The organism is Roseiconus lacunae, assembly GCF_008312935.1.
In the GTDB taxonomy this organism is placed as follows: domain Bacteria; phylum Planctomycetota; class Planctomycetia; order Pirellulales; family Pirellulaceae; genus Stieleria; species Stieleria lacunae.
The window spans coordinates 288,358-346,028 of the sequence record NZ_VSZO01000014.1; the positions used below are offsets into that span (position 1 = coordinate 288,358).

Consider the following 57,671-nt stretch of genomic DNA (forward strand, 5'->3'; position numbering starts at 1 on the left):
CGAACCGAGCGAAAACGATGTCAAAATGCTCGTTCGCAACAGGGAGCGGATTCAACTGATTCGATCACGGTTGTCCGATATCTCCTGGTTCATGCGTGCTTTGGCGGAGCCGATCGCACGGATCGCCAATCGGCAGGATGAATGCACGGGACGCTTCTGGGAAGGGCGTTTCAAAGCACAACGAATTGTGGACGAAGCCGGCCTGCTCGCTTGCAGCATGTACGTGGATCTCAATCCCGTCCGAGCGGCGATGGCTGCCAGTCCCGAGGGCACTCCGCACACCAGTGCATACGATCGGGCGAAATCCCGGAGCGGGGAGGAGATCCCGTCAGCCGCATTTGACCTCAAGCCGGTGGATACCGAGGAGGCCGGCCGCAAGGCTCGTGAGACACCCATCGATGAACTTCGCAAACAACGAATGCAGAAGCGTCGAAGTCCAACGGGAAAACGAGTTCTCCGAGATGCTTGGCTCAGCCCAATTCGGATCAAGCCCGACAAGCTTTCTAATGACGCAGAGGTTCACACCGAGGGGGTTCGCAGCAGTGATCGCGGGTTCCTTAATGTCGACTGGGAAATGTACTGGGAATTGCTGTGCTGGACCGCGAATCAACGTGTCGATGGTGTGGCCAGTAAAATTCCCCAGGCACTGTCCAGCCTGTTGAGCCAAGTTGGGGTCGACACCTCGATGTGGCGCGACTTGGTTTGGCACTGGCCAAAGTACTTTGGCAAATCGTCGTGTGTCGGCAGTCCGGATTCGATGAAAGCACACGCCAAAGAAGCCGGTCGCCACCATCACCGAGGCCAAGCGCTCGCCGCGACTTGTTTTAGCTAATAGAACTTAGCCAGGCTCGCCTCCGCACTACCGCTTCTGACCACCGGGGCTAAATCCCCAGTCTTAACGAGCGCAACTTGGTCGTTAAACGCAGTTTTCAACGCTGCCATCGGAAATTCACTTCGTCGTTTAGACGGAAGTAGGCCCCCGGCCCTCCACGCCAGCCAGGCTTATCTAGCAAAGCGTCACTCGTAAGTTGGGTGGCACCATTCGGAAGACTTCTCGGTGGAGTGTTTCGGGGCATTCAATGTCGTTCGGCTCTCCGAGCCGTAAACGCTAGATGCATGCGCTGTCGGCTCGGAGAACCGAGCGACATTCGCCAGATGACGCACGATTTGGCTTGGCTGTCTTTTTTTAGAAACAATCACCCAATAAGTGGGTGGCACCATTCGGAGATCCTTCTGGGATCCGGTGAAGGAAGTTAAGGGCCCACTGTTTATCGAAAACACATTGACGTGGAAATCATTGGGCAAACACGATGGTTCGGACCGCGAGCGGTGGGTCCCAATATCCTTCAACGGAAAGTATGCATTGCCTCCCCCGGGAGAGCACAAGACTGAATTGCAGCTGAATTTTCAGTGGGTCCGTGATGGTTAAACTAGGGGATGTGATCTCACGAAGCTAGCCAATACCCCTCCCGTAAGTTTTCGCCGTTATTTTGACGGGTTTTTCCCGGAATCCTCTGACGATTGAATCCAAACAGATCTCAATGGTGCCACCCACCAAGAAAGTTGTTCATCGCTTTTGCTGCTGCAGCAGGATTTGTTCGAGCGACGACGGTGGTTTGGTTCTGGGCGTTTGGTTTTGATCGATGATCGGAGAGACCGCTCCGGCGTTGTCTGCCGAGAGGGCGGCCGAGACGACATCGAGCGTTCCCGACGTGACAGTATCGGTGATATGTGGGTGACACCATTCAGATTCCCACAAGAACTAAGACAGCCGATGGCACCAACTGAAGATTGCGTGGGCATCCCCTGGTGCCGATCCAGGCCATCGTCCAGGTTGCTGCAAGTTGGATGGCCGTTGCTAACTTTTTGGGAAAGGCGCCTTGGTGTGCTCGAACCAGTCAATGCCGCTTTTGGACCCAACCTCTGTGGCGCGATCTGGCGGTAGATAGCAAGCTAAAGGTTTTGGGCCAAACCCAATCGGGTCTTCATCTAGGCGTTCGAAGCGATGTGATTCGACCGGGGACAAATCGAAGTGTTTGATTCCGTTCGTGTGTAGCAGTGTTTTTAGTTTAGAAGAAACCCAAACTTTCGTCGGCAGTGGCCATACTAGAAATAGGTCAGATCCATCATGCTGTCCGGGATCGAGAATCATTTTTACATTTGTACATGGGGTGTACTTGTGATTTCCAAACCGGTTTCGATCGATCTCGGCAATGCCTGATAGCGGGCTTGCTGAGCCTCCCCAGCCTGTGACAACTAATTGCCAAAATTTAGTTCTTTCTGGATTGTGCGGAAAGGGTATTCTTGCATCTGCAGCGACGACTTCGTATCCCGTGATCTTAGCATCACGGAATATATTAAGCAGCGTATCTGAAACGAAGATACTTGGAGGTGCCGCACCGGCGATGATTAGATCGCCGAAAGCTTTCTTTTGAATGACGAATTTGCATGGCTTTTGGAAGAGAAACGCATGGTCGAGTTCATCTCGCACTCTTAATTTGGCGTTGGTACGATCTAAGTCGCAGCCGCCAAAGAATTTGCGTTTCAAAAAAAAGAAGCCGTCAACCCTGGTGTCTGTGCTAGTCAAGCCCATACTCCTTTACCAATTTCCTGGCGAACTCAAAGATTCGTGCCGTGTCGTGATTTACTTCATTCTCGCGAAATGCACCCCATCGACGAATGGCACAGAAATCTAAATGGTTCCACCCACCAAGAAAGTTGTTCATCGCTTTTGTTGCTGCAGCAGGATTTGCTCGAGCGACGACGGTGGTTTGGTTCTGGGCGTTTGGTTTTGATCGATGATCGGAGAGACCGCTCCGGCGTTGTCTGCCGAGAGGGCGGCCGCGACGACATCGAGCGTTCCCGACGTGACGGCATCGCCAGGTGGCAATTCAAATCGACCGAGGCCTCGCCCTTGAAAGTTCGTTTCCTCGATCACGTTCGGACTCTTCCCCGTCCGGTCGATTGCCACGGATTGCAATCGCCACTCGTGAACGACTAATTCGTATCGCGGCGGAGGAGGGATCGGGATCGTGACGGTTCGTGTCGTGAGCGCACCGTCGGGTGTGTAGGTTTCAATTTGCTGCACACGATCCGCTCCCGCGTCCCGTTCGATCGTCACGGGTTGACTCTGCAGCCCCGCAATACGGACTTGCCGTGATTTTTGCGGTTCGATGCGATCACGAATCGTCACACGAATCGGTCGTTGTGACGTGTTCTGCAACTGAACGGTCGCCGGCGGCAGGGCGGGCCGCGGAACGATTTTGGAATCCACGATGGTCGATGTCGGACGCGGCCAAAAGGCCCCAGGATATCCCGGCGCACTTAACCCTGCGCTTCCGTATCCAATCGACGAAGAAAACACGTTGAGCGTCAGGCCCTGGTTGATGTAGCCATAGCTCGGGTAACCCCAGCCATACGGATGCCAACGGTAACCATAACCGCCGTACGGCCAACCACCATAGATCGGATCGTAGCGAGGACGGTGGGGGCGCGGCCTTCCCGGGCGAGGCCCGCGTGGGGCCGGACGCAAGATCCGTCGCGAAAAAACAAATTGTGGGAACGCATCGTCAAGGTCGGCAACTTGCAGTCTGCCGTGCCCTGAACGTGGGAAGCGGACAATGCGGTTGAGCGACGGCAACCAGTAGCCGGCATAGTTTCCATTCATCGAATCGAAAGAACGGTCGCGTTGAAAGAAATAGCGTCGTCCGTTGACTTCGGTCGCAATCAGGCTGTCCCGCCGAATCGAAACATCGGCGGTCACAAAGCCAGAAGGCTCGACCAACTGAAACCCTTGAGCCGAGATCGAATCGGCTGTCACGAGCGCCACCGCAGCGGTTGTCCAAGCAATCAATCGTCGCATCAAATGCCTCCAGTAAGGGTCGCACCAATTCGGGCAAGAACACTCAATGCTTCGTCTGGTTTCAAATGAACGATCCGCCGAATCGCCTTCGCCAAGCTGTCTTCGCAGTACGTTTCCCGCGGGACCCCGCTTTAAGCAGAGGTCGCGATGCGGGGCCCGCCAGTTAGTACGTTTGGCTTGCGGTTATCGGAAAGCTTCTCATTTGAAACGCGGCACTAAGGTTTCCCCATCCATTGAGGTTTGGCGAAATCTCCTTTCATTTCATAAGGTAACCGCCAAACGTTCTCGCCGGTCGAATCACAGAAATAGAGGTGGCTTTCACCGAGTTTCGTTGGGTCACCATCGGCCCAAAACGCCACGAATGGCTCCATTGGCGAAATTGGTTGCCGAACGTAGTTGTGGTTGCGGGGGCTGTCGCTGGTCACCTGACGAATCAGTTTCCATGACTCGCCTTTGTCGCGACTTTCATACATCACGACTTCGCCGCCACCGTGGTACGGTTGCGGGCCGGCAAGGGCGGGGACGCGTGCGGTCCAGACTTCCTGGTCGATGGCCAAACTGCCCATGTCGTAGTTATGGTCGGTTTTGCAGATCTCGCTCGTGATCCACTTCTGACCGTCATGTCGCACGACGCAAAACTGACGTGGATCGTTCGGCGGTCCGGGCTCGTGACCCGCGCTCGTCACATACAGCAAGACCGGGTTTCCGTCGGCATCAAAGTCCATGTCTTTGAGATACACGTTTTGTTTTTGTGACGCGTAATCGGCGACACGTGCCGGGTTTTCGACTTCGGTTAGCGGTGTCTTCAAAACGGTCCCGTCAACGGTGGTCCAGGTTTTTCCGCCGTCGCTTGTTTCGACGTAATAAAGGTCCGTCCGGCGATCGACATTGCCGGCGGGGTGCCGATTGAAAAACGTTCCGATCCGATTGCCTCGGCGGGCGCTCGTTTGATAATGCCCACCGCGTGAATCGCCTGGCTCACGAATTCCGGCGAGCTTTTGATCGGCGGTCCATTCGGCTCCGTCCGGGCTGGTTTCCCAATACAGTTCGCGGACGCCCGTGTACTTTGTAAACAAGTGCACGAAGCCTTGGCCGGAAATGTAGTGCGGTTGCGGATATGTTAGCTCCTCTTCAGAAACCAACTCAAACCCGTCGATGCTGTACGGCGTCTTGCTGCGGTATTTGAAACCAGGGCGGGCACGCGCGCGTCCACTGACGAACACCCACAGATAGCCTTCGTCATCGATCGCGATGCTGGGGTTGTCGTGCGGATCATCGACGCCGTTCTTGTCATGAACCACCACCGGCTTAGGTACTTGGCCGGTTTTGTGGTCGTAGTACGAAATCATGCAAAGCAGGTAACGTTTGTCGGCCGCCGGTGTGCCGCCATAGACAAAGAACGTTTTCTCGGCCGCTTCGCTGTAGATCGCGAGCGGGACATGTTTTGCGGTGTAGGTCCCAAGGCCGCCGGAGTACTTGTCGCCGTAGGGAAACGTTGGCTTGCGTTGCCGGGCGCTATACGGCTTTCCGTCGGTGCCTTTGCCGTAGTATTGGCCGAGAGTGAACCAGATGCCCTTGTATCCATCGATCCGTCGCGTCGGTTCTTCGGCCGAGGCGACGGAAGAAACGCATGATGAAATTAAAAGAGCGGAGAACGCGAGGGCACAGCGTGATCGCTGGCACACCTGCAAGAAGCGGGGTTGCAGTACCGAGGGGCGGTGGGTCATGAGGGAGCAGTCGTGATCAATGGGGGGAAGGAGCATCGGCGTTCTGTCACCAGACGCCATGTCGCGAACGAAGGCCGATCGTTTTATCGTTCAACCAGCCTTCGATTCCCCATTGTAGACCGCACCGCAGTCGTCGTGCTGAGGTGGATTTATGATTGCCGCAACCGCGGCTGTCAGCTGCCAAATAAGTCGCGCGGCAGCTTACTCCGATTCGAATGGCTTCGCGGTCGACGCGGTTTCTTCGATTCGAAACATGTCACGCCAAGGCAACTGAATGCCGCCGTCGATCGTCAGCGTGCTACCGGTGATGTATTCGCTTTCCGGGCGGCAAAGGAACACAACGCCACGTCCAATTTCGGTGGGCTGGCCGAGTCGTTTCCAAGGCAGCTTCTCTCCCTCGCGCTGGAGCGTTTCTTCGGAGAAGAACTTTCGTTCACCCGGTGTGTCGATCCAACCCGGGTGGATGATGTTGCAGCGAACCCGATGCTGGGCCAATTCGATCGCGGCCGTCCGGGCCATCTGGTCGTTCGCCGCTTTGGCCATGTTGTACGCCATCGCGCCCGGCATCGCTAAGTGCGCGTGTGGGCTGCTGATGACGACGATGTTGCCTCCGTTGCCGGCACGCACCAAGTGGCTGGCACCCGAACGAACCACGTAGAACGCGCCCCACATGCTGACATCGATTGTCTTGCGGAATTCGGCCATGTCCGATTCCAGCATTAGGTGTCGATCGCTGTACGCCGCGTTACTGACGACAATGTCGACACCGCCGAGGCGTTCAACCGATTGATCGATCATCGCTTCGGCGGCTGCTTGATCGGCGAGATCCGCCTGGACCTTGAACGCCTCCACTCCCATCGACTTGCACTCCGCGACGACTTCATCGGCCTCGTCGGGATTCGAACGGTAGTTGACGGCGACGGATGCCCCGGCGCGGGCCAGTTCTAAAGCGATCCCGCGTCCAATCCCTCGCGACGCGCCGCTCACGATCGCGCGCTTTCCGGCTAGCTCACCCATGGTGTCTCTCTGCTCTTTTCTTCTTCCAAGTAAACGTCGGTTAAACCAGCCCGACCTGCCAAGTGTTTCGTCCAGACCAAACCATCGGGTTCGGTTCGTCAGCCGCCGGGTGTTTCGGGGGAACCGTGGCTAACGCCATACGGCTAATCCCGTGCAGCCGTGGCTAACGCCATTCGGCTCGTTTCAAGATCGAACTGGAGGCGAATGTACTAGCAGCGTATCCGCCGACAAGCGACTGGGAAACCGCCTAGCCGATTCGGTGACAAAGAAGGCCAATCGATTGAATAACAGAATCAGCGCGGTCGCCGACCTGGGGTGAAACAGCGCGAACGCGTTGGTCCTGCGCTGTGTTCGAGCCCAGCGTGTCGGGTGAGCATGCATCAGGTATCCGGTATCAGAAAACGACCCTACAGATTCGTGCGTTTCGCAGTGGGCCCGCGGGCGGCGAGGCCGATTATCCGGAGGGGGAGCGGTAATCGCGGAAGAACCGCGGCTAACGCCGTTCGGCTGATAGGGGAGGCAGTCCCGGAAGAACCGCGGCTAACGCCGTTCGGCTGATCGCGGCGTTTCGGCGGGCCGCCGGAGTGACGGTGAGGGTTCCCCCGCTAGTGTGAAGAAATGACTCAAAATGCGCACAGAAAGCGAGAATCCTTTCAGTAATTGCCAATTCTTTCCATCGCCTGCTTGAAATCTTTCATTCGTGAGAGGAAACTATCACGTGGCCGTCGACTACGTAAGCTAGGAAAGATTTGTGGTTCGAACCTTGAGCGGATCGTCTCGAATTCCGTCAGAAACGCGCAGCTCCAGCGAAGGGCGGCGTGAACGGCTGCGAATGTTGATTCGGCAATCCGGATTCTCATCCTTGGGCGAACTTGCCGAATCGCTGTCGGTTAGCGAGTCCACGGTACGCCGCGACCTTGAGCTTCTGGAACAAACCGGAGAAGCGCAACGCACGCACGGTGGCGTTTATTGGACCGGCGAGACATCGACGATTCGAGCGTTCGAAGGCCGGACCGACTCGACCTGGGCGATCAAAGCCTCGATCGCGGCGGCAGCGGCGGAGCTGGTCGAAGAACACGACACGATTTTGCTCGACGGCGGTAGCACCACGTACGAATTGGCGCGGCGGTTGGTCGGACGGCAACTGCAAGTCGTCACCAACAGCTTGCCGGTCGCGCACTTACTCTCGACGAGCGACTCGATTGACCTGGTCACCATTGGTGGCTGCGTCCGTGGTCGCATGGCGGTCGCGATCGGTCCGATGGCCGAGGCGATGCTTCGTGAAATCAACGTTCGCTTGGCGTTCATGTCGGTCGCCGGAATCAACGAGCGTGGGTTCTTCAATAACAACATGATGTTGGTCGAAAGCGAGAAGGCGATGCTGTCGACCGCCGATCGTGCTTACGTCGTTGCCGACAGCACCAAGTTTGGCAAAGTCAGCTTGTCCCATCTGTGCGGATTAGGAGACGTCGATGGGATCATCAGTGACACCGGCTTGTCGACTCAGTGGAAAAAGCAGATCGAACAGGCTGGCGTGGAACTAGTGTTAGCAGACCGCGACGAGAAGCCAAACGGCAATCACCTTGAATAACAACTGACGATCGAAGACGTGTCCCCGACGTCGGCAAGATCAAGTCAACCAAATCATCCTGACTCCCCCACTTACACTCTCCTCCTTTTGATGAACGCGATTGAATTCGATCGAGCTCAAATCGAAGCTCTGGTCCGTCAAGCCATCCGGTCCGGCGGGCTTGGATCCGGCAATGCCGCCCTCGGAGCAGCGACCGGTAATCCTCCAGGTTGGGTCGACGGCAAGCCGAACCTGCGAGTGAGTATCTCGGCCCGTCACGTCCACCTGACGGACGAGCACGTCGAGACGTTGTTCGGTCGTGGCGCGACGCTTGAGCCGGAAAAGGACCTCTATCAAGACGGCTTTTATGCGGCCAAGCAAACCGTGATGGTCGTCGGCCCGCGGCGACGGATGCTGCCAAGCGTCCGGGTGCTTGGCCCGACCCGCTCGGCCAGCCAAGTGGAGTTGGCGTTCACCGATTCGATCTCGCTGGGCATCGACGCACCGGTTCGTCATAGCGGTCACATCGACGGAACCCCGGGTTGCGTTTTGGTGGGACCTGCCGGCAGCGTTCAACTGGAACAAGGCGTCATCCGCGCCGCCCGTCACGTGCACATGAACTTCGCCGATGCCGCCCATTACGGTGTCGAAAACGGCGACATGATGCGACTGAAGATCACCAGTCATGAATGCACGACGGTGTTCGAAGACGTCCTCGTGCGGGCCGACGAAGCGGCCAAGCTGGAAGTCCACATCGACACCGATGAAGGCAACGCATGCCATCTCGACGGTGCCTCGAAGGTCGAACTGACCAAGAGCGGCTGCGGCTGCGAAAAGTAACGGACGTCGGTGCAAGCTTCAGGCGGCAACGTTTCTCTTTAGGCAACTTTTAAGAAGCATTGTCCGGCCTGATTGCCTTGGCAGTCTCGCAGCCACGAGACGCTCCCAATCGGGACTGGTTCCCATCGTGGTCGCCGATGTCACCGCACCGTCTTCCTCCCCACAATCCACCGGCTCGGTTCAAGCGTTTGCTCACCGCAGCCATTGATCCCGTTTACCCACTCCTCCTTTTTATAGGCAGATTTACTCATGGCGAAATTGAATGAAGCACTCGGCATGATCGAAACCAAGGGATTCGTCGCCTTGGTCGAAGCCGCCGATGCGATGATGAAAGCGGCCAACGTCGAATACCTCGGCTGGGACAAGGTCGGCAGCGGCATGGTCAGCGTCTTTGTCAGCGGCGACGTCGCGGCAGTCAAAGCAGCCACCGACGCGGGCGCCGCGGCGGCCGGTCGAATCGGCGAAGTCGTCAGCGTGCAAGTGATCCCGCGTCCGCACGAAGACCTGGCCAAGGTTCTCAAGACCGGCGGTACGGCAGCGAAAAAATAGTGGTGACAAAGCGATCGTTGCCCGCGGGGCGACGACACCTTTCCCCGACCGAACAACAAATCAACAGCACCTACGAATAACATGAACGACGCAATCGGATTGATTGAAACCAAAGGCTTGTTGGCCCTGATCGAAGCGACCGACGCGATGGCCAAAGCCGCCAACGTGCAAATTGTCAAACGAGTCGACATCGGCGGTGGCTTGGTCACCACCGTTGTCAGCGGCGACGTCGGCAGCGTTCGCGCGGCAGTCGAAGCCGGAGCCAACGCGGCCGCCCAGGCCGGCGAACTGCTCAGCAGCCACGTGATCCCACGTCCGGCCGAAGGAATCGCCAAAGCTTTTTTGTCCTAGACAGTGACGTCCTTGACAGCGATCGCGAGGCCGCGATGACCGCTCCGGTACCGATACCGGGCCCGGTCGATGCGGCAGATGCGATGGCTGGATCGATGACGTTGAACGCAGATGACACGACGCGGAGGATGCCGCCCATGCTAGTTCTGGTTGCAAATTTAGGCTCGACGAGCTTCAAGTATCGGCTGTTTGAAATGGCCGAGGACGGAGCGCTCGACGATCTGTCCGACGCCACTTGTTTGGCGCGGGGCGCGGTCGAACGGATCGGTGATGCGGAAAGCAAATGCACCGTTCAGATCGGCGACTGGTCGGACGAGTTAACGATGGCCGTTCCCGACCACGGGGTCGCCGTCGAAACCTGCCTCACGCAACTCACGCACGAACAGCACGGCGCGATCGAAGATGCCTCCCAAGTCGCCGCGATCGGATTCAAAGCCGTTCACGGCGGTCGGATCTCGGGCGTGTTCGTTGTCGACGACGAAGTTTTGGAAGCCATGGCCGAAATGAATGCGGCCGCGCCGGCTCACAACCCGCCTTACATCGCGGCGATGAAAACGCTTCGAGCGCGGTTCCCCGACCTTCCCCTGGTCGCCGCCTTCGAAACCGATTTTCATCAGACGATCCCGGCGGCTCGAAAGGAATACGCGATCCCTCGGCAATGGTCCGACGAGTTCCACATTCGCAAGTGGGGCTTTCATGGTGCCAGCCACCGATACATCGCCTTCCGCAGTGCCGAGATCCTCGGCCGAAAGGACGCCCGCGTGATCTCGTGTCACCTCGGCGGAAGCAGTTCGATCACGGCGATCCGCGATCGACAAAGCGTGCAGACCACGATGGGGATGACCCCACAAACGGGATTGCCGCAAAACAATCGCGTCGGCGACTTTGATCCCTTCGCGTTGCCATTGATCATCGAACGCACCGGACTGTCACTCGATGAGACTCTGAAAACACTTGCCAGCCAAGGCGGTTTGTTGGGCTTGAGCGGTCGCAGCGGAGACATCCGCGACATCGAGCAAGCGGCAGACGAAGGCGACGCCCAGTCGCAACTTGCGCTCGACGTGTTTATTGAAGAACTGCGTCGACATCTCGGCGGCATGTTGGTGGCCCTCGGCGGCGCCGACGCCATCGTGTTCACCGGCGGCATCGGCGAGAACGACCAACGCATCCGCCAAGGCGTTTGCCAAGGCCTCGAAGAACTCGGTATCCGGATCGATTCCGACGCCAACGAAACACTTCGGCAGCAAGCCGGTGAGAGTGGCGAGGCATCCTTTCATGCCGACGATTCGAAAACACAACTTTGGGTGATCCCAACGAACGAAGAAGTCATCGTCGCGAGACAGACCATTCACGCGATCAAGTCGCGTTGAGTGACGTCGTCGATGTCTTCGCCATGTTTGGGTTTCGCCGCGTATACCTCCTTACCTTTTTGACGGACATAAATCGCGAATGTTTATCGCACGCGTTACCGGATCGGTCGTCAGCACGCAAAAGGTCCAGTCGATGACCGGGCACAAGCTGCTGGTCGTCGAGCCGTACCGTCTGGAAGAAAAAGGGCGTGAAGCCTTGGTGACCACCGGCCGGACTTTCATCGCCGTCGACACCCTCGGTTCCGGCGAAGGCGACTTTGTCTTGATCACCCAAGGCAGCAGTGCCCGGCTGACGCCGGAGACAAAAACGCTACCGATCGATGCGGTCATCATCGGCATCGTCGACCAAGTTCACATCGACAAATTGAGCGTTTACTCGCGTGACTAACCCGCTCGCGTCCTAGCGTTCAAACACATCCCGACAACTGACTCCCCCATCAACTATGAATTTCGACGAAAACCTCATCCGCAGTGTGGTCGCCCAGGTGCTTGCCGAAGTCGGCCCGATGCCCCCCGGCAATGGTGCGGGCCATGGCGCCGGCGACAATCTCGGCGGTCAGAACGGAGTCTTTTATGATGCCGATTCGGCGGTCGGTGCCGCCCGAGCCGCCTTCGAACAATTGCGTGAACGCCCGATGGCCGATCGCAAACGAATCATCGATATCATCCGCCGCATCTCGATCGAGCAATGCGAAGAGCTCGGTCTGATGGAGATGGAAGAAACCGGCATCGGCCGCCCCGAACATAAGATCGAAAAGCTCAAGACGCTCGGCGAGCAAACCCCCGGCGTCGAGTTTCTGGAAACCAAAGCCTACAGCGGTGACCATGGGCTGGCGATCATCGAACGCGCACCGTTCGGTGTCATCGGCGCGATCACTCCCGTCACACACAGCCTGCCGACGATCACCGGAAACGCCGTCAGCATGATCGCCGGCGGCAACACCGTCGTCGTTAATCCTCACCCCTCGGGCAAGAAAGTCGCCGCCGAAGGTGTCCGTCGATTCAACGAAGCGATCGCGGCGGAAGTCGGCATCGACAATCTGATTTGCGTGATCGCCGAGCCGACGTTGGAATCCGCCGAAGCTTTGTTCAAGCACCGCAGCGTCGCGTTGATCTGCGTCACCGGTGGTCCGGCAGTTGCCAAGGCGGCGCTCAACAGCGGCAAACGTGCGATCGTCGCCGGCCCAGGAAATCCGCCGGTCGTCGTCGACGAAACCGCCGACTTAGATTTGGCCGCCCGTTCGATCATCGCGGGTGCGTCATACGACAATAACTTGCTGTGTATCGCCGAGAAAGAAGTCTTTGTCGTCGAACGTGTCTTCGATGACATGATGGAAGCGATGCGTCGGGCCGGAGCGGTGCAGCTCAACGCCGGACAGATCGACGCCTTGACTGCGAAAGCGATCGTGCAAGTCGGCGACGATCATCACGACGCGGCTAGCAAAGACTTCATCGGACAAAACGCTTCGGTCTTGGCCGCCGCTGCAAACGTCACCGTCCCAGCCGACACCGAACTGCTGTTCGGCGAAACCGACGAATCGCATCCCTTCGTCAGCGTCGAACAAATGATGCCCTTCGTCCCCTTTGTTCGTGCCCGGGACATCGATCATGCGATCGAGATGGCCAAACACTACGAACACGGCTTCCGGCACACCGCGATCATCCACTCGCGCAACGTTCGCAACATGACCAAGATGGGCCGCGCACTCGACACGACGCTGTACGTCAAGAACGGTCCTTGCATGGCATCACTTGGCTTGGGCGGCGAAGGCTACCTGTCGTTCTCGATCGCCGGCCCGACCGGTGAAGGGGTGACCACGCCGACGACATTCACCCGCGAACGACGCTGCAGCATGATCGACGAACTGCGAGTCGTTTGATTCGGCACGCAACACGTCAACCCTAGCGAACGTCAACCCTAGCAAACCCAGCGAATGCAATCAGCCACCGTCCTCGGATCGACCCACGCGACTATCAAGCACGAAAGCTTGGTCGGATGCCGCATGGTGATCTTGCAACCGATGAAGATCGACGAGACGCCGGACGGGCCTCCCTTGATTGCGATTGATCCGCTGGGATCTCGTCGAGGCGACCGGGTGATGATTTCCAGCGACGGAAGCTATGCCCGCGAAGTCACCAACCACGACAAGACTCCCGCACGCTGGACCGTCGTGGGGCTGATCGACTGATCGAATTTATGACAGAAGCCAAAGACACGACCGAACCAACCCAGGCATTGCCCGATGCGGCACGGATCCGCGAGATCGCGCGCGAGGTGGTACGGCGTTTGGCATCGGCAAGCAATCTAGCCGATGCCGATGCCGCGATCGCCGAATCGGTAAAACCGACGACCACGCATCGGTTGATCACGATCGAAACACTTGAGGGTTTGGTCGGCGAGAAATCGATCGTCGTTGCTTCACAAGGTGTCGTCACCCCGGCGGCCAAAGAAGAAGCTTTGCGTCGTGGGATCGAGATCGTCCGGCAATCAAAAGGCCAATCGTCGAGTGCTGCCGTAAGCAAAACCGTCACCGAAGCGGCTAGTGCTAGCGAAAGATCATCCGCTGATCCCTTCGAGCAGCAACTGACGCGTCGGGGGATTCAGATTCCTGATGACTTGACCATCGTCTGGTCCGACACGCCAGCGGTTGAAGTCTTTGAGCAGATCCGATCGGGACGACGGGCGGTGATGATTTCTCAGTGGGGCGACATCGATCGCTTTGCCAAAGAGTTTTCGCCTGACGCTTGGGTGCTCGATCGCGAGAAACTGACTTTGTCCGCGGCGGTTAACGCCGCCGCTCGAATCGTGAAACGAGGTGCCCGATGAAACTCGCACGAACGATCGGCTCGGTGACTTTGTCGCAAAGTCATCCGGGAATGAAGCAAGCCAAGCTACGCTTGGTCGAAGTCGTCGATTCGATCGAACGACTTGAAACCGAACCACTTGGCGGCGAGACGATTGTCGCCTGGGACCTTTGCGGAACCGGGATCGGCGATTTAGTCGCCCTCGCCGAAGGCCCCGAAGCGGCCCAGCCGTTTCCCGACGTCAAGCCGCTTGACGCATCCATTGTCGCCTTGCTCGACCGTGTCGACCTAGGCAAATAGACCCACACAACCTCATTGACCACTCCTCCCATTCGATCACTTTGCCATGCAAAACGTTCATAAGATTAAACAGGACATGTGCGACATTGGACGTCGGATTTACAACCGTCAATTCGCCGCGGCAAATGACGGAAACATCACCGTCCGCGTTAGCGAAAACGAAGTCCTGTGTACGCCAACGCTTCACTGCAAAGGCTTCTTGACGCCCGACGACATCGCAACGATCGACATGACGGGCAAGCAGATCGCCGGCCGCAAGAAACGATCCAGCGAAGCGCTCTTGCACCTGGAAATCTACAAGCAGCGTGACGACATCAAGAGCGTCGTTCACTGCCACCCGCCACACGCGACCGCTTTCGCGATCGCCCGCGAGCCAATCCCACAGTGCATTCTGCCGGAAGTCGAAGTCTTCTTGGGCGATGTGCCGATCACTAAGTACGAAACGCCTGGCGGCCAGGCCTTTGCCGACACGATCATCCCGTTCGTCAGCAAGACCAACGTGATGATCCTGGCCAACCATGGCACGGTCAGTTACGGCGAAACCGTCGAGCAAGCGTATTGGTGGACCGAGATTCTCGATTCGTATTGCCGCATGCTGATGCTGGCCAAACAACTGGGCAACGTTTCGTTCCTTGACCAACAGAAGTCACAAGAGCTGTTGGACCTAAAAGATCAGTGGGGCTACAAAGACCCGCGGAACACCAAGGAATACGAAGACTGCGATATCTGTGCCAACGACATTTTCCGCACTAGCTGGAAAGATTCCGGAGTGGAGCGCCGCGCCTTCGACGCCCCGCCCGCGATGCCTGCCCAAAAGCCAGCCGCCGCGCCCGCGGCAGCCTCCGGCGTTAGCGAAGAACAACTCGTCAAGCTGATCACCGACGAAGTCATGCGTCAGATGAAAGCCTAACGCCCGGTCATTGGATCGAGGATGATGCGATGGCGATCGCCATTGTCGTCCTTCGGCATCCGGGGCCAACGCCCATCGGCTGATCGGCCCATCGGTTAAACAGACGCTTCCTAAGACGCGGCACACGAGGCCTCTCCGGAAAACGGTGAACCGAACTCGCTCGTGTCCCGAAAACAAAGCTCCATTCCCCAACAACTCACCCAACGGCAATATGAAAGTTTCGATCATCGGCGGCGGCGGACTGGTAGGTTCATGCGCGGCCTACGCTCTGCAGTGCGGCGGGTTGGCTCGCGAAATCGCCTTGCTAGACGTGAACCAAGAACTGGCCGTCGGTCAGGCGCTCGACCTGCAACACGGCACTCCGAGTGTTGCCGATCAAGTGATCGTCGGCGGCGGTTACGAACACATCCCGACCAGCGACGTGATCTGTATTACCGCGGGACTTCGCCGCAAACCCGACGAGTCGCGGCTTGACTTGATCAACCGAAACACGGACCTGTTTGTCCAGATTTTGCGCGACGTCAAAGCCGCCGGTCCAAAGTCTTCGGCGATCGTCTTGGTCGTCAGCAACCCGGTCGACATCCTGACCTACGTTGCCGCCAAAATGCTTGACCTGCCCTGCAATCAAGTCATCGGATTGGGAACTCAATTGGACACGATTCGTTTCTGCTCACTCATTTCCGAGCAACTCGGCGCGCCGCCGACGCAAACGAAGGCATTGATTCTTGGCGAGCACGGCGAATCGATGGTTCCGATTTGGAGCAGTGCGACGATCGCCGGGTTACCGCTAGACAAGTACCCGGGGTGGTCGCCGACCTTGGCCACGCAATTGTTCACGCGGACCCGTGGCAGTGGTGCCGAAGTCATCAAACGCAAAGGCGGCGCCGGCTTCGCGGTCGGAATCGCGATTCGCGATGTGATCGATTCAATCATTCTCGATCAACGCCGTGTGTTGCCCGTCAGTAGCGTCCAAAACGGTTGCTTCGGCGTTCGTGACGTTGCCCTGTCGGTGCCAACGGTCGTCGGCCGCAGCGGCGTGATGGATCGCATGGAAATCGACCTTTGGCCGAAGGAAGTCCAAGGAATGCGAGCCAGCGGAGCGGCCCTGCGAAAAACGTTGGACGTCGTTCTAAAACGTGTTGGCTAGAGCCGCGTCTGGGCTACATTCCGAGGTCGGTTCATCAGCCGACGAGTGTTAGCTCCGGTTGTTGAAAACAGAAACCGTCGCTAACGCCATTCGGCTGATCTAAATCTCTCAAGTTGACGATGCGCAGGGACCATCGGTAACGCGGATTTCGGTGCCGATGATCGCTGCCTAGTCGAATCTGGATTGCTGGACTAAGTTTACCGCTAATCAGTCGACGCTGAACTGCATTTGCCGAGCAGCGATCGCGATGCAACAAACTTGGTTTTCCGGAAGAGGCCCCCTCGATGGCTATGTATGACGTGTTCGGTGTCGGCAATGCTTTGGTCGACATTCAAGCCCGAGTCGAAGATGAGATTCTGACCCGCCTGTCACTTGACAAGGGCATCATGACCCTGGTCGATGACGAGCAGCAATCGAAAGTCCTCTCGCATCTCGATGGAAGCCCGCTGAACCGCTGTGCCGGTGGATCGGCGGCGAACACGATCGTCGCGGTCGCCGACCTCGGTGGCTCGGCCGGCTATTTCGGAAAAGTCGGAAGCGACGCACTGGGGGACTTCTTTCTCAAAGACATGCAGGAACTGGGGGTCTCGATCTCTGTCCCACCGACCGACAAAGCCACCGGCACCTGTGCGGTCCTAATCACCGAAGACGCCCAGCGGACGATGTTGACCAGTCTGTCCGCGTCGACCAGTCTCAGCCCGGACGACATCGATGAATTCAAGATCGCCAACAGCAAGTACGTGTACGTCGAAGGCTACTTGTTGACCGGTGACAGCACCAAGAAAGCGGCTTACCGAGCGTTCGAGCTGGCTAAGAAACACAACGTCAAAGTCGCGTTCACCGCTTCGGATCCGTTTCTGGTCAACATGATCCGCGACGAGATTTGGGATTTGATCACCGGGCCGGTCGACCTGTTTTTCTGCAACGAAGAAGAAGCGAAGAGCCTGACCGGCGAAAATGATCCGCTGCGTTGTGCCGTCAAGATCCACGAACACTGTGAAAACGTCGCGCTGACTCTCGGCGGCAAAGGATCGATCGTGATGCACGGCGGCGAAGAATTCCCGATCGAAGGGGTGCAAGTCGACGCAATCGACACCACCGGGGCGGGCGACATGTATGCCGGCGCGATGCTTTACGGCATCACCAACGGACTCGATTGGCGAACCTCCGGGCACCTTGCTTCACACGCAGCCGCACGAATTGTTTCCCAGTTGGGTGCCCGCTTGCAAAATCGCTTCACCGAAGAAGAGATCAAGAGCTTTAGCCGACTGACCGAATCCTGATTGTCGACATTGGCTTCTCGCGTTTTGGCTTCGTTGCTTTTGGGATCAGCCGACGGACGTTCGCCCCGGATACTGCACCGAAACCGTGGCGAACGCGAATCGGCTAATCATCATTTTGGCTAATCAGCATTTCAAACGTTGGCCGAACACGGGGGGGCTTCCGCTACGGTCTTACCTGACTTTGGATGTAGACTTCGTACCAGACTGACCGATTTTCTATTTGATCGTCACGCTTTATACCCGTTCCCGCACTCTTACCCCCACGGCTGTACGCCCATGGCGAAAGCACCCAAAAACGCGATCTCTCCGACGCGTGCCGAAGATTATCCCGAGTGGTATCAGCAAGTCATCAAGGCGTCGGACTTGGCGGAAAACTCGCCAGTTCGGGGCTGTATGGTGATCAAGCCGTGGGGCTACCAACTGTGGGAAAATATGCAGCGAGCGTTGGACGACATGTTCAAAGCCACCGGGCATCAAAATGCCTACTTCCCGCTGTTTATCCCGATGAGTTTCCTGGAGAAGGAAGCCGAACATGTCGAAGGGTTCGCCAAAGAGTGTGCCGTCGTTACCCATCATCGGCTTGAGCCCGATCCTGACGGTGGATTGCGACCGGCTGGCGAATTGGAAGAACCGCTGATCGTCCGGCCGACAAGCGAGACGATCATCGGGGCGACTTATGCCAAGTGGGTGCAGAGCTATCGCGACCTGCCGATTCTGATCAACCAATGGGCCAACGTGGTTCGCTGGGAAATGCGGACACGGATGTTCCTGCGCACCGCCGAGTTCTTATGGCAAGAAGGGCACACCGTCCACGCCACGCGCGAAGAAGCGGTTGAAGAGACCGAACGGATGATCCAAGTCTACGCCGACTTCGCCGAAAACTGGATGGCGATGCCGGTCACGATCGGGGCCAAAACGGCCGGAGAGCGTTTCCCAGGAGCCGTCGAAACGCTTTCGATCGAAGCGATGATGCAAGACCGGAAAGCCTTGCAAGCCGGAACGAGCCACTTCCTCGGGCAGAATTTTTCCAAAGCTCAAGAGATCGTGTTTCAAAGCGAATCCGGCTCGCGCGAATACGCGTGGACGACATCCTGGGGTGTTTCCACCCGTCTCGTCGGCGCGCTCCTGATGACGCATAGTGATGACGACGGATTGGTGCTGCCGCCCAAGCTGGCGCCTACCCAAGTCGTGATCCTGCCGATCTATAAAGGCGAACAGCGCGCCGCCGTGATGGAATACATCGGTCAATTGACCGAACAACTTCGCGGGCAAACGTACAACGGGGCGCCAATTCGCGTGGAGGTCGACGACCGTGATGTCCGTGGTGGCGAAAAGAAATGGCATCACGTCAAACGCGGCGTTCCGATCCGCTTAGAAGTCGGTCCCAAAGACATCGAGAAAGACTCGGTTTTCATGGGGCGCCGGGACCAACCGAAAAGCGTCGGCATGTCACGAGCAGAAGTTGTCGGCAAGATCGCCGATCTTCTTGGTGAGGTCCAGCAGAACCTGTTCGATCGTGCCGCACAACTGCGAAGCGACAACACGGTCACGATCACCAGCGAAGCCGACTTCCGGGATTACTTCACTCCGAAAAATCCCGATTCGCCGGAAATCCATGGCGGGTTTGCGATGTGTCACTTCAGCGATGAAGACAGCCTGCAGGATTTGCTGAAAGAACTTAAGGTTACGATCCGTTGTGTCCCGAGTGACAACAACGACACGCCGGGGACCTGTTTTGCGACCGGCAAGCCGGCCGAGAAACAAGCGATCTTTGCGAAGGCCTATTAACCAGACACGTCTCGTGTTTTGTCAGTAGCGAAGCCCGCGGCTAGCGCCGTCGGCTCACTTGCCTTCGCCGAAGGGGGCGTTTGGGCTGTGCCGCGACTGCCTTCGGATGGCATCCCTCCGGCATTGCAAACGACGATTCTCATGACCCACGCTGCTTTGAAATCTCACTTGTTCCTGATCGGTTACCGGGGCACCGGAAAAACGACCATCGCTCAATTGCTCGCCGAGCAACTGAGCTGTGATTGGATCGATCTTGACGCGGTCATCGAAGAGACGGCGGGGAAAACCATTCGCGGCCTTTTCTCCGCAGGTGGCGAGGCATTGTTTCGTGACTGGGAAACACGCAGCTTGCGGCAGAGCATCGAGGACGCGAACCAGCCGGAAGTCATTTCGCTCGGCGGCGGCGCGATCTTGAGCAAGGAAAACCGCGGCATGATCGCCGGTGCCGGCCGCTGTGTGTGGTTGACCGCGACGCCAAGCACGATCGCTAAACGCATCGGTGCCGACGAAACCAGTGGCGAGCGTCGCCCGGCGCTGACGGAGCTGTCGCCGACCGAAGAGATTCAATCGGTGCTCCGAAAACGGGAACCGATTTACCGTGATGTCGCAGACACCGAGATTTCGACCGAAAATCGCTCGCCCGAAGCAATCAGCCGCGAAATAGTTGCGTGGCTTCAGACGCTTTAGCGGCGTGTTTGTGTTCGCCCCACGGTTGAAATTTTCGCGCGGGAGAATTTGGTCGCCCGACGGCTGGTCCGGCCGTCACATCGCTACAGAAAGGGGCATTTTGGCGGTCATCCCTGCATTGGTAGCCGCATTGGAAAACCGGTCTTTTATTTCTCGCGGTAAACCCGGTACTCTGGTCGGGATAGCTCGGCGCCGTGTGACCGGAGGCTCGTGTGAACTGGGGCAAGATTGACTTGCCAGTCACCGTGCCGGCACCATGATGGCCAAGCTTGCGAATCGGACAGTTGGTGCACGACACCGACTTGCCGGCTTCGCAACACTAGATTGCCGTATGAATTGGTTGGCAGCGCGCGACGCTTGCGTTTTGACTGCCGAACGTTGAAAGAAAAAAGGATTGCCTCGTGTTTATCGCTGCCTCTACCGAATGTTTTCCTGACCTCGAGCTTCGTGCCGCCATCGAGCTGGCTTCGGATTTGGAGTTCACCGCAGTTGAAATCGCGATTCATGAAACCGGCGATGTCCAACCGTCGGAAATCCTGACTGACATGGATCGATCGATTCAGTTGTTGCGTTACACCCATCGCCTGGACATCGCCGGCTATAGCGTTCAACTGGCCTCGACGGGGCAGCAGCACTACGAGGACTTTGCCAAACTTTGCTGGCTGGCCAAAACCACCAAGGTCGTCACCTTGACCGTACCTTCCGCCGAAAAGGGGACGCCGTTTAACGAAGAGGTCGAGCACCTGCAAAAACTGGTCGAGTGTGGCGACGCCGAGGGCGTCCGCGTGAGCGTCAAGAGCCAACTCGGTTGCCTGAGCGAAGATCCAGACACCTTGATGGTGCTTTGTAACAACGTCGATGGCCTGGGCATTACCCTAGACCCCAGTGTTTACATCACCGGTTCGGCAAAGGGCAAGAACTTGGACAACATCCTGAAATTTGTCTGCAACGTTCACCTGCGTGACACTCGCCCGGATGCGTTTCAGGTCAGTGTCGGGCAAGGCGAAGTTGATTACGGCAAGCTGATCACTCAGCTCGAGCGCGAAAAGTATGACCGGGCCCTGACAGTCAACATGTTTCCGCTCGAAGGGCTCGATCATCGTGTCGAGTTGCGAAAACTTCGTCGCTTGTTGGAAACGTTGGTTTGATTTTCGCCGACCGCCGTTGGGCCAATTCGGTTCGATCGGTGCTTCGTCATTCGGGACGAAGCCCGAGCGTATTCGCGGTCGGCTCGCGTCACCTCGGCGATGATCGCGACGTGCCGGTGAAGAGAGAACCATCAGCCGATTCGGCTCAATGGCTTACATCGACACCCAGTCCGAGTCGGAGGCAACTCAGTCCTCGGCTGTCTTACGGTCGCCATCGCGGCCCGTCTCGAAAAGGCTGCCGTCATGCCGCGGTCGTCATCACCGTTTACCCTCACCGTGCCGACGGTGAGGCTTGTTTTGCGCTCACGCGGCGGCCGCTGACGCTTTCGCATCACGCCGGCCAAATTTGTTTGCCCGGCGGTCGTGTCGAAGACGGCGAGCATGCGATCGAGGCGGCCAAGCGAGAGTACCTCGAAGAACTCGGCGTGCCGCTGGCGGATTCGGAGTGGATCGGAGAGCTGCCACCGATCTATGTTTATGCGAGCGACAATCTGGTAGACACACACGTGATGCTGCAGCGGGTGCCGTTGCCGGCCTGGAACGCCGATCCCGTCGAGGTCGACGAGATCATCGAAGTTCCCCTTAAGTCGATATCCGCGTTGGGGGCCGCGTTAGCACGCCGCAAGGTGCCTTCGAGCGTCATTCCGGTGAAATCCGTTCGCCGCGGTAAGGTTCGTGATGGCAGCGGAGTATTCCAATACAGATTCAGTTACCCGGCGATCGAATTGGTCGATCATTCTGGACGCCCACATCAAGTATGGGGCGCGACTGCAATGCTGCTCGCGCAGTGGAGCGAAGTCGTGTACCGGGTCAACGAAAAGGCGGATTGATGAACGACACAGCAGTGTCCGCTAACGTTTACTACAACGTTTTGCCGACATTGCATCAGCGGCGAGAGGTCGACGGGGAACCGTGCCGATTGACGCCGTTGTTCGGCCACCAACCCCGCTTACCTTGGCCGATTTGCCGGGGCGTCCTACAATTGCGGTGATTGATGAAGCGTCGTATTCGCGTAACAGTTATCGAGAACCCAGGTTCATCGAAGACACGGAGCACGTGATCGACGTTCGAGAACGAGAATTTTGTAAGCACCTAATTTCCCATGAGGGTCAGTGACATGGCATCCGAAGCCGTCATCGAGTTTACCGAAGAGAATTTTGAGGCCGAAGTGATGCAAGCTGACGGCCCCGTATTGGTCGATTTCTGGGCTCCTTGGTGCGGACCTTGCCGCGCAATTGCCCCGATGATCGAGCAATTGGCGTCCGAAAACTCGGACAAAAAAGTTGGCAAGCTAAACATCGACGAAGCCTCCACGATCGCCCAAAAGTATGGCATCACTGGAATCCCGACCTTGCTGGTTTTCAAGAACGGCGAAGTCGAGCACAGCTTCCGTGGTGGCAATACCACCAAGGCCGCGTTGCAAGAAGCGCTAGACGCGACCGCGTAACGCACCGACGCAGGATCCCTGCCTTCGGCAAAACGCTGCCCGGTCAATTTGACCCCAAGTCAAAGCGGCCTCTGGGCAGTATCTTGAAAGGCAGTATTCAGGTCGGCCGCGTTTTTACCTCGAATCATCTTCGCCAATCGTGGCTCTGTCAGGTATCTCTGACCTAGCCACCGCAGGGAAAGAGGGTTCGACGGGCGTAGACTTTGGGCTGACCGTCCGCAAAGGCGACGCGCGGTGTATTCCCCGTTGCCTTTCGCTCTCTTTATCAAGCAGGTAGGCGTCGCCGATGCTCCAGTACCTTCGTTTACTCGAAGACATTATCGAATCCGGCTCTGACCGGGGGGACCGCACCGGGGTTGGTACACGCAGCCTTTTCGGTCGGCAATTGTCATTCAATCTGTCGCACGGGTTCCCGCTGCTGACAACTAAGAAGCTTCACGTTCGTTCGATCATTTACGAATTGCTGTGGTTTCTGCGAGGTGACACTAACATTGCCTGGTTGAACGAACACGGTGTCCGCATCTGGGACGAATGGGCTGACGAAAAAGGTGATTTGGGACCAGTTTATGGTCATCAGTGGCGATCTTGGCCGACCCCTGACGGGCAAACCATCGACCAGATCGCTTGGGTCGAAAACGAGATCCGTCGCAACCCGCTGAGCCGGCGGCTGATTGTTTCGGCGTGGAATGTCAGTGAGGTCAATCAGATGGCTTTGCCGCCCTGCCACACGTTGTTTCAGTTTTATGTCAGCGACGGCAAGCTTTCCTGCCAGCTTTACCAGCGTAGTGCAGACGTGTTTTTGGGGGTTCCCTTTAACATTGCCAGTTATGCGTTGTTGACGATGATGATGGCAAAGGTCACGGGGTTGCAGCCAGGCACCTTCGTGCACACCTTTGGCGATGTTCACCTTTACCAAAATCATTTCGAGCAAGCCCGCGAACAACTTAGTCGCGAGCCGAAGCCCTTGGCCAAGTTGCTGATCCACAATCAGCCCGATTCGATCGACGGCTTCAAGTTCGAAGATTTTGAGATCGTCGACTATCATCCCCACCCGCATATCAAAGCCCCCGTCGCCGTGTAGCGAATCGCGGGGCTGAAGCGACGGCACCATCATCCGTGGCGGAAGCCGCCGACGGCCTGTTGATTTAGCCATAGTCGCCTTTCACTCCGTGAAAGCTGCGTACGTCATCGCCACTTTTGCGGAGCAAAAGGCGACTATGCTCGACGCACTTCTGATTAAACAAACAAGCCGCCAAGGCTTTCGGCCCAGACTGATAAAGCTCCACGTATTCATGAATGCCCCGGTTGAAAACTCCCCGGTAGAGTCTCGTCTTACCGCCGTTGTCGCGATCAGTCAGACCGGGGTGATTGGACGCGACGGCGATATGCCCTGGCGTTTGAGCAGTGATTTGCGGCGTTTTAAATCGTTGACGATGGGCGGCGTGCTCATCATGGGGCGAAAGACCTTTGATTCGATCGGTCGTCCGCTGCCTGGTCGACGAACAATTGTCATCACGCGGCAGGCGGATTGGTCGTCCGCCGGTGTCGAAGTCGCGGCAACGCCGGAAGCGGCGATCGAGCTGGCCGGTCAAACGCCAGCCTTTGTGGTCGGCGGTGCGGAGATCTATCGCCAACTGATTGACCGATGTGAAGAAGTTTTCCTCACGCGAGTGCTCTGCAACGTCGAAGGCGATACACATCTGGAGCTTGATGTGGCGGATTTTTCTGTCCTTGAGCAATCGCGAATCCCTGCGGGGCCGAAAGACGACTACCCGACGGAGTTTTTTCGGCTGGTGCGTCACCGGAAATCGACGCCGTAAGGGGCTGTTGTAAATGCGACTTCGAGCGTATTTTACGGGCTTCTTCAAGTAAGTTTTGCGACGACCGCGACCGACCTTCACAAAGCGGAAATAAAAATCCCAAAAAAGGCTGGAAAGTGGCCATTGAGCAAAAAGGGGGCCATTCGCTATAGTCCGGGATTCGCGGACAGCACTTTTTCGTTTTTTGCGTGTGGCACCCCTTATTCGAAGGGGTTCGGCAGCCGAGGGAATTGCCCAGCGGCGCTGCCACAGTCCAGTTTGCACGAGATATTTGCAGGAGCATTGCTATGCCCCGTTTGTTGGGCGTCGACATTCCGAACGACAAACAGATCCAGTATTCGCTGACTTACTTGTACGGCGTCGGTTTACACACCGCACGCGAAGTCTGTGAAAAGCTTGGGATTGATCCGACTCGCGCTGCGACGGAGATCAACGAAGACGAACTGGGTCAGATCGCAGCGATGCTCGAACGTGACTACATGGTTGAAGGTCCCCTTCGCCGCCAGGTCACCACGAACATCAGCCGATTGCGCGAGATCAAATCCTACCGTGGCATGCGTCACCGGATGGGTTTGCCGGTGCGTGGTCAGCGAACCAAAACCAACTCGCGAACGCGGAAAGGTCCTAAGAAGACGGTTGCCGGAAAGAAAGGCGTCAAGGATCTTCGCTAGCGTTCACTTATTCCCGATTCAGTTACCGACTTATTGCGTTTAGGACTTTGCCGTGGCAAAGAGTAACAAGAAGAAACGTGTCCGTCGCAATGTGAGCAATGGCATCGCCCATATTCACGCGACGTTCAACAACACCACTGTCACCATCACCGACACCAAAGGCGACACTTTGTGCTGGGCAAGTGCGGGCACGAGCGGCTTCAAAGGAAGTCGTAAGAGCACGCCGTTTGCCGGTCAGTGTGCAGCCCAGCAGGCGGCCGAAAAAGCCACCAAGTTCGGCATGCGTGATGTCGAAGTGCGAGTCAAAGGCCCGGGATCGGGCCGCGAAAGTGCAATCACCGCGCTGCAATCGGCGGGACTCAAGGTCAAGTTGATCGAAGACGTGACCCCAATTCCCCACAACGGATGCCGACCACGCAAAAAGCGTCGCGTCTAATTCCTTTCTTTCGGTCGCGGCACCCCTATTCACGCGTTTGATAAAACGTGTCGTGTCGCGTCGATTCGTTCCCTTCGCATTTGTACTCCCCAGCGACAAGGTTACACCGCAATGCATATCCGTTGGCGTGGAATGGAGCTTCCCAGCACACTGGAAGTCGACCGCGATTCGCTTTCGCAAACTTACGGCAAGTTCATTGCCGAGCCGTTCGAACGCGGTTTCGGTACCAGTGTCGGTAACTCGCTCCGCCGCGTGTTGCTCAGCAGCCTGATGGGTAGTGCCGTCACGCAGATCAAGATTCGCGGTGCACAGCACGAATTCACCAACATTCCTGGCGTTTTGGAAGATGTCACCGACATCGTTTTGAACGTTAAGAGCTTGGTCGTTCGTAACCACAGTGAAGCCACTCGTGTGATCACCGTCGAAGCCGACAAGGCCGGCGAGATCCGCGGTAGCGACATCCAGACGGATCAAGATGTCGAAATCATCAACCCAGACGCCGTGCTCGCCACGCTGACCGAAGACGTCCCCTTCATGATGGAGATGGTCGTTGAGAACGGACGCGGATACGTCCCCGCGACCGAACACAGCAGCGCGGACCACGAAATCGGGATCATCCCGATCGATGCGGTTTACAGCCCCATCACCCGAGTCCGCTACGATGTCGAGGAAACTCGCGTCGGGCAAAAGACCAACTACGACAAACTGGTTCTGGAAATCTGGACCGACGGAAGTGTGAACCCGGAATTGGCACTCGTCGAAGCTGCCAAAATCCTCCGCAAACACCTCAACCCGTTCGTCCAGTACCGCGAACTCGGACCGAGTATCTTCTCGGCCGCTCGTGGCGGAGCCGGTTCGCCGGAAGCTCAGTTGGAAGCCAAGCTGAATATGACGCTTGCTGACCTTCGACTCTCCGTGCGAGCCAATAATTGCCTGGAAAGCGAAAACATCCAAACGGTCCGCGACTTGGTTCAGCGGAACGAAGATCAGTTGCTGGAAGTGCGAAACTTCGGCGACACCACGCTGAACGAAGTTCGCGAAAAGTTGGCTCAATACGGCCTGCACCTCGGAATGAGAGTGCCGGCTCAGCCACTATTCTAGTGATTTGTTCCAGAGTGATCTGATGTCTAGCCGCGTGGCGTTCGCCACGGCTAGACGGCAAGAACCAGGGCTAACGCCCGTTGGCGATCGATCACTCCGAATGAATCATTGGAACAAACCACTCGTTTCCAATTTTGGAAACAGATCGGGCGCACCAGCCTGCTGCTGTCACAATCAAAGAATCACCTACCCATACTTGAACTGTCATGCGACACCGACGTCATGGCCGCACCCTGGGACGTAGCCCCAGTCACCGCAAGGCCCTGCTGAAAAACCTCGCCAGCGCCCTGTTCCTCACCGAGCGGGACGCCGAATTGGACGAGAACGCGCCCAAGGTTGCCGGTCGGATCACGACCACGTTGCACAAGGCCAAAGAAGTCCGACCGTTGGTCGAAAAGTGTATCACGATCGCAAAAAAATCGCTGCCACACGCCGAAGCGGCGCGTGAGTTTGAGTGCGACGCCGATCGTGGCAGCGACGAGTACAAGAAATGGCGTGAAAGTGACCAGTGGAAAAAGTGGGCCGATGCCCGGGCCCCAGTCGTCGCCGCTCAGCGACGCGTGGTCCAATTGATCGGCGACCGTGAAGCCACCTCGATCCTATTCGACACGATCGCCGAACGCTTTGCCGATCGCCCCGGCGGATATACCCGTATCGTTCGCTTGGCCATGCCGCGTCTCGGTGATGCCGGAACCCGAGCCATCCTGGAACTCGTCGGTAAGAATGACCGTGTGAGCGTCAAAGCAGAACGCCCCGCATTCGATAGCGATGAACCGGAAACCGAGTCGGCTCCCTCGGAAGAGCAGCCCGTCGGTGCGGCCGAAGGCAGCTCGGAAGAAGCAAAGTCCGAGTAGGACGGACGTTTCTATTCGCGGTGAAAGCAAGACTTTGCCGCGACATTAAACATAGACGGACGGGTTCGCAATCATCGCGAAGCCGTCCGTTTTTTTATAAGATCCCCGAGCGGATTAGCCGACCGCTTCGCTATCAACAAACCAACGCGTCGGTTTGATGCCCTGCGATGGGTATTGATTCAAATCACGCTCACCAAAGACGACCGCTTTGAGCGCATCAACTTTGGCCGCACCGGTGATGATGAACCAGATTTCCTTTCCAGAGGTGATCGCGGGATAGGTCATCGTGTAGCGATGGGCTTCAAACTTCGGCACATAGTTTTCGACGAACGACGCATCAGATTCACTGATTGCCTTGGTGCCGGGGAATAGCGACGCGGTGTGGGCGTCATCTCCCATGCCCAGCAGTACAAGGTCAAATGTTGGCATCGCGGTTCCGAAGAAGGCCTCGATCTCTTGCGCATACGCACGTGCCCCTTCGGCCGGTGAGTCGACGGCTACCGGAACCGGATGCACGTTGGCTTCCTTGATCGCGACATGATCGAGTAGTGCGGTTTTGACCATCCGATAATTGCTGTCCGCATGGTCGTGTGGCACATTTCGTTCATCGCCCCAAAACAAATGGATGCGGTCCCATGGCAAGTCACGGCTCGCCAACATCTCGTAAACACGTTTGGGGGTGGAGCCACCGGAAAGCGAAACGGAAAACGTGTCTTGCGAAGCAAGCGTTTGCTCGACCAACTGACAGAAGGAATCGGTCACTGCCGATTGAAGCGTCGGCAGTTCTGCGTAGGGTTCAAATGGATAGGTCGCCACAGCTAGAATCTCATGTCGATAGAATTCGGCAGATGATGTCACCCTTTACCATGGAGTGACGGAGCATGGCGATCATAGCCGATCGATTCAATCTCACCCACTGACGATTGATCCGAGCAGCGTTTCATCGAGCCGAATGGATGCTCTGAGGTGTCAGATTGAGATTTCTGGGATTGTCGAAAGAGGAGTTCGGCGAAACGAATCGGGATTGAAGAAGTTTTTAAGGGCTGGTGCGTGCGTGTGAAAACCGTGACTTCGGCCAGACGAGAACCCTCTCCGGCCGCTCAAGCGTCCGACCCTCCCGCAAGCGGGAAAGTGAACCAGAATACGCAGCATTCACCCCCACTGACAAAACTAGCCACTAGCCACTAGCCTCTAGCCTCTAGCAACTCCCCACCCCCATGTCCAGCATCACGATCCGCACCGCGACCCGAGACGACATTCCCGAGATCCATGCGATGCTGGGTGAATTGGCCGAATTTGAAAAGCTGGCGGACCAATTCGTTGGGACGGCAGAGCAGATGGAGCTTGAAATCTTTGATCGGGCAGGCGGCCCGGAGGCGTTGGTCGCCGAAGATCCGGCGGGGGACTTAGTCGCCTACGCGATCTACTTTGAAAACTTTTCGACGTTCCTTTGCAAGCGCGGCATTTACTTAGAAGACATCTATGTGCGTCCGGCGTATCGCAAGCAAGGCATCGGCAAACGAATTTTGTCAAAGCTGGCAGAGATCGCCCGGCAGCGAGATTGCGGTCGGATGGAGTGGTGCGTTTTGGATTGGAACCAAAACGCGATCGACGTTTATGAAGCGATCGGCGGTGATGTCCTTCCCGATTGGCGAATCGTGCGTTTGGATCAAACTGCCATCGCCGACTTGGCGAACAAGTCACCCGAATCCGATCATGGTTGATAGAGCCATTTGACCGGAAAGCGTGTGATTTGCAGGGCGTTCAGCCCCGGAAATTCGCAATGAGCAAGCACGACATGACCGTCGACGAACTCGATCGCCGTGTAACAATACCAGCCTTGAGGATCGGTACCAAGGTTGCGAATGTGCTGCCAAGTGCCTCCGTCATCTTTGCTGATTGCCGCAGTGAATGGTCGGCGTCCGATCGGTGTTGCTTTCGCCGCCGGATCGTTCCCGTTGTTCCAAACCAATAGCAAGTCACCGGTCTCCGGGATCCGCTCAATCGATGCCGGCGAGGCGATCGGCTGGTTAATCTCGGAACGCTCTAGCGGCGACCATGATTCGCCACCATCACTGGAACGCGAAACCAACTGGCAATCACGGCTGCGACAGAACATCAGCAAGCTGCCATCGCGAAGTTCGACAACGCCGGGCTCCTGAGCCAATAGATCGGAAGCGAGTTTGCTTCGGCTAACACGCCATGATTGGCCCAAATCGTCAGAAAGGTAGCAGACGATGTCCGCCGAGTTTTTAAACTTTGCCCAGCCGGTTTCATAGTGAACTGCCAACGGCACGACTAAGCGGCCCGAGCGAAGCTGGATCACACGATCGTTATTCAGGACACGGTATCCAGGCGGGGCATGCTCGGTAAGGTCGATTGGGGCCGACCAACTTTCGCCTTCGTCGGCACTGGTCCGCATCAGAATGTCGTCTAAAAACGGATACGCGGCACCGCGCGGGCTGTCGTATTTTCGGATGTAGAACAGTGCGATGCGTCCATCGGACAAACGCACGAGCGAAACCGACATGAGGTTCGCATCGCCGTCGACGCGCGAGATCACCGGGATATCGTCTTCGCTCCACGTCATTCCGCCATCGGACGAATGCCTTGCGACAAGTTCTGCCGGTGCGTGGTCTCCAGTTCCGATGAATTTCGTATACACCAAAAGCAAACGCCCGTCGTTCAAGCGAATAAAGTCGCCTTCACTGTTTCTACCGTTGCCGGGGCGAGGGGCGATACGAAGTGGTTTTTTGATGCCAGCGGCGACTCCTTGCGGGACGCGCTGGCTGACAGATGCTTGATTGGATTTCAATTCAATCAGTCCGTTTGTCGCATCCGGTCGAGCGAAGTGCAGCGATCCGAGGTGTCGTCCGGCGGAATTGCGTGGACCTTTGGCGAACAATAGATGACCGGGACGGACGCCAATGATGCCAAGCGAACAATTGAACTCATGACGACCAAGCAGGTTGAACTTCGCATCGGTTTTCAGCAGGATTGCTGGTGAGCCGTAGCAACCAAACCACCAAGCGTCGTCATGAAACGTCGCGGTCTGAATTCCCAAGTGAGTCCACTTGCTATCGATCACGTGCTTCTTGATGAATTGAAAATCTTGGTCGTATTGGTAGACATAGTTCTCTTGCACCCCATCGGGCAAGCCACCGACGACGTAAAAGTGATCGCCTTGGGTGCCGATACCACCGGCACCATGAAAAACCTCTTGGGTTTCGTATTTAGCGGTTCGTTCGAGCGTCTGCGCGTCGTACTCATAAACCCAAGAATCGGCGTTGCCCTGAGGATCATTGAACTTGCCAAGATTCACCGCGACGAAGATCTTTCCGTCTTTGAAACACAGATCGCCGTGGTGATTTTCGACTGGGATCGATTTGACAATGTGACCATCGCGATCGGTCTTCACCAGTTCGGTTGTGAACGACCAATAAATCGATGCCTCCTCGTCGGTACAGACACCCTGAAGATGATGCCGGTAGTCGCCTTGGCAGCTTACCGCATGCAAGCCATCTGACTGCACGAGAGTTTTCTTCGCGGTTGCTTGAACTGGGAAACAAAAAACGGCGACTGCGATCGCAATCGAGCCGGCGACGGATCGTAGAGTGTTCATCGAGGTGAGCTTGACGGTGGGGGAGGGAAAGATTCTTTGCCACGAGGAGCAACCTTTGTCAGGGATTGTGGCACTAAGTCGGTGTAACCGATGATCCGCTGCAAACGTCAAGTACAGGAAGCGTTTACAAACCTGAGGAGTCACTCGCTTCGTTCCGCTGTCAACTTGGAAAGTTGATCGACATTGTCGCTCGATTCTCCGAATCGTGAGCGCGCCGGGCCTTCACCAACCAATGTTCCTGACATATTGAATGGTCGGAATTCCGGTTGCACCCGCACTAGGTTACAACGTCTGGATGTCAGCTGTGGCAGTACCCGATCAATTTCTAATGAAATCAATCGGCAAACCGGCCATACTACTGTTTGGCCGCCGCCCTCCGTACGTCGCCTGATCCCTCTTCGCCGATTCCACCTCCTGCCTTCGAATCATCCCATGACTTTCAACTTCATACGACGCGTCGCAGCGACGACGAATGATCGACCGAGTTCTCGCCTACAGAAAACGTCAGAACAGAAATGCCGTCGAGTTGTCTTTCCGGCGATCATCATCGCGGTGACATTGATGGTTCAAACGTCGGTCCTCCCGAGGACGTATGCCTCCGACCGTCCCAACGTTTTGATTGTCCTCACTGATGACCAGGGTTGGGGCGATGTCGGTGTCCACGGCAACTCAATTATCGAAACCCCGGCGATCGATCAACTTGCCAACCAAAGTGCCCGTATGGAGCATTTCTATGTTTCACCCGTCTGTGCTCCGACACGTGCAGCGCTTTTAACCGGACGTTACCCCGAGCGATCGGGCGTGATCGGTGTGACCGGCCGACGTGAAGTCATGCGTTCGGAGGAAACGACGATGGCTGAGCGATTCAAGGCGGCGGGATATGTCACTGGTTGTTTCGGCAAATGGCACAACGGTGCTCAAATACCATTGCACCCCAACGGGCAAGGTTTTGACGAGTTCTTTGGGTTCTGTGGAGGCCACTTCAATCTTTACGATGATCCGGTTTTGGAACGCAACGGGAAGCCGGTGTCGACGCAAGGTTACATCACCGATCTGCTTACCGATCAGGCGATCGAATTTGTGAAGGCTAATCACAAGCAACCTTTTTTCTGTTACGTTCCGTTCAACGCGCCGCACGGGCCATTCCAAGTCGACAGAAAACTGTTCGACAAATACAACGATGGATCGATCAGCGAGAAAACGGCCGCGGTCTATGCGATGGTGGAAAATATCGATACGAATCTCGCGCGGCTGTTGACCACGCTCGATGAACACGAGTTGGCTGAAAACACCATCGTCATTTTTCTTACCGATAACGGCCCAAATGGCAAACGTTTCAACGGTGGTATGCGCGGTGCCAAGGGAAGCGTTCACGAAGGTGGTTGCCGCGTCCCGTGTTTCATTCGTTGGCCTGCCAAGGTATCGCCAAAATCGATTGATCAAATCGCAGCCCACATCGATTTGCTTCCGACACTTGCCGACTGGTGCGAATTGCCAGCGGATAAGGCAACGCTGGACGGTCGGAGTTTGACGACATTGATCGAAAGCGGTAACGATCCGGCTTTGGCCGGCCGGCACCTGATTACCTTACGCACAGGACCGCGATTTAAAACGAGCAACCAATGGCCGGGACGGTTTGCGGTACGTAATCTCCGTTATCGATTGGTATCGGAAAAGCCGGGCATGGTGGAGCTCTATGACATGGGCAAAGATCCGGGACAAAAGCAGAATGTCGCGGACAAGCATCTCGACCTCGCAGATCGACTCAAGCAAGCGGCGCTCGATTACTATTCAGAAATTCAACCGTCGGTCGAACCAAACCGACCGGTACCGATCAGCGGTGCGCGTCCGACGATGATTCCTTCCGTCGATGCCAAGCTGACCGGAAACCCGGGGTTTGCCGATGAGATTGAGTGGGCGCATAGCTGGGTTGATCGATGGTTCGATCGAGACGATCTCGTTACCTTTTCGCTCGATGTTCGACAAGCGGGACGCTACAGCATTCAGGTTCACTATGCCACCGCGGCCAAGAATGCCGAAGTGATCGCAAAGATCGCCAATTCAGAACTACGCGGCAACTTAAAACGAGTCGCGAACAAGTCGGTCATACGGCCAGACCTGGATTCGAAGGCGACACCGAGGCGGATGTTGGATTTTTCCGTTCAGACGATCGGTGTTTGCGAGCTTGAATCCGGAATGACTGAACTGCAGTTAAGCCTCGCCGAGTCTGTCGACCGGATGGTAGAACTCGGTGGCGTCACGCTCACACGCTGCGAGATCCCCGAACCAAAACAGTTTCATTTGTTTTTGCTCGCCGGACAATCGAACATGGCCGGACGAGGTAAGGTCATCCCGACCGATCGCTACCCCGACGACCGAATTCTGATGCTCGACCAACAAAATCGCTGGGTTCCGGCGGTCGATCCTTTGCATTTCGACAAGTCGGTCGCCGGTGTCGGTTTGGGACGCGAGTTCGCACGTGTGTATGCGGCAGCACACCCCGATGTCACCGTCGGATTGATTCCCTGTGCCGCCGGCGGTTCACCGATCAAGAGCTGGGTGCCCGGCGGTTATCATGATCAAACAAAATCGCATCCCTACGACGACGCGATGATCCGCGTCCAAATCGCCCAGCAAGACGGTGTCGTCAAGGGCATCTTGTGGCACCAAGGCGAATCCGATTCGAAGTCCGGCGCGGCCGAGTTGTATCGCGATCGACTGCGTGAAGTGTTCGCGCGTTTTCGCAAGCAGGTCGGGACCGAAACACCGATCTTGATCGGCGGACTTGCCACGGCAAACAAAGAGAAATGGAACGACGCTCGTAAACAAGTTGACCAGGCGCACCGAGAACTCGCCAACGAACTAGAGCATGCGGCATTCGTCGAATCAAGCGGGCTAACATTGAAGTCAGACAACACGCACTTCGATCGAGAATCGCTGCTCGAGTTTGGGCGCCGATATGCCGAAGCGTTGCCGAAGTAGTTTTCCGCCTGGCAGTTGAAGCCCGGCGTTCTCACGCTGCTACTTCAGGAACTGCAGCGTGTAGCACTCCTCGGCTTTGACCTTCGACGGGTCGACGAGTTCCAGGTCCACCAGTTGGTCGTAAAGCGTTTGCCATCGCTGATCGGTCATCATACCAACTGATTCAGCGGCGGCATCGTTGGGCATCGCTAAATCACGCATGACTTCGGCACCAAACTGCAATGCTTCGGAGGTCATTCCCTGTTCATTGACCGAAAGAATCGCTTCGTTCCCTCGGACACCGTCAGTGAGGTACTGCTGCCAGCCGGTTCGCGTGGCATCGACAAACTGTTGCACCAGTTCCGGCTTTTCACGGATCAGCTTGCCAGTCGTCACGAGCACACTGCTGTAAGGATTGAATCCCAAGTCACTGACCATCAGTGTGTTGACTTCGACGCCTTGTTGTTCGGCGAGCAGTGGTTCGGCGCAGCTATAACCTTGAATGACGATTTCAGGGTCGGCGATCAGTGAAGCGATACTACCGTGATAAGGAACCTCTTGGACTCCATCGAGGATGTTCTTCGAGCGTAGAAACTCAACAAAAGCGCGTCCGGCTTGCCGCTGGAAGGTTTTTCCTTTGAGGTCGTCAAACGTCTCGACCCCGCTGTCTTTCCGCGCGAGAAGACAACGCGGATGATTTTGCATCGCCGCCAACACGGCAACGACGTCCAATCCCTGGGCGCGAAAGATCATAACGTCGTCTGCATTTGCGATCGCAAATTGGGCGCGGCCGAGTTCAAGTTCCGGGCCAACCGGGGTTGCCCGTCCACCAGGTTGGATCGTGACCTCCAGACCGGCGTCCTTGTACAAGCCGGTTGCCAACGCTTGATAAAGTCCACCGTGTTCTGATTCGGGGTACCAGTTCAGTTGTACCTGAACCGCATTGGATGATTTGTCATTCGATTGGCCGCATCCGCCCGCAAACGCAATCAGGAACAGGGCGATCATCTGAAAAGGAAAAATTCGATGCATGGCGTAGACTATCGATTCAAGGAGAAAGAATTTTGTTGACACAACCTAACCAGGGCGTCCATGATTGACGAGCCGATCGGTGATCACACCAAACCTCGACGACCTCGCCCAATCGAGTGGCACAAGCTCTCGAACGATGATCAAAGTGGAAGCCCAACAGGGACGAAACGCTACAGCGATGTCTGGCCGTGTCTGGAAGCATTCTACCAGTCCTGACGGAGAGCACCCGGATAGTCTTTTTTCCAATGCCGGTTTTGATGCGTTTGCCCCGCATTTTCGCGGGTCGTTTTTACGGGCAAGGAGGCTCGACTTGGATCAACAAGATACGGACGAAGACAACGACGTTGAATTGCCCGACGACGCTGCCGGCGCTTGGGCCGCAGTACTGATCGACGTCCATGAAAAGACGAAAGATGATGGAAAGCCCGATCAATCCAAGGGCACGCAGACCAACGCAACTTAATTGGCGTTGAGTCCAAACTCTCTACTCTTCAAGACATTCTTCCAATGCACTTCTCTCGATATCACGAAGTCATTCGACGCGTACAAATCACAAACCTCAAGAAGCGATATCTGAAAGTTATCCTCATGACCATCCGGCTCACTCGCCAGAAGAGCTTTCAGCGCCTTATTTCCGCCGTGGCCGGTCCTGGCGTATTGGCTCCATCGCTGCCAAATCCCAACGCCACCGTATGCGCTGCCGACGTAAATTTCGCCGGTTGTGTTGTCGACGATCAAATAGACACCTGATACGTTCGCTAGCGCTGCTCGCCACGACGGATTTTGCTCCCCGATGATTGTGCGGAGGTTCGGAAATGAAAGTAGGACGTCGTTAAACCCGGGGAAATCACCGATGGTCATCCGAGACGAACGAAGCGATTCTACAATCAGCTGCTCGGCATACTTCCGTCCCCGAAGATATGAGGCACGAAACTTCTTGTCGAAATAGATGACGGCGCGTCCGTCCAGGTGCTCGAGGCCTTTGATCAGTTCTGTTTGGTAGGTGAATCCACTTGGCATATCTGGACGTCCCTCTTTGAATCCGAGCACGCGGTAGAGGCCACCGAAAAGCCAACGGCTAGGACGCAAGTAGATCAAGCTGATGATCTGATCGCATTGAAAATTGAGCTGGTTTTGACGTTCTTGCCAGTCCTGAAACGTTCCGGCGAAGAAGGCGTCCAGTGGCGAGTTCGGTGCCTTCCCGGTTGCACAGTGGATCTTGTACTTCAGTAATTCAACATCGGAGAGTTCGATAAGTTCGGTGAGCTTCAGCATGTTGGAATTCGAGAGCATTTTGATAGCGGTACTGATTTATTTGGACATAGATTAGCCGGTCGCGATTTGACGTGCGGAGAAGGATTCGCCGCAGACCAATGGGAAGTGACGGAGTGGGGCAGAGGTTTGTTGCGACCGGACAAGATCGACATGCCACCGCGGCCATACGAAGACATTGACAGCGATACACAAGACTAACTCGACGAGATCTGTTTAACGCTGCGACTGACCGATTGCGACCTGTCTCGCGCGGCCGACATCCGTGCTCGCGGCCTGCGTCAATTGCTCGATCGCTTTCCCGTGCTGCAGCCGCCAGTCATTCACGGTCTGCTTCGCGTCGGCGAAACGATGAACGTCATCGCGCCGCCGAAGGTGGGCAAAAGCTGGCTGGCCAGCGATATGGCTCTCGCCGTGGCAACCGGCAGGCCGTGGCTCGATCGCTTCCCAACCGAAACGGGCGACGTCCTGATCATCGATAACGAACTTCAGTCATCATCCAACGCTCCCGCGACCAATCCGTCGTCATGGTCCCGCTTTGGGAATGGCGATGGCTGAAGGAAATCGAAGACAAGGTTCGCCGTGGCGAACCGATCATCAGGGAGGAACCGATAGATGCTACTTGCCGAGATGTTTTTTCAAATGAGCCTCAATCTGAAACAGACGCATGACCGGGCATTTCAACTCGGCAGTCTGTTTGGACGCGTAGGATCGCATCTCTTGCAAACAAGCCTCAAATCGCTCGTTGATAATCAAGTCCAATTGGATACCGAACTCGGACAGTAAATTTGCTTCGATCTGTGCAACATGATCCATTTGGTTGTATAGCGAGCCCGGCTTTGACGCTTTAACAACCGGACTCCAAAGCATGAAATGCTTTTCGTACTCCGGAAAAAAACGATTCGCGTATGCGATATCACGTGAAAACTTCTGCGTCAGCTTGGCGATGTTGTTCGGACGCTTGTTTTTGACGTATTGCAAGCCGGTCGTGAGGTGCACGGCGACCTCGCAGACAAAGAGACGCCGTGTTTCCAAATCAATGCCTACTACATCGATTTCGCCCTGGGTATCGACGGTATAGAGGTTTAGTTGTGTGAATTCGCAGTCGCGAATGTACCGAAGGTACGACGCAACGAGTTGTTCTCCAACGTTGATCATTGACCGCTTCGTGCTTTGATGGATTTTAAACACAGCATTGTAACAAAGGAATTGTCATGGATCTTGATCGCCTGATCGCCGATGCGAAAGAACTCTGCCGCGACGTGGCCCGCCTGGAACTCACCGATTCACCGCTCTACATCGTCACGCAAACGATGCTGCCGCCGATGCTGGTCGCCACCACGGTCTGCTACGGCTATACGTAGCCAAGCCTGGACATGCATCTGCACCACTGCCTGCGCGACTGGGAGGGACGTGGGCCAGTCATCGTGCTGGGCAAGCTGAACATCGAGCGTGATTTCCCCGAGCGAATGTACAACTAGATGCTCGGGACAACGCTCCACGAACTGGCCCACTGCCTGGAACGTCCGTCGCTGTTCAAGCCGTGTCCGTACAACCAGCAGTAGATCCGCGCCGAAGCGATCCGGATCGCCGAGGCCGTCTCGCAGGACGAAGAAGGCGACGGCAGCACGCCCCCGTGGACCACGCACGAATCTCGGTTCATGCGGATCGCATATCACCTTCAATACCGCGCCCAGCGTCTTGGCTGGGACATCGAGCCGAACGAAGTCTAAAGCCCCGAGCGGTTCGGGATGTCCAAGGCGGCGCAGTACGCACTGGCCCTCGAAAAAGAAGCCGAAGCGTTGCTCGCCGCATCGTTCCGGCAGATCTGTGGTCTGCCCGCTCCGCCCGCGTTCAAAGCCCTTTACGAGCGGGATCAAACCCGCTGGTACCGATCCCGTCCCGAAAGGAGTCGCTATGAATCTGACATCGTTACTTGATTCGATGACCAAAGAGCTGCTCGAACAATACGAGGCAACGCGGAAGCGTTACCACGAAGCTCAAGCCGAATGCGAGCGTTTCGAAAAGGAGATCCGGCAGCAACGCCGCTAGGCAGTCATCGATCGTGAGAAAGCCGAGATGGCGGGCGTGAAAGCGGAAGCCAATGGCTACAAGCGCCAAGCCGATGACTACGAAGCCAACGTCGCTCGCTTCGAGGAAAGGCTCGAACCGCTATCGGAACACGCCTCCGATCTCCACGCGACGCTCGCCGACATCGAATCGCAGTTCTTGGTGCCGTAGCGCTTCGGCCCATATTTGATCTTTGACAATCCCGTTGTTGACACACTTCCAGCCGTCTGGCGTGGCGAACCCGACGGCTCGTTTTCAAATGTCTCCGCCAACGCCTTTGAACTTGTCTACGAACGCTGAGATTCTCTGAAATACGCTTTGCTTCTTCGTAAGGTACTGAGGATTGAGCGGACTCATTTTCGGCAAGATTGCATTCAGTTCGGTGCCATTTTCACTGGCATACTCACGCCTGAGGGAAGTGCTGATATACCGCTTGGCTTCTTCCGCGTTCAGGTTTTCGTCGGTTATCAGTTCGCCGGCTTCCCGCTGCTGCTCTGCCCGTGCAAAACCAAAAAAGGCTTCGATCACACTGGCCTTGTCGGGAAGCCCGTCTAATTCGGCCTGGTTAATGAAGTCGACGACCAAGCTCTCTTTGGCGCGATTGCCAACGCTAGCGCGAATCAATCGGCGTACTTCCTCAACCAACTGCGCTTTGTCTTTTGTTTTTTTGTTGTGCTCGAAAATGAGCTCCAGAATGTAGTCCAGGTTGATCTCTTGTGACTTCAGTAGATCCACCTCGAAAACCACATCGGTCCAGTCGATGGTGGATTCCTCTGTTTCGTTGCTGGCTTTCTCGCGCCGCAACCAATCGCGGATGTCGTTGTAAGTCGAGCGATAGTCTTGGATCTTTCGATCCGGCGGCACGTGGATGTTTTGCAACTCATCCAGATCTTCGTCGCTGAGGTAATGCTCCTCTTTGAAAGCTTCGACTTGCTCCGGGTCATCCAGGTCGATGGATTGGAGAGCTTTCAGGCTCGCAAACTCATCAAAGTTCTGAAGGATATTCTCAACCCGCAAATACTCGCCAAACAGCTTCGCGAAATCTTTCTTGTCTCTTTCCCGAACGATCTCATCTGGGTTTGGGAAACGTTCTTCCAATTCCGCGACAACTTCCTTGAACCCGCGTCTGGCCTGTCCCGTGACGATGTCGGTGAAGCCCTCCATGTACTCCTTGTAGCTCTTTTCAAGCACCACGTTCTTCGTGTTGCTATCCCCGAACAGAGTGATCGCATCGACCGTTGGCTGTTCTAGATCACGGAACGTAACGATATTGCCAAACGTCTTGGTCGCATCGTAGATCCGGTTCGTCCGCGAGAATGCCTGGATCAGTCCGTGATAGCGGAGGTTCTTGTCCACGAACAAGGTGTTCAGTCGTGGTGCATCGAAGCCTGTAAGAAACATCCCGACCACAACCAGCAGATCAACCTTCTGATCCGGCGGGAGTTCGACTCCGCTGTTGCTTGTCCCCCGCACACGCATCGCCAGGTCGCGGTAGTAATTCTGGAACCCGTTGCTATCGACGCTGAAACTGGTCTTGAAGTAGCCGTTGTAGTCGGCAATCGCCGCGTTCAAAAACTCCTTCGCACTGCTGTTCATTGCCGAGACATCGAAACTCTCGTCCTGAATGTCTCCTACGGCATCCTGTTCTTCGTTTGCCGCAAAGGAAAAGATGGTGGCAATCCGCAGCGGCCTTCCGCTGTCCGTCTGCAACTTGTTTAGAGTCTCGTAATAGAGCTTGGCAGCGTCCACACTGCTGACGGCGAACATGGCGTTGAAGCCGGTCCCGCTCGCACGCAAACGGTGCGTTTTCTGGCGGAAGTGAGTCAGAACGTATTGGGAGATCTCGCGAATTCGGTCGGGATGCAAAAGTGCCTGACGGTTCTCCGCAGCGGTTAGCTTCTGCTCGTCTTTCTCCGTTTCGATCGCCTTGAACTGTGGGCGGACGTCGTTGTAGTCCACCTTGAACTTCAGCACCTTTTCGTCGCGAATGGCGTCGGTGATCACGTAAGAATGCAACTCGCGGCCAAACACGCTGGCGGTCGTTTCCGCTCCCAACGCGTTCTGCGGGAAGATCGGAGTCCCGGTAAAGCCGAATTGGTAGTAACGCTTGAACTTCCGCTGAAGATTCTTCTGCGCTTCACCAAACTGGCTGCGGTGGCATTCGTCAAAGATAAAAACGACCTGCTTCTGGTAGATCGGCAGGTCGGATTCGCCCTTCATCAGGTTGTTGAGCTTCTGAATCGTGGTGACGACGATCTTGTTGTCGTCCATCTCCAGGTTGCGTTTGAGCCCGGCAGTGCTGTCGGAACCATTGACGCTATCAGGCGAGAAACGCTGGTACTCCTTCATGGTCTGGTAGTCCAGGTCTTTCCGGTCCACCACAAAGAACACTTTGTCGATGAAGTCCAGTTCGGTCGCCAGTCGCGCAGCCTTGAAACTGGTCAACGTCTTGCCGGAACCAGTCGTGTGCCAGACATAGCCACCGCTCTCCGGCTTGCTCCAAGCCTTCGCTGAAAACGAACTGTTGATCTTCCAGAGTATCCGTTCAGTGGCAGCGATCTGGTAAGGCCGCATAACCAACAGCGTGTCACTGACATCAAAGACCGAGTACTTCAGCAGCACTTCCAACAACGTCTTCTTCTGAAAGAAGGTCGCGGTGAAGTCCTTCAAATCCTTGAGCAGGCTATTGTCCGCCTTTGCCCAGTTCATTGTGAAGTCGAAGCTGTTCTTGTCACGTTTGGTGGTGTTGGCGAAGTAGCGGGTGTCGGTGCCGTTGGAGATCACGAACAACTGCAAATACTTGTACAACGAGTTCGCGCTGTTGAAACTCTCCTTGCTGTAGCGGTGTACCTGATTGAAAGCTTCGCGAATGGCCACTCCACGCTTCTTTAGTTCCACCTGCACCAGTGGCAAGCCATTGACCAAAATCGTGACGTCGTATCGGTTGGCGTGGGAGCCCGTCTGCTCGAACTGCTGAATGACCTCTAGCTTGTTGCGAGCCGGATTCTTTTTGTCGAGCAGGTAGATGTTTTGGATGCGGCCATCGTCGAACACAAAATCATGGATGTAGTCATCGTGAATCTTACGAGTCTTATCGACGATGCTTTCGCTCGGCTTATCCAGAAACGTCTCGACAAACCGAAGCCATTCTCCGTCGGAGAACTCCACGGCGTTCAGCGTTTGCAGATGCCCGCGCACATTGGCCAGCAAAGCTTGCTGCGACTTCAGGTCCTTGCGAAATGCATAACCCTGATTTTCCAAGTCCTGAATCAGTTCGCGTTCGAGATCCCCTTCGCTTTGGTAGCTTTCGGCGACCATCCACTCCCGGTTGTATTTCTCCAAGATGATGAAGTTGTTCGATTGGACGATGGTTTTGTATTCGGTCATGCTGTCGTCGGTTCCTGTTTAAATCGGTACTCGCTGACAACGTGATCAATCAGCAGTTTCAAAATCTGTTTTTCCTCGGGCGCAAGCGTTGCAACCTCATCCGCAGAATGCTTGGAGTGGCTTCTGAAATTCAGAATGCGTTTCGCGTACGGATTGGGACTACCGTTGTCCGTTGGCGGCAGTAGCTGCTCCCATCGGTTATACCCAAGGAATGTCGCCGCTTTCTCGAGGATTTGTCTTAAATGATTGAAGTGGTGCTTTTCGACCTGTCCTGAGTCAACGACGGCCTTGAGCTGTGCCAAAAGATACAGATGGTACGAAAATGGCGAATCATTTGGCTGCTCAACGAGTTCGAATTTACCGTCATCCAGTTTTTCCAATCGTGATTTGCTGAACCATTTCGATCGCCAGGTTGGAGCGTGAGTTTTGTCGTCGCTGCCAAGCTCGTTCACCAGCACATTGAAGAAAAGTGGGTTGTGGGTGGAGACGATAAATCTCAGCTCCGATTTGTTCGTCTTGATCAAGGTCGCAAGGTCGACCGCCAGTTCAATCAGATGATTGTCATCCAACGAGCTAACAGGGTCGTCGATGAAAACGTACTCCAACTGGTCAAAGTCATTGGATTCTCGGTCTTCCGGTTCGGGAACGTTCAGGATCGTGATCACCTGATCCAGCAGCGTGTAAAAATGGCTCCAGATAAAATTGCTTTCTTCGGCCTTGGACAGTTTCAGGTTTCCGGAATCCGCGTCGTTTTCAACCTTGTTACCAGCCTCTATACTAAAGGTCACCTCGGTGACTGACTGGACCGTCGTCTTCTTTCCGTTGACGTACTTCTCGATTGGTACGAAATGGAAAAGCGGCGTGAGTTTGTCCGCCGTGTAACGCTGAAAATTGGTGATGACGTTTTGATCCTGACCCTGCTCAACGAGAATCCAGTCGGTAAAAGAGTTCGGCTGAATCTTGAGTTTCGGTTCCGCATCAAGCTCTAAATCGTTGTCCCAGTAGAACAGGTCCTCGGTGAACGCGTTGTAGTAGAGGATCTTATCACGTGAGAGCTTGATTCCTGCGCTACTTGCGTTTCCATCGCCAGGGCTCCCGGGCGCGTCATCCATGGCGACGTTCGCGGACTCGTTGTCAGTGTTCACAGGCGCAATAAGCTGCTTGAACTCACGCGACAGACGCGTTTTCCCCGTTCCATTGAAAGCGTAGATCAATTGCACCTTCTTTGGGCGATCTCCTCGGGAAGGATCGTCTTTAGAGGCAATCACTAACTGCTGGGCAATCTCTGTCAAGGTATTGCTCATGTTACGCTTCCACCTCTTCCGGCTTCGGGAAGCGCAGCAGCAGATCGCGGTAGTATTCGTACTGCTTCTGCCGCAATTCGATTTCCCGAGGCAAGCCTTCACTGATCGAGTTGGTTAGGGTGTCGAACTTGTCAAGGATGGAAACGATGTGTGCTTGTTCAGAAAGCGACTTTCGAGAGTCGTTTGGGAATGGAATTGGTATCAACGTTCTCTTGATATTGTCGTTGTACAGCCGTTTGATGACACCGCCATCAGACACGTGCCACTTGGCTATCTGGTAGCAGTAAAATAAATACTTGTTCAGAACTTTTGATTCGTCGTTCTCAAGCCAAACAATGTTGCTGTCTTGGAAGAATGCTTCCTGACCATCAAAAATCACAGCCCTTCCGATAGTTCCACTGGCCGAGATTAACACTTCGCCGGTTCTGGGATAGCTATACCTGTTCCTGTAGTCCTCGAACAACTCTCTGGAAATAAACGAGTCTGCTTCTTTCCCGAACGTGCCAATTTTAAAGAATGGGATCTCTCCAACGTCGGATGTTTGCTGCTTTAGAACTCGTTTGCACATTCGCACTTCGCCGACCCATCCCAGCGGTTTCCATTCGACTTCGCCATCTTCAAAACTCAACAACTGATCGCGGTAGTAGTTGTATTGCTTTTTGCGGGCGGTCAGCTCGGCGGTCAGCTCGGCGGTCAGCTCGGTAAAGGTGTCCAGAATGCGGACGATTTCCCCCTGAATCTCAAGCGATCGTTTCGGGTCCGATGGGCAAAGGATCGGGACAAGTAGTTTTTTGAATCTTGCCTTGGATACGTTAAAACGGGTTACACCGCTTCCTGTTTTTGAGATCTCCTGTCGCATGGCTGAGCTCCGGAATAAATGCTTAGTAAATTCTGGAAGCAAACTGATGCCCGCATTGAATCTGACACCGAAACAAAAACTATTGAGATAAACCGGATTTTCGGTTCGTATCGTGACCGCTGACGACATTCCTACTTCAGCAGCAGATTCCGATGAACCCGTGAACAAAACATCTCCGTACATTATTTCGTTTTGGCTTTCGCCGTCGGCAACTGTGACCGGACTGAGTTCGTCTGTATCAACTTCCAAGTTGTTGAAGATATTCATGTATGGCACAAACCTGGCATTCCCATTTTGAAAATCCGCTTTTTTCTTTCCTTGTAGCCCGCTGTATAGTTCTGCGATTTCGCCAAGCGGTTCCCACTTGACTTCAACGTCACTGAGCAACTGGTCCATAAAACTAATGCCACTCACGACCCAACCTCCTGGCCCTCAATCTCCGCCACGATCGAATCAATCTCTGCTCGCAATTGATCGATTCGGGCGACCGTGGTTTTCAGCTCACTGTTGAGTTCGGTTATGTCCACCTTCTCTCGGGTGTCTTCCGGTTCTATATAGCTGCTGACGGACAGGTTGTAATCGTTCTCGGCAATCTTTTCGTAGGCGACCGATTGAGCCAAGTGGTCGACATTCTCCTTGCTGTCGAAGACTTGCATGATCTGCTGAATGTGCCCGGGGCTAGCAGGGTCATCATCGTCTACCAGGACGTTGTTGTTGGTTTCCTTCTTGAACAGACCGCTGGCGTCGATGAACTGAATGTTCGTGTCGCTCTTGTGCTTGGACAGCACCAAAATGTTTACGGCGATGGTGGTCCCATAGAATAGATTCGGAGCAAGTGAGATCACCGTTTCCACGTAGTTGTTGTCGACCAGATACTTTCTGATTTTCTGCTCGGCTCCACCGCGATAGAAGATACCAGGGAAGCAAACAATCGCAGCCCGGCCTCTGCTGGACAAATAGCTCAGGGCGTGCAGTACGAAGGCAAAATCTGCCTTGGACTTGGGGGCCAGCACTCCCGCCGGAGCAAAACGATCGTCGTTGATCAGAGTCGGGTCATCGCTGCCGATCCACTTCACCGAATAGGGAGGATTGGAGACGATCGCGTCGAACGGTTTTTCGTCACCAAAATCAGGTTCGGTCAGGGTATTGCCTAACTTTATGTTGAACTTGTCATAGTTGACGTTGTGCAGGAACATGTTCATCCGAGCTAGGTTGTAGGTCGTGTGATTGATCTCCTGCCCGAAGAATCCCTCTTCGATGATGTGGGCGTCAAAGTGCTTCTTCGATTGCAGCAACAGAGAACCGCTGCCGCACGCCGGATCATAAATCTTGTTGACCTCGTCCTGCTTGTGCATGGCCAGCATCGCAATCAGCTTGGACACGTGCTGCGGAGTGAAGAACTCGCCACCAGACTTGCCAGCGTTCGCCGCATAGTTCGAGATTAGAAACTCGTAGGCGTCGCCGAACAGATCAATCTGGCTGCCTTCAAAGTCGCTGAAATCTAGCTCGGCGACTCGCTTAAGGACTTTCGCCAGGCGTTCATTCTTGGCTTTCACCGTGTTGCCTAAACGGTTGCTGGTGGTGTCGAAGTCGGCAAACAAGCCCTTGATGTCGTCTTCGGAGGGATATCCGTTTGCGGAGCTTTCCACCGAAGCAAAGACGGCCGCCAGATCGGTATTCAGGCTTTCGTTGGTGTTGGCATCTTTGGCGACGTTGGCAAACAACTGGCTAGGATAGATGAAGTAGCCCTTGGTCTTGATCGCATCGTCTTTGATCTCGGGCGTGATGACGGAATCATCGAGAGCGGCGTAGTCGATGCTCTCATCGTCGGCTTCGATGTACAGCGAGAAGTTCTCGCTGATGAAGCGGTAAAACAGGGTGCCCAGGACGTACTGCTTGAAGTCCCATCCATCCACGCTGCCGCGCACGTCGTTGGCGATATCCCAGATTTTGCGTTGTAGGGCGGCACGTTGTTGCGATCCGGTCATTCGGTGGTTGTTCCTTGTCGGCTATTTGGCCCGTCGTTCATGACTTGGCTTACGATTTTGGCTTTACGGGCTTGGCTGTCTTCTTCAAAAAACGGTTTAGGTCGCTTCGCTTGAACAGTCGGTACCCGTTTGCTGGATTACGGTGCATCGGAATATCCCCGCGCTCCGCCCACTTGCGTAGCGTGTTCTGCGCTACCCCAAGGATCTCAGCGGCTTCGGCTGTCTTCACGTATTCGCTGAGTTTGGTCATCGGTCGATTGCCTTTCCCTCGCGTAGTTTGCAGTTCGCCCAAGTCTATCAAAGTCTGCACGCCCGCGATATCCTGAGGGGCTTCGTATCGCACCAGAGGGAACGCAGTGACGACACCGACCGCTAAGACGATCCAGATCTATTTGCCGACAGGCGAACCGCGTGGAATCCGCATCGCCGAGATCACGACGCGGATCGTGCAGGCAGTCTTGATCCCACGAAGCGATTTGGCCCAAGGCAAGCTGCGGAAGGAACTGAATCTGCCGGGGATCTATTTTTTATTTGGCGAGGACGAGGAAGGTGCAAAGCCGATCGTTTACATCGGCCAGACGGAAGACGCTAGAAAACGATTCGACAGCCACAACAAGACAAAGACTTTCTGGAAGACCGCGGTCTTCTGTGTATCGAAGACGCAGAACTTCACGCAGGCCCATATCCGATACCTGGAATGGTACTGCATGCAGAGAGCGAAAGAGGTCAATCGCTATTCTCTCGACAATGGCCAGGTGCCAGACAACTCGACTTACGTTCCCGAGCCGATGGAAGCGGAGTTGCTGGACGTGTTTGAAACGGTCAGCACGTTGGTCTCAACGCTCGGGTATCCGGTTTTTGAGCCGGTAGCAAAGCAAAGCTCCGCATCGATCACGTTCTACTGCCGTGGTGGCGGGAGCGACGGCAAAGGCGAATTAGTTGAAGACGGTTTTGTTGTTCACGAAGGAAGCAAAGCCCGCATGGAGGTCGCGCCATCGGGTGCGTCGTCCGTCAATCCTCAACGTGAGAAGCTGTTGACCGCTGGCGTGCTCGATGAAAACAACGGCGAATACGTTTTCACCCAAGACTATCTATTCACCTCACCAAGTACGGCAGCAGCTGTTGTGCTTGGCCGAACCGCAAATGGTTGGGTTGAATGGAAAGACAAAGACGGTTCGACATTGAGCGAGATCCATCGCGATACGAACGAAGCCGAAGACGTAGCCGATAACGCGTAGCCACGCGGCCGCTCGCCCAACAATCGTTCTATCTACCAAGCCCGTCAACCGCCCCGCGACGGCGCGAACGTGCGCCCACGACGCAGTGATTCTCCGATCCGGCTTGGCATCGTTTCGGTCGTCCTTTTCGGTCCGAAAAACTTCTTCCACCAAGAAAACGACGGCGAAGAAAGCCGACAAGAAGTTCAGCCAGATCGACGCGGCCTTAACGGTTTAGAAAAAGACCCGCAAACCCATGTCTTGCAAAGAGATGGTCGAAGCGATGGCGAAGCAAAAACTTTGGACTTCCCCAGGCGGCAAGACGCCCGACGCGACGCTCTACGCCGCGATCCTCCGCGACCTGCGCTGGCGGCAAGGGCGCCCGCTTCAAGAAGACCGCCCCAGGCCAGTTCACCAGCGGGTAGGCGAGTACGCCAACGACGCCCCACGTCGCCGCGAGGTTAACTGTAGCGACACGTGATTGTTTGTAAGGTACGGACACATTGGAAATCACCACTGGTATCTGCGGGCCGCGCAGGCGAGTTGCAAGCATCACGACAATTCATTGCTGCAAGTGACACTGCTGCAGATAACATCGCTGCAACCGACATTGCGGCAGCGATCTCGATCTCGGTAAAACCGGCCGACGATCAACGTGACGGACTCGCCGTGGCGATCCTGTCTGAAACACAATGGAAACGGGCGAATGCTAGCAAAGTTGCATTCGCAAAGCAGGGCTCGCGATCACGACTTTCTCTCGAGATTGGGTCAAGTTCGGCTCAAGTTCCGGACTATTCGGCCCAACCTCTCTTTACCTGAAACGGCGACCCGCGTTATTTTGGCGCATGAAACACGTTTCGTAATGCGCCGGAGTGGACGTATGACTGGAAACGGATTCTGCAGTTCACCGATTTTTCAGGGAAGAAAGTCATGGGCGAAACCATTTGCCGCTTGGTGCTCGCCGCCATTGGATTGACATTCGTCGCATCACCACCGCCATGCCCCGGGCAAACGCCGGGGATGCAAATTCCTGACTCTCTGCGCGCCGAAGTTGGCTCGGCAGCGAATCAAATTGGGCAAGCGGCAAAGAACGGCATCGACTCTGCGGTCGGAAAAATCGTCCCTCCAGACTTCACGGCCGGATCGCTCGAACGTGCCGGAACGCTTAGTAACGGTCCCAATACCGAACCGTTTCAGTCAGGGCAGAACGGGTTACCCACGTCGCCGTCGGCACCCCGGCCTTCCACCGAGCCGTTTCCTCGATCGGCGGAAATGTCCATGCCACCGGGCACGAACTCGGCTGCCAGCAATTCGTCAAACGGTGCGTCTGTTCGCAACGTCCCGCCTTCCGCGACTTCAAACGCGATCCCCACAGGTCTCGGGGCGCCCAGTTCGACGAACACCGGCCTAAACGCTCCTAACGCAGCGGCGCCGCGACAACCAGACCCGATTTCGATGCCATCCGACCTTCCGTCCGGCGGGTCAAGTTTTGGACGGCTGCCGTCGAACGTCAACTTACCGCCTCGGAACACCAACGGCCAAGCGGCATCCTCCACGGGGCTGAACGTACCCGGAAGGGCAGATCTGAACCTCTACAATACGACCGCCAATCAAGACCGACAAACCATGTCCGGTCGAAACGGAACCGCGACCTCGGCACTTGGCCAAACTGGCTTTCCGCCACAACCCAATCCACTCGCCGGATTTGGGGGTGCGTCAAGTCAAGCCAATCCTGCGTCGGGCAACCCACCCCGATCAAGTTCCGCACAAACCAACGCTGCGCTCAATCAGTTCCACGCCCCGCAGTCGAACGCGACGGGGTTGGGACTACCGACCTCCGAAGTTTTTCCGCTTCCCAACAGCTATGAGACGAACTGGACGCCAGCGGAAATCGCCGAACTGGGATCCTACTTCAACATTGCCGCTAGTGATCCGATGCTGAAAGACCCACAGACGGTCAATCAGCTATTCGAGCGATTCCACCAATGGCGGCTTGAGCAGCGGGCCGCGAAAGACCGTGAGAACCAACGATGGCGATTGGAACAAGCCACCCAAGGACGATTGGCGTCTCAGGTCAACAATCAAAATCTGCAAAACGGCGGAAGCCAGTCGGGAAATCCTAACGGCATGACTTGGAACGACTATGGCTATCCAATGCAAGGCGGCAACGGTTCCGCGAACTCCGCAAATACGCCGGATGATCAAGTGGCTGGTGGCTATCCTCAGTCAACATGGCCACCCCAGCAAACACAGAACCCAAACGCACCGGGGCAAGACAGTCGTGGCGTCGGTCGGCGTCCAGGAACGATTCCGGCAAAGCCGCTCTTTGACGGATACGGTAATCGTGTCGATACGGAAGGCAACATCATCGATGAGTACGGCAACCCCGTTGACGCCGCCAAGGCGTACGAATTGACCACGGGGAAGGCGATGAGACAACAACTTGATGAATGGAAGAAATCTCAGGAAGAGCTACTCAAGCGTTACAGCCAATCCTCGCCCGACGCCCGTCTTGCCGACGCAACGGGCGCAACCTCACCGGCGGGCGGAAATCCAAACCAACCCGGCACAGGATCGATGCCAAGTGATCGCGGAGCAAACAACGGATCCGAGCCGACTTCGCCAAGTCACCCGCGCCCTGCCGATTATGCCGGGATCGGCCCCGGCCCAGAAACGGCTCAAAAGTTCAATCCGTATGTCAACGTCTTCTTACTTTGCTCGCTGGTATCCAACGCTTTCCTACTGACCTGGCTTCACCGGCTATGGCAGAACCATCGTGACTTGATCGCATCAAGCCGAATGTCGTCGAGCAGCATCGCGACTAACGAATCGTCGTGATGATGATCACCGCGTCTTTAATCGGCGGATCTCTTGGCTAAGAATTGCCTGACCGATCGACACCGTCGGCCGTTCGATCACTGGACGGCGACCTTGGGCCGGTCGGCCAATTGCCCACTGCGATAGCGTTCCCACCGAGTTCGCAACCAGCTTGTGATCGGACCCTCGACTCGCGTCGTGATCAGCGTCGCCAAGCTGACGGCGAAGACGATCGACAAACCGAAGCAAACCACAGGCGGGTACCCAATGTGATCCAATCGATGGATCAAGGCACAACCGAGGTTGTTGTGGCAAAGGTACAGCGCGTACGAGATCGTGCTGATAAACAGCAAGGGTTTTAGCCGCAGCACAGGCATCTTTGCGTAAGCACATGCGGTGACCAAGCCCAAAATCAATACAGTCGCCACGGGGTTGTGCTTCCCGTGATCGATGCTGTGAAAAACGAACGCGGTGACAAAGATTCCCAAGGCATTTTTCCAGAGTGATCCGGTCTTTGTCTTGATCATGTAAAGCAGAAATCCCATCGCGAAGAGCGGCGCATGATCGAGCAACAGCAGGTGTCGTAGTGAATTGGCAATCGCATACCAAGCTGTCCCACTCGCTTGCTCAGCGACCGAATCGAGCGCGGGACAGACAAAGTACGACAGCATCAGTAAACTTCCCCAGCCGATGAAGTAACGCTTTAGTCCACCTATTCGATACAGCATGACAAGCGTGAAGTAGAAAAGCATTTCAACTTGCAGTGTCCACATCACCGGATCCACAAAGTCTTGTCCGAATAGCATCGGCAACAGTGTCAAGTTGGCGGCCAATTGAGTTGCCGAAACGGGATGTTCGTTCAGCGGCGCAAGACTGGTGATCCAAACGTTTGCCACGATGACGATCAAGAACATCGGAACGATACGGATCAAGCGAGCGGCGACGAAATCGACCGGGCGACCACGGCGCAGCAGTGACATGCTGTTGACGAAGCCGGACAAGATAAAAAACATCTGTGTCCCATAGGCTCCGTACGGCCACTCGAATCCCAAAGAGGTTGTATAGCCATACTTGACGCTATAAACATGCGTCAAATGAAACAGCATCAGACTGATCGCGGCGAGGGCTCGGAGTGCGTCGAGTTCGACGATTCGGCGATGCGGACGCAGCACGTGGGCGGTCGTAGGGGCCGCTTCATTCATGGCGGGTAGACAATCAGCCAGGGCGAGTGGGGAACAGGCGAATCGTTGAAACTTGGGGCGTATTCAAAGTGATTCGTCGACGTTCCGTCCCAATTTGTTGGCTAGACATAGATTCTGATGCCGCACAATCCGATCACTCGGATTGCAACGGTCGAGCGGATTGCCAGAAATGACAATCACATGGTAGATGTTCGAGAGATCGGCGTAACGCCGGCGATAGTGAATCAGAATGGAAACACTTCCACTGCGAGTGTCAGAGACTGTTGCTATCACGGTTCGATCGCCGGGATCCGTCTGTCTTCCTGTCTCTGAGAAGCTATCGGCGATCAAGTAGCGTTGCTAATGTTGTTGCCAGCGAACGTAGGGACGATTCGTCTTCGAGTGTGATCGTGAGTTGCGGTCGGCCTTTGGAATCATGGTCAATCGATTCGCTCAGTCGACTCGTCAAATCATCGATTGTCTTAGAGTCGACTGGCTTCTGATGTGGATTTCCCAACAGTTTTCCTGCAAGATTAAGAGCCGCACCGACCAGATCACCGGTGGCCTTGGAAACCACTTCACGACGTTCCGCGATCGCTTTGGTTTCTGCTTCAGTCTTGGCCAATCGGCTTTCGTCGACAGGGGCCATGAACTGCGGCAGTTTCATCTTCTCCAGACGTTTACGCAGATCATCGGTTCCACTCGTCACCGAGACTTCGGCGATCTCGCTTTCGATATTTAATGACGCGTCGGCGAGTTCTTGCTTGGACGCCAAGGTGTTCAGCAAGCTTTCTTCGATCGTATCGGAGGTCACAAGATTGTAGATGTGAACCTGATTTTTTTGACCCATTCGGTGGGCACGAGCGATCCGCTGTTCCAGGACCGCCGGATTCCAGGGCAGGTCGCAATTGATCACGGTGTTCGCCGATTGCAGGTTCAGCCCCGTGCTTCCCGCATTGGTCATCAAGATCACACGACAGTCGGGATCATTTTGAAATGCATTGACGATTGCCGGCCGTTTTTTCTGTGGAACGCTCCCGTCAAGTCGGACATAGTCGCAGCCAATTCGATCCAACCGTTGCTCCACTCGATCGAGCATACGTTTCCATTCGGAAAACAGAACAATTTTACGACTCTCGTCGGAGATCAATGAAGTGAGAAGCTCGCTGAGTTTTTCGAGCTTGCTGCTGTACTCCGGTTCTTGCTGATTGACCAAGAACGTACTGTCGCAAACCATTCTGGCCATCGCGAGTGCTCGGCGCAGACGCAGCAGGTCCATTTCGGTGAGGTATTTTTTGCTGGTGATTTGAGCAACGATTTGGATTTGCCCACGATGAATCTCCAACTGTTCTTCGGTCGGAGTGACCCGGACCACTTGGTCGATGCGGTCGGGCAATTGCTTTGCGACCTCTGCCCGGGTTCGTCGCAACAAGATCGGCCGCATCGTTTCCCGCAATTCATCAAGGCGTTGATATCCGATGGTCCTGCCTTTGTCGTCGACGACGCGGTGCCGATTGAAAAATCGGAAGGCGGAACCGAGCCGGTTTTCATCGACAAATCGAGCGACCGTAAATAGTTCACCCAGATTGTTCTCGAGCGGTGTTCCCGAAAGCACCAATCGAAATGGACTGTCGATTGACCGGATGACATTGCTGGTTTTTGATTCCCAGTTTTTGATCCGTTGGCCTTCATCCAAGATGATTAGATCCCAAGGCACCGATTCGATGGGTTCCAAATCGCGAAGGACTTGTTCATAGTTGCAAACGGTGAAGAAGGCGTCGGTCGCATATTGCTGGTGACGCTCCGCGCCGGTGCCCATGACAAGTTGCACACTGCGGCCACTGAATCGGTGGACTTCCTCTCGCCACTGGCTCTTCAGTGACGCCGGACACACGACCAAGGCTCGTTTAATATCTGCCCATTGCGCCAGCAACTCGGCAGTGCCGATTCCTTGGATCGTTTTACCCAGACCCATATCATCGGCCAAAATCGCGCGGCCTGCCGAAGCGGCGAAGGCGATTCCGTCAAGTTGATACGGTAGCAACGTCGCATTCAGCAACGACTCACGCAGTGGATGGGTTTCCGGCGATCGACGGATTTCCTGGCAGCGCTTCGACATTGTTTGGCAGATCAATCCACGTTGGATGTAGTCCTCCGCGTCGGGATAGATTTGCAGATCCAATCCTTTGGACTCGATCGTTTCGATTCGCTGCATCACATCGTTGACGTCCGTTGTCGAGCGATCGACCAGGTCGCCGGCGATCTCGGTAGTCGCCGAATCAGGGTCTGTCGGAAGGTTAAATCGCAGCCCAAAGTCATCGCCATAATGCAGGCGGAGTGAGAGATGTGTCCGCACATAAGGCTCTTCCATTTTGGATTTGCCGAATCGCTTTTGCACCTTCAAAGCGACGTGCATGATGTGTTTGCAAGTGCCCAGCCCGTTGGTTCGAAAGTCGGGACAAGAGCAATACGACGCGAATGGCTCCGTCCCACGGAGTGCGACGCGATACGATCGACCGGTGTTGTAGCTGCTGACGATATAGTCTGACCAAGGCGTGGACGAATCGAGCGTGCGGACTCGAAACGTCTCTTCCTCGGCACGTTTGCGTCGATCGGCGACCGCGCGGTCCAACAGTTCCGATTCCGTGAGGTGTTCCAGTGCTACCGATTCGTCTGGCGGTTCGGCTAAGCCAAGCACCGTTTTCGCATCCAACAGGTATTCAAATGCCGCACCGACGTGATGGCAGTGACCGTCGCAATGATCACAGTTGAGTTGAAGTTGCTTGGACCGATTGGACTGAAGTGTCATCGTGACGATCACGTAGCCCTCGGCGGCAGTGGGTGCGTCATCCGCACCACTGTATTTCTCTTCCACGTCCAGCATTCTGACCCGAAACAAATCACCACCCAGGAAGACATCATCGGGATCGATCTCGGTAAAACGACTGCCTTGTCGAAATAGCTTGCCCCCTTCGTCGCCAAGCAATTGTGTTGCCTGGTGAAAGGTCAGTGAACCCAGACGCTGGTGAAAGACGTTGACCTTTTTCTTCGATTTGGACTTGGACGATTGTCTTGATTTAGAACGAAGCTTTTTCTCGGTCGCAGAGGTTTTGGTGGTGGCCATGGGCAATCCTTTTCGGAACGCGTTATTGATAGAAACGCAGTTTGAAACGTTCGACGACAAGATCTGACAACGATGGGGTCCATTGGACGGCATAGCCGAGTACCAATCAACCGGAGTGCAGGATCAAGAAGCTGCTTAGAGGGTCACGATCCGAAATCGCTAATGTCGAACCTTGATGACCAAACGCGACCAAACCGCGGGGCCCACAACTGAAGGTCTCGAGGGTTACCGTTCTGTAGAGGGCTCACTTGAGTGTGATCGGAACGAAGCGAATGAACTTACGATCCGACAGTGTTTCCGCTGCTGGATGTTTGCGGCGCAGTTCCGGTTCGCCCCGTTGTAACTGGGGCATGCGGCAGGTTCCGCTGGTGCATTGTGCCGGCTGTAACGGCGACGCTGAACACAACGGTCGCCCGCGCGGTGCTGTTTGCGACTGTAAACCGCGTTGCAACTTTCGATCTCAATGCAGCTATCAATCCTTGTATGTCGCCTTGGATTCGGCGAGCCAATCGCAATCGAAGAGGTTTCGTACATCACGGTGTGCGGTGCGTCGATATCACCATTGTTCGATTAACCCTCGAATCGATGCTCAACTGACGCCCCTCCCTCCCGCCGTCGGTTGGAATCACGCCGCTTTAGAGCACCGACGTCTACCGTCCTGAACCTGACGCTGGACTTGATCAAGAGAACCTTGGCAAGCCAGTGGGTAGACGTCGCTGCTCGGCGCGTGATGACTTCCGTTGGTCTTGCGTTCCGACCGTCATCCTCCCCCTTTGACGCGACGACTCGAAGCAATCTTTGTGGTGTCAGTGCTGAGCCCACCCTCTGATCCTCTCCAGCGCCACTTCCTTATTTGGAGGCACCATGGCCAAGAAAGACACTTTCCGTGTCGTGACTCGTTCACGTGACGGATCACTGATGATTTCTGATTATCCTTCGATCGATCCCTTGATGACCTCCCATCAACAGATCGGAATCGATGACTGCAGCACCGACTTGGCCCTTCGAGGTATGCCGGTTTTTCGCGGATTGATCGGACCGATGCCCGAAGGCAAAAACATCGTTCGGTACGAAACGCCCGAGGTGTTCGAGGTCCTAACGAAAGAATGGATGAACGCCAAGCCTCGCAAACGACGTCGCCGCACTGCGGCGCAGATCGCCGAGGAAGCTGCGCTGGCACTGGAGTTGGAAGCACAAGCGGCCAATAGCTAATAAACGATCGGTAAACGACAAGCCGAACCCGCGCATCGCTGACCTGCATCGCCAAAAGCGGCGTTCGCCTCGGTCATTGCACTGAAACCGTGGCTGACGCCAAGCGGCTGATCCTAATTTCAAGTGTGGATGAAACATTAGGCCAGCACGTCACTGATCACGCGTCCGTAAACGTCGGTCAAGCGAAAGTCTCGGCCGGCGTGGCGGTAGGTCAATTGCTCGTGGTCCAAGCCTAGCTGATGCAGTAACGTTGCATGCAGGTCGTGCATGTGGACTTTGCCTTGCACGCTGGCGAACCCGAACTCGTCGGTCGAACCGTATGCGATGCCCGGTCGGAAGCCACCGCCGGCGAGCCAGACGGTAAAGCCGCCTGGGTTGTGATCACGTCCGGTGCCGTTGCTTTGCGAGTACGGCGTTCGGCCGAATTCGCCGCCCCACCAGACGATCGTGTCTTCGAGCAATCCACGTCGCTTGAGGTCGGCCAACAGCGCCGCGATCGGACGATCGACTGCTCTGGCGTGTTCGGCGTGCTTGGGCAGGTTCGAGTGTTGATCCCACGCCGGGTTAGCCGAATTGTCGCCATAGTTGACTTGGATAAATCGCACCCCGGCTTCGCATAACCGTCTCGCTAGAAGACATTTTTCGCCGTAGCCGCGAGTCTCGGGTTGATCGATTCCGTACTCGGCGAGTGTTTCTTTGGATTCGGTGTTGAGGTCTAAAATTTCTGGGCCGACTCGCTGCATTCGCCACGCGAGACGGTAGGACTCGGCGATCGCCTCGAATTCGCTGTTCTCGGCGCCGCGGCGGAGTGCTTGTTGTTCGTTGAGCCGTTCGATGAGTTGCAATTGTTCTTGCTGACGTTGCAGGTTCGAATCTTGCCGCGTCAGGTTTGCCAACTCCAGAGTTGATTTGCCGGCCGAACCGATCGGTGTACCTTGGTACCGAGCCGGTAAGAAGGCGCTGCCGTAGTTTCGCGGTCCGCCGTTACCGATCGAAGGGCTGATGGTGACAAAACCTGGCAAGTCTTGGTTTTCGGCTCCTAATCCGTAGTAGATCCAGGACCCGACCGAGGGACGGATAAAGTTGGTCGAGCCACAATGCAAAAACAGCGTCGCCGGGCCGTGTGCGACTCCGTCGGTGTGCATTCCGTGTAAGAAACAAAGGTCGTCGACGTGACGTGCCGTTTCTGGAAACAGTTCCGAAACCGCGCGGCCGCATTCGCCGTACTGTTGAAACTTCCAAGGTGACTGCATCAGGCGTTGTTCGGTTCCTCGGGTCCCGCTGCGTGCCAGTTCGCGGGCATCGTTGAACGCGGCTGTTTTGCCGTGACGCCGTTGAAGTTCGGGCTTGTAGTCGAACGAGTCAACTTGGCTGACACCCCCCTGCATGAATAAGAAGATAATCCGTTTCGCTTTGGGAGGGGCGGCCGGCGATTGTGAGGCAGCCGCGGTATATAGCAGTTCAGACGCCGATGCGCTGGCTGCTAACCCGGCAAAACCACAGGCGGATTGCTGCAAAATGCTGCGGCGTGCCATTCGAATTTTGAATGCGTTGGGATGCGACATGGTCCGTCTTATTCCAGGTATCGAAAGTCGGTGGACGCGAAAAGCGATTGAATTAAATCCGCGACGCGAGTGTGTATCGAATCGTTGCCGTGCCGTTCAAGAAACCTCAAACACAACGCACGCTCACGATCACTCGGCGGACGAGCAAAACAGAGGTGGTAAAGTTCACTGATCAGTTGGTTGCCGGCCGATTCGTCGTTGGCCATCAGTCGATGTGCCGCTTGCTCGCAGCGACGGATCACCCAGGGATCATTCATCATCGCCAGCGACTGTGAAACAATCGTGCTGCGCGAACGTTGTCCGACCGAGATGCTTGAGTCGGCGAAGTCAAAATCTTCGAACAGGGCTGGCAGCGAATTGCGAAACACCGGCTGATA

55 protein-coding genes and 1 pseudogene (2 of these 56 only partly in view) are annotated in these 57,671 nt (G+C 55.6%); 37 read left to right on the plus strand and 19 right to left on the minus strand.

Annotated elements, in window-relative coordinates; translation table 11 throughout:
• A protein-coding gene (locus FYC48_RS19340) for a hypothetical protein (protein WP_149498434.1) crosses the window boundary here: on the plus strand, positions 1-832 show its 3' portion. The gene continues 329 nt to the left of window position 1, outside the view; only the last 832 of its 1,161 coding nucleotides appear in the window; the start codon falls outside the window, past its left edge; the stop codon is at positions 830-832.
• Positions 833-1,567: 735 nt separating this feature from the next.
• Here FYC48_RS19340 and FYC48_RS19345 read toward each other — a convergent pair.
• The 5 genes from FYC48_RS19345 to FYC48_RS19365 form a co-directional block, all read right to left on the minus strand.
• Complete coding sequence (locus FYC48_RS19345) at positions 1,568-1,759, minus strand: hypothetical protein (protein ID WP_149498435.1); 192 nt, start codon at positions 1,757-1,759, stop codon at positions 1,568-1,570.
• Positions 1,760-1,858: 99 nt separating this feature from the next.
• Positions 1,859-2,587, minus strand: a complete 729-nt coding sequence (locus tag FYC48_RS19350; protein ID WP_149498436.1) for a hypothetical protein — start codon at positions 2,585-2,587, stop codon at positions 1,859-1,861.
• A gap of 135 nt (positions 2,588-2,722) precedes the next feature.
• Positions 2,723-3,862 carry a hypothetical protein gene (locus FYC48_RS19355; protein WP_149498437.1) on the minus strand — a complete coding sequence of 380 codons (1,140 nt, stop codon included), beginning with the start codon at positions 3,860-3,862 and terminating at the stop codon, positions 2,723-2,725.
• 215 nt (positions 3,863-4,077) lie between these two features.
• The gene (locus tag FYC48_RS19360; protein WP_149498438.1) at positions 4,078-5,589 is read right to left on the minus strand and encodes a BNR-4 repeat-containing protein; all 1,512 of its coding nucleotides are present in this window, start codon (positions 5,587-5,589) and stop codon (positions 4,078-4,080) included.
• Between the two features lie 201 nt (positions 5,590-5,790).
• Positions 5,791-6,606: an SDR family NAD(P)-dependent oxidoreductase gene (locus FYC48_RS19365; protein WP_149498439.1), complete on the minus strand. Its 816-nt coding sequence runs from the start codon at positions 6,604-6,606 to the stop codon at positions 5,791-5,793.
• A gap of 751 nt (positions 6,607-7,357) precedes the next feature.
• Here FYC48_RS19365 and FYC48_RS19370 point away from each other — a divergent pair.
• From FYC48_RS19370 to FYC48_RS19485, 24 genes are all read left to right on the plus strand, one after another.
• On the plus strand, positions 7,358-8,197 hold the full coding sequence (locus tag FYC48_RS19370) for a DeoR/GlpR family DNA-binding transcription regulator (RefSeq protein ID WP_261345077.1): 840 nt from the start codon (positions 7,358-7,360) through the stop codon (positions 8,195-8,197).
• 90 nt (positions 8,198-8,287) lie between these two features.
• Positions 8,288-9,016 carry a phosphate propanoyltransferase gene (gene pduL, locus FYC48_RS19375; protein ID WP_149498441.1) on the plus strand — a complete coding sequence of 243 codons (729 nt, stop codon included), beginning with the start codon at positions 8,288-8,290 and terminating at the stop codon, positions 9,014-9,016.
• Positions 9,017-9,265: 249 nt separating this feature from the next.
• Positions 9,266-9,565: a BMC domain-containing protein gene (locus FYC48_RS19380; RefSeq protein ID WP_149498442.1), complete on the plus strand. Its 300-nt coding sequence runs from the start codon at positions 9,266-9,268 to the stop codon at positions 9,563-9,565.
• 81 nt (positions 9,566-9,646) lie between these two features.
• A complete protein-coding gene (locus FYC48_RS19385; RefSeq protein WP_149498443.1) occupies positions 9,647-9,916 on the plus strand; it encodes a BMC domain-containing protein in 270 nt (89 codons plus the stop codon).
• Positions 9,917-10,053: 137 nt separating this feature from the next.
• Entirely contained in the window at positions 10,054-11,286 is a 1,233-nt protein-coding gene (locus FYC48_RS19390; RefSeq protein WP_149498499.1) for an acetate/propionate family kinase, read from the plus strand.
• Between the two features lie 79 nt (positions 11,287-11,365).
• A complete protein-coding gene (locus FYC48_RS19395; RefSeq protein WP_149498444.1) occupies positions 11,366-11,674 on the plus strand; it encodes a EutN/CcmL family microcompartment protein in 309 nt (102 codons plus the stop codon).
• A 55-nt stretch (positions 11,675-11,729) separates the two neighbouring features.
• A complete protein-coding gene (locus FYC48_RS19400) occupies positions 11,730-13,166 on the plus strand; it encodes an aldehyde dehydrogenase family protein (protein ID WP_149498445.1) in 1,437 nt (478 codons plus the stop codon).
• 54 nt (positions 13,167-13,220) lie between these two features.
• On the plus strand, positions 13,221-13,475 hold the full coding sequence (locus FYC48_RS19405) for a EutN/CcmL family microcompartment protein (protein WP_149498446.1): 255 nt from the start codon (positions 13,221-13,223) through the stop codon (positions 13,473-13,475).
• An 8-nt stretch (positions 13,476-13,483) separates the two neighbouring features.
• Positions 13,484-14,113: a hypothetical protein gene (locus tag FYC48_RS19410; protein WP_149498447.1), complete on the plus strand. Its 630-nt coding sequence runs from the start codon at positions 13,484-13,486 to the stop codon at positions 14,111-14,113.
• Positions 14,110-14,391, plus strand: a complete 282-nt coding sequence (locus tag FYC48_RS19415; RefSeq protein WP_149498448.1) for a EutN/CcmL family microcompartment protein — start codon at positions 14,110-14,112, stop codon at positions 14,389-14,391. Before FYC48_RS19410 ends, FYC48_RS19415 begins: the two co-directional genes overlap by 4 nt.
• Before the next feature lie 46 nt (positions 14,392-14,437).
• Positions 14,438-15,301 carry a class II aldolase/adducin family protein gene (locus FYC48_RS19420; RefSeq protein WP_149498449.1) on the plus strand — a complete coding sequence of 288 codons (864 nt, stop codon included), beginning with the start codon at positions 14,438-14,440 and terminating at the stop codon, positions 15,299-15,301.
• A gap of 211 nt (positions 15,302-15,512) precedes the next feature.
• Complete coding sequence (locus tag FYC48_RS19425) at positions 15,513-16,448, plus strand: lactate/malate dehydrogenase family protein (protein ID WP_149498450.1); 936 nt, start codon at positions 15,513-15,515, stop codon at positions 16,446-16,448.
• A 284-nt stretch (positions 16,449-16,732) separates the two neighbouring features.
• Positions 16,733-17,731 (plus strand): adenosine kinase, encoded by a 999-nt coding sequence (locus FYC48_RS19430; RefSeq protein WP_149498451.1) that lies wholly within the window; start codon positions 16,733-16,735, stop codon positions 17,729-17,731.
• 276 nt (positions 17,732-18,007) lie between these two features.
• On the plus strand, positions 18,008-19,519 hold the full coding sequence (gene proS / locus FYC48_RS19435) for a proline--tRNA ligase (protein WP_149498452.1): 1,512 nt from the start codon (positions 18,008-18,010) through the stop codon (positions 19,517-19,519).
• 141 nt (positions 19,520-19,660) lie between these two features.
• Entirely contained in the window at positions 19,661-20,206 is a 546-nt protein-coding gene (locus FYC48_RS19440; RefSeq protein WP_149498453.1) for a shikimate kinase, read from the plus strand.
• Between the two features lie 401 nt (positions 20,207-20,607).
• Positions 20,608-21,354: a sugar phosphate isomerase/epimerase family protein gene (locus tag FYC48_RS19445; RefSeq protein WP_149498454.1), complete on the plus strand. Its 747-nt coding sequence runs from the start codon at positions 20,608-20,610 to the stop codon at positions 21,352-21,354.
• 38 nt (positions 21,355-21,392) lie between these two features.
• Positions 21,393-22,184 carry an NUDIX hydrolase gene (locus FYC48_RS19450; RefSeq protein ID WP_160149631.1) on the plus strand — a complete coding sequence of 264 codons (792 nt, stop codon included), beginning with the start codon at positions 21,393-21,395 and terminating at the stop codon, positions 22,182-22,184.
• 287 nt (positions 22,185-22,471) lie between these two features.
• Positions 22,472-22,801 (plus strand): thioredoxin, encoded by a 330-nt coding sequence (gene trxA / locus FYC48_RS19455; protein ID WP_149498456.1) that lies wholly within the window; start codon positions 22,472-22,474, stop codon positions 22,799-22,801.
• A 286-nt stretch (positions 22,802-23,087) separates the two neighbouring features.
• On the plus strand, positions 23,088-23,882 hold the full coding sequence (locus tag FYC48_RS19460) for a thymidylate synthase (RefSeq protein WP_149498457.1): 795 nt from the start codon (positions 23,088-23,090) through the stop codon (positions 23,880-23,882).
• Between the two features lie 211 nt (positions 23,883-24,093).
• Positions 24,094-24,621 (plus strand): dihydrofolate reductase, encoded by a 528-nt coding sequence (locus tag FYC48_RS19465; RefSeq protein WP_149498458.1) that lies wholly within the window; start codon positions 24,094-24,096, stop codon positions 24,619-24,621.
• A 299-nt stretch (positions 24,622-24,920) separates the two neighbouring features.
• Positions 24,921-25,292: a 30S ribosomal protein S13 gene (gene rpsM, locus FYC48_RS19470; protein WP_149498500.1), complete on the plus strand. Its 372-nt coding sequence runs from the start codon at positions 24,921-24,923 to the stop codon at positions 25,290-25,292.
• A 52-nt stretch (positions 25,293-25,344) separates the two neighbouring features.
• Positions 25,345-25,728 (plus strand): 30S ribosomal protein S11, encoded by a 384-nt coding sequence (gene rpsK / locus FYC48_RS19475; protein WP_149498459.1) that lies wholly within the window; start codon positions 25,345-25,347, stop codon positions 25,726-25,728.
• Positions 25,729-25,839: 111 nt separating this feature from the next.
• Entirely contained in the window at positions 25,840-26,829 is a 990-nt protein-coding gene (locus FYC48_RS19480) for a DNA-directed RNA polymerase subunit alpha (RefSeq protein WP_149498460.1), read from the plus strand.
• 206 nt (positions 26,830-27,035) lie between these two features.
• Positions 27,036-27,683 carry a bL17 family ribosomal protein gene (locus FYC48_RS19485; RefSeq protein WP_149498461.1) on the plus strand — a complete coding sequence of 216 codons (648 nt, stop codon included), beginning with the start codon at positions 27,036-27,038 and terminating at the stop codon, positions 27,681-27,683.
• Positions 27,684-27,797: 114 nt separating this feature from the next.
• On the opposite strand, the gene pgl is transcribed toward FYC48_RS19485, so the two are convergent.
• Complete coding sequence (pgl, locus tag FYC48_RS19490; protein ID WP_230778132.1) at positions 27,798-28,499, minus strand: 6-phosphogluconolactonase; 702 nt, start codon at positions 28,497-28,499, stop codon at positions 27,798-27,800.
• Positions 28,500-28,900: 401 nt separating this feature from the next.
• On the opposite strand from pgl, the gene FYC48_RS19495 reads away from it, so the two are divergent.
• The gene (locus FYC48_RS19495) at positions 28,901-29,407 is read left to right on the plus strand and encodes a GNAT family N-acetyltransferase (RefSeq protein WP_149498462.1); all 507 of its coding nucleotides are present in this window, start codon (positions 28,901-28,903) and stop codon (positions 29,405-29,407) included.
• On the opposite strand, the gene FYC48_RS28455 is transcribed toward FYC48_RS19495, so the two are convergent.
• Positions 29,398-31,305, minus strand: coding sequence for a sialidase family protein (locus FYC48_RS28455; RefSeq protein WP_235034332.1), 1,908 nt, complete (start codon positions 31,303-31,305; stop codon positions 29,398-29,400). The genes FYC48_RS19495 and FYC48_RS28455 overlap by 10 nt on opposite strands.
• Positions 31,306-31,737: 432 nt before the next feature.
• Between FYC48_RS28455 and FYC48_RS19510 the strand changes: the two genes are divergently transcribed.
• Entirely contained in the window at positions 31,738-34,287 is a 2,550-nt protein-coding gene (locus tag FYC48_RS19510; protein WP_160149632.1) for a sulfatase-like hydrolase/transferase, read from the plus strand.
• Between the two features lie 39 nt (positions 34,288-34,326).
• Here FYC48_RS19510 and FYC48_RS19515 read toward each other — a convergent pair whose 3' ends face one another.
• Positions 34,327-35,298, minus strand: coding sequence for an ABC transporter substrate-binding protein (locus FYC48_RS19515; protein ID WP_149498463.1), 972 nt, complete (start codon positions 35,296-35,298; stop codon positions 34,327-34,329).
• A gap of 79 nt (positions 35,299-35,377) precedes the next feature.
• Between FYC48_RS19515 and FYC48_RS19520 the strand changes: the two genes are divergently transcribed.
• Positions 35,378-35,761, plus strand: coding sequence for a hypothetical protein (locus FYC48_RS19520; protein ID WP_149498464.1), 384 nt, complete (start codon positions 35,378-35,380; stop codon positions 35,759-35,761).
• Here the strand turns inward: FYC48_RS19520 and FYC48_RS19525 are convergent.
• Positions 35,758-36,573, minus strand: coding sequence for a GIY-YIG nuclease family protein (locus FYC48_RS19525; RefSeq protein ID WP_160149633.1), 816 nt, complete (start codon positions 36,571-36,573; stop codon positions 35,758-35,760). The genes FYC48_RS19520 and FYC48_RS19525 overlap by 4 nt on opposite strands.
• 300 nt (positions 36,574-36,873) lie before the next feature.
• On the opposite strand from FYC48_RS19525, the gene FYC48_RS19530 reads away from it, so the two are divergent.
• Entirely contained in the window at positions 36,874-37,128 is a 255-nt protein-coding gene (locus FYC48_RS19530; RefSeq protein WP_149498466.1) for an AAA family ATPase, read from the plus strand.
• Positions 37,129-37,188: 60 nt separating this feature from the next.
• Here the strand turns inward: FYC48_RS19530 and FYC48_RS19535 are convergent, their stop codons facing one another.
• A complete protein-coding gene (locus tag FYC48_RS19535) occupies positions 37,189-37,728 on the minus strand; it encodes a hypothetical protein (RefSeq protein ID WP_149498467.1) in 540 nt (179 codons plus the stop codon).
• Between the two features lie 56 nt (positions 37,729-37,784).
• On the opposite strand from FYC48_RS19535, the gene FYC48_RS27875 reads away from it, so the two are divergent.
• The 4 genes from FYC48_RS27875 (at position 37,785) to FYC48_RS27880 (ending at position 38,811) form a co-directional block, all read left to right on the plus strand.
• Positions 37,785-37,934: a hypothetical protein gene (locus FYC48_RS27875; RefSeq protein WP_160149634.1), complete on the plus strand. Its 150-nt coding sequence runs from the start codon at positions 37,785-37,787 to the stop codon at positions 37,932-37,934.
• Between the two features lie 387 nt (positions 37,935-38,321).
• A complete protein-coding gene (locus FYC48_RS19540; RefSeq protein ID WP_149498468.1) occupies positions 38,322-38,510 on the plus strand; it encodes a hypothetical protein in 189 nt (62 codons plus the stop codon).
• Positions 38,488-38,622 (plus strand): hypothetical protein, encoded by a 135-nt coding sequence (locus tag FYC48_RS28655; protein WP_261345078.1) that lies wholly within the window; start codon positions 38,488-38,490, stop codon positions 38,620-38,622. The genes FYC48_RS19540 and FYC48_RS28655 overlap by 23 nt, the downstream gene beginning before the upstream one ends.
• A gap of 27 nt (positions 38,623-38,649) precedes the next feature.
• The gene (locus tag FYC48_RS27880) at positions 38,650-38,811 is read left to right on the plus strand and encodes a hypothetical protein (RefSeq protein ID WP_160149635.1); all 162 of its coding nucleotides are present in this window, start codon (positions 38,650-38,652) and stop codon (positions 38,809-38,811) included.
• An 84-nt stretch (positions 38,812-38,895) separates the two neighbouring features.
• Here the strand turns inward: FYC48_RS27880 and FYC48_RS19545 are convergent, their stop codons facing one another.
• The 5 genes from FYC48_RS19545 to FYC48_RS19565 are packed head-to-tail and all read right to left on the minus strand — an operon-like array spanning position 38,896 to position 46,428.
• Complete coding sequence (locus FYC48_RS19545; RefSeq protein WP_149498469.1) at positions 38,896-42,027, minus strand: type I restriction endonuclease subunit R; 3,132 nt, start codon at positions 42,025-42,027, stop codon at positions 38,896-38,898.
• A complete protein-coding gene (locus tag FYC48_RS19550; protein WP_149498470.1) occupies positions 42,024-43,331 on the minus strand; it encodes an AAA family ATPase in 1,308 nt (435 codons plus the stop codon). The genes FYC48_RS19545 and FYC48_RS19550 overlap by 4 nt, the downstream gene beginning before the upstream one ends.
• A 1-nt stretch (position 43,332) precedes the next feature.
• Positions 43,333-44,604 (minus strand): restriction endonuclease subunit S, encoded by a 1,272-nt coding sequence (locus tag FYC48_RS19555; RefSeq protein WP_200836647.1) that lies wholly within the window; start codon positions 44,602-44,604, stop codon positions 43,333-43,335.
• On the minus strand, positions 44,601-46,178 hold the full coding sequence (locus FYC48_RS19560) for a type I restriction-modification system subunit M (protein ID WP_149498471.1): 1,578 nt from the start codon (positions 46,176-46,178) through the stop codon (positions 44,601-44,603). The genes FYC48_RS19555 and FYC48_RS19560 overlap by 4 nt, the downstream gene beginning before the upstream one ends.
• A gap of 49 nt (positions 46,179-46,227) precedes the next feature.
• Complete coding sequence (locus FYC48_RS19565) at positions 46,228-46,428, minus strand: MerR family transcriptional regulator (RefSeq protein ID WP_149498504.1); 201 nt, start codon at positions 46,426-46,428, stop codon at positions 46,228-46,230.
• A gap of 106 nt (positions 46,429-46,534) precedes the next feature.
• Here FYC48_RS19565 and FYC48_RS19570 point away from each other — a divergent pair, with 106 nt between their 5' ends.
• From FYC48_RS19570 to FYC48_RS19580, 3 genes and pseudogenes are all read left to right on the plus strand, one after another.
• Positions 46,535-47,416, plus strand: a complete 882-nt coding sequence (locus FYC48_RS19570) for a GIY-YIG nuclease family protein (protein WP_149498472.1) — start codon at positions 46,535-46,537, stop codon at positions 47,414-47,416.
• A 232-nt stretch (positions 47,417-47,648) separates the two neighbouring features.
• Positions 47,649-47,876: pseudogene (locus tag FYC48_RS19575) on the plus strand (HTH domain-containing protein); the annotation flags it as partial.
• Between the two features lie 449 nt (positions 47,877-48,325).
• Positions 48,326-50,233, plus strand: coding sequence for a hypothetical protein (locus tag FYC48_RS19580; RefSeq protein ID WP_149498474.1), 1,908 nt, complete (start codon positions 48,326-48,328; stop codon positions 50,231-50,233).
• 77 nt (positions 50,234-50,310) lie between these two features.
• Here FYC48_RS19580 and FYC48_RS19585 read toward each other — a convergent pair whose 3' ends face one another.
• Both FYC48_RS19585 and FYC48_RS19590 read right to left on the minus strand, forming a co-directional pair.
• Positions 50,311-51,414, minus strand: a complete 1,104-nt coding sequence (locus FYC48_RS19585; protein ID WP_149498475.1) for an acyltransferase family protein — start codon at positions 51,412-51,414, stop codon at positions 50,311-50,313.
• 316 nt (positions 51,415-51,730) lie between these two features.
• Entirely contained in the window at positions 51,731-54,517 is a 2,787-nt protein-coding gene (locus FYC48_RS19590; RefSeq protein WP_149498476.1) for a DEAD/DEAH box helicase, read from the minus strand.
• Between the two features lie 864 nt (positions 54,518-55,381).
• Here FYC48_RS19590 and FYC48_RS19595 point away from each other — a divergent pair.
• The gene (locus FYC48_RS19595) at positions 55,382-55,729 is read left to right on the plus strand and encodes a hypothetical protein (protein ID WP_149498477.1); all 348 of its coding nucleotides are present in this window, start codon (positions 55,382-55,384) and stop codon (positions 55,727-55,729) included.
• Between the two features lie 137 nt (positions 55,730-55,866).
• Here FYC48_RS19595 and FYC48_RS19600 read toward each other — a convergent pair whose 3' ends face one another.
• Positions 55,867-57,294 carry a DUF1501 domain-containing protein gene (locus tag FYC48_RS19600; protein ID WP_149498478.1) on the minus strand — a complete coding sequence of 476 codons (1,428 nt, stop codon included), beginning with the start codon at positions 57,292-57,294 and terminating at the stop codon, positions 55,867-55,869.
• Positions 57,295-57,302: 8 nt separating this feature from the next.
• Positions 57,303-57,671, minus strand: partial view of a DUF1553 domain-containing protein gene (locus FYC48_RS19605; RefSeq protein WP_149498479.1) — the final stretch only. It continues 2,523 nt past the right edge of the window; the window shows 369 of its 2,892 coding nt (coding positions 2,524-2,892); the start codon falls outside the window, past its right edge; it ends in the stop codon at positions 57,303-57,305.

Coding starts and splice junctions, on each gene's coding strand:
- FYC48_RS19395 (WP_149498444.1), top strand. CDS start 11,366: ATGTTTATCGCACGCGTTACCGGATCGGTCGTCAGCACGCAAAAGGTC.
- FYC48_RS27875 (WP_160149634.1), top strand. CDS start 37,785: ATGGATCTTGATCGCCTGATCGCCGATGCGAAAGAACTCTGCCGCGAC.
- FYC48_RS19595 (WP_149498477.1), top strand. CDS start 55,382: ATGGCCAAGAAAGACACTTTCCGTGTCGTGACTCGTTCACGTGACGGA.
- FYC48_RS19495 (WP_149498462.1), top strand. CDS start 28,901: ATGTCCAGCATCACGATCCGCACCGCGACCCGAGACGACATTCCCGAG.
- FYC48_RS28455 (WP_235034332.1), bottom strand. CDS start 31,305: ATGAACACTCTACGATCCGTCGCCGGCTCGATTGCGATCGCAGTCGCC.
- FYC48_RS19440 (WP_149498453.1), top strand. CDS start 19,661: ATGACCCACGCTGCTTTGAAATCTCACTTGTTCCTGATCGGTTACCGG.
- FYC48_RS19510 (WP_160149632.1), top strand. CDS start 31,738: ATGACTTTCAACTTCATACGACGCGTCGCAGCGACGACGAATGATCGA.
- FYC48_RS19550 (WP_149498470.1), bottom strand. CDS start 43,331: ATGAGCAATACCTTGACAGAGATTGCCCAGCAGTTAGTGATTGCCTCT.
- proS (WP_149498452.1), top strand. CDS start 18,008: ATGGCGAAAGCACCCAAAAACGCGATCTCTCCGACGCGTGCCGAAGAT.
- FYC48_RS19460 (WP_149498457.1), top strand. CDS start 23,088: ATGCTCCAGTACCTTCGTTTACTCGAAGACATTATCGAATCCGGCTCT.
- FYC48_RS19385 (WP_149498443.1), top strand. CDS start 9,647: ATGAACGACGCAATCGGATTGATTGAAACCAAAGGCTTGTTGGCCCTG.
- FYC48_RS19540 (WP_149498468.1), top strand. CDS start 38,322: ATGTCCAAGGCGGCGCAGTACGCACTGGCCCTCGAAAAAGAAGCCGAA.
- FYC48_RS19430 (WP_149498451.1), top strand. CDS start 16,733: ATGGCTATGTATGACGTGTTCGGTGTCGGCAATGCTTTGGTCGACATT.
- trxA (WP_149498456.1), top strand. CDS start 22,472: ATGGCATCCGAAGCCGTCATCGAGTTTACCGAAGAGAATTTTGAGGCC.
- FYC48_RS19425 (WP_149498450.1), top strand. CDS start 15,513: ATGAAAGTTTCGATCATCGGCGGCGGCGGACTGGTAGGTTCATGCGCG.
- FYC48_RS19560 (WP_149498471.1), bottom strand. CDS start 46,178: ATGACCGGATCGCAACAACGTGCCGCCCTACAACGCAAAATCTGGGAT.
- FYC48_RS19600 (WP_149498478.1), bottom strand. CDS start 57,294: ATGTCGCATCCCAACGCATTCAAAATTCGAATGGCACGCCGCAGCATT.
- FYC48_RS19535 (WP_149498467.1), bottom strand. CDS start 37,728: ATGATCAACGTTGGAGAACAACTCGTTGCGTCGTACCTTCGGTACATT.
- FYC48_RS19390 (WP_149498499.1), top strand. CDS start 10,054: ATGCTAGTTCTGGTTGCAAATTTAGGCTCGACGAGCTTCAAGTATCGG.
- FYC48_RS19380 (WP_149498442.1), top strand. CDS start 9,266: ATGGCGAAATTGAATGAAGCACTCGGCATGATCGAAACCAAGGGATTC.
- FYC48_RS19415 (WP_149498448.1), top strand. CDS start 14,110: ATGAAACTCGCACGAACGATCGGCTCGGTGACTTTGTCGCAAAGTCAT.
- FYC48_RS19360 (WP_149498438.1), bottom strand. CDS start 5,589: ATGACCCACCGCCCCTCGGTACTGCAACCCCGCTTCTTGCAGGTGTGC.
- FYC48_RS19565 (WP_149498504.1), bottom strand. CDS start 46,428: ATGACCAAACTCAGCGAATACGTGAAGACAGCCGAAGCCGCTGAGATC.
- FYC48_RS19355 (WP_149498437.1), bottom strand. CDS start 3,862: ATGCGACGATTGATTGCTTGGACAACCGCTGCGGTGGCGCTCGTGACA.
- FYC48_RS19410 (WP_149498447.1), top strand. CDS start 13,484: ATGACAGAAGCCAAAGACACGACCGAACCAACCCAGGCATTGCCCGAT.
- FYC48_RS19580 (WP_149498474.1), top strand. CDS start 48,326: ATGGGCGAAACCATTTGCCGCTTGGTGCTCGCCGCCATTGGATTGACA.
- FYC48_RS19365 (WP_149498439.1), bottom strand. CDS start 6,606: ATGGGTGAGCTAGCCGGAAAGCGCGCGATCGTGAGCGGCGCGTCGCGA.
- FYC48_RS19485 (WP_149498461.1), top strand. CDS start 27,036: ATGCGACACCGACGTCATGGCCGCACCCTGGGACGTAGCCCCAGTCAC.
- FYC48_RS19405 (WP_149498446.1), top strand. CDS start 13,221: ATGCAATCAGCCACCGTCCTCGGATCGACCCACGCGACTATCAAGCAC.
- FYC48_RS19400 (WP_149498445.1), top strand. CDS start 11,730: ATGAATTTCGACGAAAACCTCATCCGCAGTGTGGTCGCCCAGGTGCTT.
- FYC48_RS27880 (WP_160149635.1), top strand. CDS start 38,650: ATGGCGGGCGTGAAAGCGGAAGCCAATGGCTACAAGCGCCAAGCCGAT.
- FYC48_RS19545 (WP_149498469.1), bottom strand. CDS start 42,027: ATGACCGAATACAAAACCATCGTCCAATCGAACAACTTCATCATCTTG.
- pduL (WP_149498441.1), top strand. CDS start 8,288: ATGAACGCGATTGAATTCGATCGAGCTCAAATCGAAGCTCTGGTCCGT.
- FYC48_RS28655 (WP_261345078.1), top strand. CDS start 38,488: ATGAATCTGACATCGTTACTTGATTCGATGACCAAAGAGCTGCTCGAA.
- FYC48_RS19590 (WP_149498476.1), bottom strand. CDS start 54,517: ATGGCCACCACCAAAACCTCTGCGACCGAGAAAAAGCTTCGTTCTAAA.
- FYC48_RS19525 (WP_160149633.1), bottom strand. CDS start 36,573: ATGCTGAAGCTCACCGAACTTATCGAACTCTCCGATGTTGAATTACTG.
- FYC48_RS19480 (WP_149498460.1), top strand. CDS start 25,840: ATGCATATCCGTTGGCGTGGAATGGAGCTTCCCAGCACACTGGAAGTC.
- FYC48_RS19465 (WP_149498458.1), top strand. CDS start 24,094: ATGAATGCCCCGGTTGAAAACTCCCCGGTAGAGTCTCGTCTTACCGCC.
- FYC48_RS19420 (WP_149498449.1), top strand. CDS start 14,438: ATGCAAAACGTTCATAAGATTAAACAGGACATGTGCGACATTGGACGT.
- FYC48_RS19585 (WP_149498475.1), bottom strand. CDS start 51,414: ATGAATGAAGCGGCCCCTACGACCGCCCACGTGCTGCGTCCGCATCGC.
- FYC48_RS19515 (WP_149498463.1), bottom strand. CDS start 35,298: ATGCATCGAATTTTTCCTTTTCAGATGATCGCCCTGTTCCTGATTGCG.